Source organism: Pseudooceanicola nanhaiensis (assembly GCF_020171315.1).
Taxonomy (GTDB): Bacteria; Pseudomonadota; Alphaproteobacteria; order Rhodobacterales; family Rhodobacteraceae; genus Pseudooceanicola; species Pseudooceanicola nanhaiensis_A.
On sequence record NZ_JAIUZP010000007.1, the window covers coordinates 222,815 to 278,715 of the forward strand.

Here is a 55,901-nt window from a genome sequence, read left to right on the forward strand (position 1 = left end):
GCGCCGCAAGGCGGACTGCCCGGACAGAACGAGGCGCTCTACGAGCCTGCCCGTTTCACCACCTCCTACGCCCTGATCCCGGCGGTGACGATGACCGACATCGTCACCTCCAACCTGCCGGGCTGGGACAAGACCCGCGCCTGGATCATCGCCCGCCCGATGACCGGCTTTGCCGAGACCTTTGCCCAGCTGATCGTCGAAGTGGCCCCCGGCGGCGGCGCCACCGCGCCCGAGCCCGATGCGGGCGCCGAGGGCGTGGTCTTCGTCGTGAAGGGCACCGTCACCGTCACCATCGACGGCACCGCCCGTGCGCTGAGCGAGGGTGGCTATGCCTTCCTCGCGCCCGGTGCCGACTGGCAGGTGGCGAACGCCTCCGACGCGCCCGTCACCTTCCACTGGGTGCGCAAGCGCTACGAAGTGGCCCCCGGTGTGGACGTGCCGGAAAGCTTCGTATCCTGCGATGCCGAGGGCACGCTGATCGAGATGAAGGACACCGACGGCGGTTGGGCCACCACCCGTTTCGTCGCGCCGGATGACCTGCGCCACGACATGCATGTGAACATCGTCACGATCCGCCCCGGCAACCGCATTCCCTTTGCCGAGACCCACGTTATGGAACACGGGCTCTACGTGCTTCAGGGGCGTGGCCGCTACCTGCTGAACACCGATTGGGTCGATGTGGGCCCGGGCGATTTCATGTGGCTGCGCGCCTTCTGCCCGCAGGCCTGCGTGGCCGAGGGCGATACGGACTTCCGCTACCTGCTCTACAAGGACGTGAACCGCCATCCGGGGCTGACCCTGTGAGCCAGATGCCCGCCCGGATCACGGCCGAGCCGCTCACGGCAGCCGCCTTCGCCCCCTTCGGTGACGTGCTGGAGGTGACCGAGAGCTATGACAAGCTGATCAACGCCGGGATGTGCGAACGCTACAACGACCGCGCGCAGCTCGATTTCGGGCCCGGCGGCCGGGCGGGCATCTCCATCTTCCGCGCACAGCCGCGCAGCCTGCCCTATACGCTCGACCTGCTCGAACGGCATCCCGAGGGCTCGCAGGCCTTCGTCTCCATGTCGCAGGCGCCCTGGATGGTGATCGTGGCACCGGACGAGGACGGGCACCCCGGCGTGCCGCGGGCCTTCCTCTGCGCCCCCGGACAGGCGGTGAATTTCCACCGCGGAACATGGCACGGCGTGCTCACGCCTTTGGCAGAACCGGGGCTTTTCGCCGTAATCGACCGGATCGGCGACACCGCCAATCTGGAGGAAGTGACTCTGGACCCGCCGATCCTCATAGTTTCGTGATCAGAGCCGCCCGTCAGAGGCGGCCCGTTTCACGGTAAAGAGGGTTGGATGAGATGGTGAACACCAAGCTGGGCACGCATGAGCAACTGCGTGACCCAAATTACATGCCCCCGATGATCGACGCGGTGCCGCTTGGCATCCAGCACGTGCTGGCGATGTTCGCCTCCAACGTGACCCCGGCGATCATCGTGGCGGGCGCCGCGGGCTTCGGCTTCGGTTCGGACCAGGGGGCGCTCGGCTTCCCGGACATGACCTACATGATCCAGATGGCGATGCTCTTCGCGGGGGTCGCGACGCTTTTCCAGTCCATCGGCTTCGGTCCGGTGGGGGCGCGGCTGCCGATCGTGCAGGGCACCTCCTTTGCCTTCCTGCCGGTGATGATCCCGGCGGTGGCGGGACAGGGCGTCGACGGGATGGCCGGGCTTATGACCGGCATCGTGATCGGCGGCATCTTCCACTTCTCGCTCGGCACGGTGATCGGGCGGCTGCGCTTTGCCCTGCCGCCGCTGGTGACGGGGCTGATCGTCCTGATGATCGGCCTGGCGCTCCTGCGCGTGGGCATCCAGTACGCGGCGGGGGGCGTGCCCCTGATCGGCAAGCCGGAATACGGCTCGCTCGCCATGTGGTTCCCGGCGCTGGTGGTGGTCGTCGTCTCGCTGGTGCTCAGCTTCTTCGGCAAGGGGTTGCTGTCGGTCGCGGCAGTGCTTGTGGGCCTCGTCTCGGGCTACGTGGTGGCGCTCTTCATGGGGCAGGTCAGCTTCGACAACGTGGGCCGGGCGCCGATCTTCGACGTGCCGATGCCCTTCAAGTGGGGCTTCGAGTTCGACGCGGCGATCATCGTCGGCATGTGCTTCATGGCCGTGATCTCGGCCATCGAGACGGTCGGCGACGTCTCGGGCATCTGCAAGGGCGGCGCCAAGCGCGAAGCCACCGACAAGGAGATCGCCGGTGCCACCTTCGCGGACGGCCTCGGCTCCGCCGTGGCGGGGGTCTTCGGGGGGCTGCCCAACACCTCGTTCAGCCAGAACGTCGGCCTGATCTCCATGACCGGGGTGATGAGCCGCCACGTGGTGACCATTGGCGCCATCTTCCTGATCGTCTGCGGTCTGGTGCCCAAGTTCGGTGCGCTGGTCTCGACCGTGCCGATCAACGTGCTCGGAGGCGCGGTCATCGTCATGTTCGGCATGGTGGCCGCGGCGGGGGTCAACATGCTCTCCGACGTGGACTGGAACCGCCGCAACATGGTGATCTTCGCGGTCTCGCTCTCCATCGGCTTCGGCCTGCAGCTGGAGCCGGGGGCGCTGCAGCACCTTCCGCGCACGATGCAGATCCTGCTGACCTCCGGGCTCCTGCCCGCGGCGGGCCTCTCGGTCGTGCTGAACCTCGTGCTGCCGGACCACATGCCCTGAACACGAAAGGCGCGCCCGGTTGAGGGGGCGCGCCTGACTTTCAAGCCTCCGGCGGGGATATTTGAGAAACGAAAATGACGGGGTTTCCCCATTTCTGTTTCAAAAATATCCCCGCCGGAGGCCTTAATTCTCTTGGGCGGGCCGGCGCCTCAGTCGTCCTGGCCGAGCTTGGGCGATGCGGCCGTGAGCTTCAGTTCCGCGTCCGAGAAGACCATGGGCGAGCGCACCGAGGGGATGCCGTCCAGTTCCACCTTCATGCCGCGCGCCACGACCTGCGGGTCGGCAAAGACCTCGTCCATCGTGTTGATCGGCCCGGCGGGCACGCCTTGTGCCTCGCAGGCGGCCAGCAGGTCGGTCTTGGTGAAGCGCAGGCATTCGGCCTGCAGCAGCTCTGTCAGCTTGTCCCGGTGCGCGATCCGGTCGGCATTGGTGACGAAGGCGGGGTCCGCCTTCATCCACTCCAGCCCGAGGATGTCGCACAGCCGCTGGTACTGGCCGTCATTGCCGGTGGCGATGATGATATGGCCGTCCGAGGTCTCGAACACCTGGTAGGGCGTGAGGTTGGGGTGGAAGTTCCCCGTCCGGCCCGGAGGCGTGCCCGTGGTCAGGTAGTTCATCGCCTGGTTGGCGGTGATCGCCACGGCCACGTCGAGCAGCGCCATGTCGATATGCTGGCCCTTGCCGGTGGCGGCCCGCTGGTGCAGCGCGGCGAGGATCGCCGTGGCAGAGTAGACGCCGGTGAAAATGTCGGTGATCGCCACGCCTGCACGCTGCGGCTGGCCGTCAGGGTCGCCGGTGATCGACATCAGCCCGGACATGCCCTGGATGATGTAGTCATAGCCCGCGCGGTGCGCGTAGGGGCCGGTCTGGCCGAAACCGGTGATCGAGCAGTAGATCAGCCCGGGGTTCACCTCTTTCAGGCTCTCGTAGTCGAGCCCGTATTTCTTCAGCCCGCCGAGCTTGAAGTTCTCGATCAGGATATCCGCGTCCCTGACCAGTTCGCGGACCTTTTCCTGCCCCTCGGGGGTGCGGAAGTCGACCGTGATGCTCTTCTTGCCGCGGTTGCAGGAGTGGAAGTAGGAGGCGGTCTTGTCGCCCTCCCGCTCCACGAAGGGGGGGCCCCAGCGACGGGTGTCGTCGCCCTCGGGCGCCTCGACCTTGATCACCTCGGCGCCGAGGTCCGACAGAGTCTGACCGGCCCAGGGGCCGGCCAGGATACGGGCGAGTTCAACGACCTTCAGGCCGGCCAGGGGGTAGCTCATCCGGCGAGTGCCTCGTCGATCAGTTTCTTGAGGTCCGCGTAGGTCATGTTGGAATGCTTGACCCCGTTGATGAACAGCGTCGGCGTGGCGTTCACCTCGTCTGCGGTCGCGTTCTTCTGGTACCAGGCCACCAGTTCGCGGGCCTTCTGGTCATCGGAGAGGCAGGCCTCGATCGTGTCGTTGTCGAGGCCTGCGACCTTGCCGATGTTGCGCAGGTTGTTGGCGATCCCGGCCTCGGTATCGGCGGCGAGCCATTCCTTCTGGCGGTCGAAGAGCATGTCGGAGATGCCGAAGAAGCGCATCGGGCCGGTGCAGCGGGCGATCATCGCGGCCCAGAGACCGTATTTGTCGAAATAGACATCGCGGTAGATGAACTTCACCTTGCCGGTGTCGATGTACTCCGTCTTCAGCTGCTTGTAGGGGCCTGCGTGGAAGCTGGCACAATGCGGGCAGGTGAAGGAGGCATATTCCATCAGGGTGACGGGGGCGTTCGGATCGCCCTGCACCATCTCGACGATGGAGGAAGTGTCGATGTCGTCCGGCGTCTCGTTCTGAGCGGCTGCGATCTGGGTCACCCCGGTGTCGCCGCCACGGGTCAGGCCGTACCAGACGCCCCCGGCTGCGGCCACGGCGGCGCCACCGGCCGCGATGAAGATCCTGCGGTCCATGGGCAGTCCTTTCCTATTGCTTGCGTTTTCCTAGAACATTCTTCGCCAGCGTCTCAAGGGCGTTGCGCAGCCCTTCGTCGCCGACATCCTGTGACACGGCCCGGGCCTGCTGCGAGACCATTGGGTCCGGCGGCACCGGGGCTTTCGGTTTCGGGCGCGAGAAGTCGACCTGCCCCTCGGCAAAGCCGGTGGGTGCGGTCTGGGTCACCCGGACGCGGGAAATGGCGTTGTAGCCATAGACCGCGTTCACCCGGTCGCGCATCTTGTCCTTCTGCATCTCGACCATCTGGGCCAGCGCCCCGGTGGTCAGCACGGTCAGCGTGGCGCCGAAGCCCTGCCGCCCGTATTTCACGTCCACCGGGCGGGCCATGGCGGCGAGGTCTTCGCCCACGATCTCGTCCCAATGGGTCAGCAGCCGCGTCACCGCGAAGCCCCGGGTTTCACCGGCCTGACGGATACGGGTCTCCAAGAGTTTGGAGGTGCGGGCAAATCCGTATGTCGACGTCTGGCGGCGGGGCATGGGTTGCATCCTGTGGTTCGGCGCTATTCTAGTGGCTCGCACCACGGGAGCCAGAGGAATGCTGCAGGAGACCATAAAGAATGCGTGAAACGGACCTCAGCGGGGCCCTTCTGACGTGGTATGACCGCCATGCGCGCGAGATGCCGTGGCGCGTGGGCCCGGCGGAGCGGCGCGCGGGCCTGCGGCCCGATCCCTACCGGGTCTGGTTGTCGGAGGTGATGCTGCAGCAGACCACCGTTGCCGCGGTGCGAGACTACTTCGAGCGGTTCACGACGCGTTGGCCCACGGTCTCCGATCTGGCCGCCGCCGAGGATGCGGATGTGATGGGCGAATGGGCGGGGCTTGGCTATTACGCCCGCGCCCGCAACCTGCTGAAATGCGCCCGCGCCGTGGTGGCGGAGCATGGCGGCACCTTTCCGGATACCCGCGCCGGGCTGCTCTCGCTGCCGGGCATCGGGCCCTATACGGCGGGGGCCATCGCCTCCATCGCCTTCGACCGGGCCGAGGTGGTGGTGGATGGCAACGTGGAGCGGGTCATGGCCCGGCTCCATGACGTCCACACGCCCCTGCCTGCCGCCAAGCCCGAGCTGACGGCACTGGCCGAGGCGCTGACGCCCGTGGACCGTCCCGGCGACTACGCGCAGGCCGTGATGGATCTTGGCGCGACCATCTGCACGCCGCGCAATCCCGCCTGCGGTATCTGCCCCTGGCGCGATCCCTGTGCGGCCCGCGTGGCGGGGACTGCGCCGGAGCTGCCCAAGAAGACACCGAAGAAGCCCAAGCCTACCCGCCTTGGCATTGCCTACGTCGCACGTCGCGCCGATGGCGCATGGCTGCTGGAACGGCGGCCCGACAAGGGCCTGCTGGGCGGGATGCTGGGCTGGCCCGGCTCCGACTGGGGCGCGGCCCCGCAGGAGGCCCCGCCGCTTCAGGCCGACTGGCAGACCCTGGGCGCGGAGGCCCTGCATACCTTCACCCACTTCCACCTGCGGCTGACGGTGCGGATCGCCCATCTGCCCGAGGGCGCAAACCCGGAGCGCGGCACCTTCCTGCCCCCTGCGGCCTTTCGCCCCTCGGATCTGCCCACGGTGATGCGAAAGGCGTTTGACCTCGCCCGGCCGGCGTTGGAAACTCCGTGACAGGGACGCCACGCCCGGGGACCCGGCGCGCAGCCCCGGCGCACACCCAGAGCACCCCCCGGGTCGGCAATCGGAGGCCCTCATGATCCCATCACACGCTGTCGGACGGTTCTGGCGCGCCATGCCCTTCTGGATGTCGGTGCTGATGGCACCGCTGGCCCTGATCGGGGCCATGGTGGGCGGCTGGACCGTGATCCTGCTGCCGCTCTACGGGCTGGTGATGGTGACCATCCTCGACAAGATCGAAGGCCTGAACGAGGAGAATGCCGATCCCGAGACCGGGGTCGAGCAGCTCTTCTGGTATCGTCTCGTCACGATCATCTGGGCGCCCCTGCAATTTGTCACGCTCTTCGGGCTTATCGCCTATGTGACGCGGAGCGATCACCTCTCGACGCTGGAGACGGTGGTTCTGTTCTACGGGCTTGGCGTGATGACCGGGGCGATCGGCATCGTCTACAGCCACGAGTTGCTGCACCAGCGGAACAACTTCGAACGCTGGCTGGGGGATATCCTGCTGGCGATGGTGCTCTACTCGCACTTCCGCTCGGAACACCTGCTGGTGCACCACTGGGACGTGGGCACGCCGAAGGACGCGGTGACGGCCAAGTACAACGAGGGTTTCCACCGGTTCTTCTTCCGGGTGCTGCGGGACTGCCCGCGCTCTGCCTGGCGGGCGGAGGTGCGGATGCTGGCCCGGCGCAAGCTGGGCCCGCTCAGCCGGCGCAATCCCTTCTGGCGGTACTGGGCGCTTCAGGCGTTGATGCTGGCGCTTGCGCTGATCATCGGCGGCTGGGTCGGCTTGGCGCTCTTCCTCTGGCAGGCGCTGGTGGCGGTCTGGCTGCTGGAGCTGACGAACTACGTTGAACACTACGGGCTGACGCGGAAGTACCTCGGTCACGGCAAGTTCGAACATGTGAAGCCGCACCACAGCTGGAACGCCTCGCAGACCGCGTCGAACTGGCTGCTGATCAACCTGCAGCGCCATTCCGACCATCACTACAAGCCCGACCGCCGCTTCCCGCTGCTGCAGACCTATGACGAGAGCGAGGCGCCGCAGCTGCCCTACGGCTATCCGCTGATGGGGGCCATCGCCATGGTGCCCCCGGTCTGGCGGCGGATGATGAATCCCCGTGTCAGACGGTGGCGGAAGATGTATTACCCCGAGATCACCGACTGGGCGCCCTACAAGACGGGCCGCCACGTCGACTGACCGGGAAGGAACCGACATGGAGATGGTGGAGCGACTGCCGGATGCGCTGCTGCGCGAGGCAGTCACGGCCGAACACCTGTGGCACGCCGCCGGCGATCTGCTGGCAGGGGTGGAGCACCCCTATGGCCCGGCCCGGGATTTCGAGGCCGTGCTGGGCGACGGCCAGCGCCTGCCCCCGATCGCGCTCTATGCCCTTGCCGCCAACCGGGCGCTTGGCCGGGACATCGCCCCGGGCGAGATCGTGCCCGGCCCCGGCAACCCGGCCTTCGACACGATCACCGCGGCGGGGATGCTGCTTGTCCTGCGCGGCACTGCCCGGAAGTGGCGCGAACCGATGACCGTCTCGGACCGGATCTGGGCCGGGCCGTCCCGGGCGCGCATCACCCACTTGATCCTCGAGCGCGGCCTCGGCCTGCGGGCGGCGAAGATCGCGCAGGTCACGCGGATGTACGGCCGGGCCACCTGTTCGTTCTGCGGCCTCGATCCGGTGGCACAGCACGGTCCGGCTGGGCTTGCGGCGCTGCAGGTGCATGTGGTGGGCGGGCGCGATCACTTCCTCGTCCCGCTGGATGCGCTGCGCTGCCTCTGCGCCAACTGCCACGCCGTGGCACACGAATCCCTCTTCTGAGCCGAACCTCTGGCGGGCAGGGCGGGCCGTGGCCCGATGCGGGCGCACTGTCCCTCGGGACAGGCGGCAAAAATCCTTCGAAGAATTTTGCCAAGAATTTTCGAAAATTCTTGGTCGCGGGGGGCACCCGGGCGTCCGGCAAAAAAAGAGCCCCGCCACGAAGGCGGGGCACAGGTGTCGTGTCCGCGCGCGACAAGGGCGCGGACACAGGCGGCTCTGTGATCTTGGAAGCTCTGTTGAAACCGGTGGCTCAGTTCATCTCGGCGCGGATCTGCTGGCGCAGGAGGTCGATCGGGACCACCTTGCCGTCGCGCTTGAAGCACCAGTAGGTCCAGCCGTTGCAGGAGGGCGCGCCCTCCAGCTGGGCGCCGACCTGGTGGATCGAGCCTTTGACGTCGTTCCCGATCAGCGTGCCGTCGGCGCGCACCTTGGCCTTGTGGCGGCCGTTCATCGAGAAGAGTTCCTCGCCCGGGCGCAGCATGCCGCGCTCGACCAGCTGGCCGAAGGGCACGCGGGGCTCGGCGCGCTTGGAGGTCGAGACCTGCAGCGCCTCGCGGTCGTACTTGCGCACGTTCGCCAGACGCTTCTCGGCCACCTCGCGGTAGGCGGCCTCGCGCTCGATCCCGATGAAGTCGCGGCCCAGCATCTTGGCCACGGCGCCGGTGGTGCCGGTGCCGAAGAATGGGTCGAGCACGACGTCGCCGGGGTTGGTGGAGCCGACCAGAACCCGGTGCAGCAGGCCCTCGGGCTTCTGCGTCGGGTGCGCCTTGTCGCCGTTGGCGTCCTTCAGGCGCTCGCCGCCGTTGCAGATCGGCAGAACCCAGTCCGAGCGCATCTGGATGCCCTCGTTCAGCGATTTCAGCGCCTCGTAGTTGAAGGTGTACTTGGCGCCTTCCGACTTCGACGCCCAGATCATCGTCTCATGGGCGTTGGTGAAGCGCTTGCCGCGGAAGTTCGGCATCGGGTTCGACTTGCGCCAGACCACGTCGTTGAGAATCCAGTAGCCCTCGTTCTGGAGCGAGGCGCCGACGCGGAAGATGTTGTGGTAGGAACCGATGACCCAGATCGCGCCGTTCGGCTTCAGCAGGCGGCGGGCCGCCTTGAGCCAGTCGCGGGTGAACTGGTCGTAGGCCGCGAAGCTGTCGAACTGGTCCCAGTGGTCGTCGACGGCATCGACGCGGGAGTTGTCCGGACGGTGAAGGTCGCCCCGAAGCTGCAGGTTATAGGGCGGATCCGCGAAGATCAGGTCGACAGAACACTCCGGGAGGGAATTCATCACCTCCACGCAATCGCCGGCCAAAATAGAGTTCAGCGGGAGCGCGGACGCCCCCTTCACCTTGGTTTTCATCATTCTCTGCCTCAGTATCGGCGCTGTTTTGGTGCGCTCGTTTGATGCGTCAAAAATGAGTCAAACCTGATTCGGGGTCAATTTCTTTTTTGAATCAGGGGGTTAACTAAACCCCTTTACACAAGATATTGTGGACGGGCTTGAAGGATCTTCTATGGTGCGGGGTTATCCCCAGATTTAGGAGGGCCTCGCGGTGGGCCTTGGAGGGGTAGCCTGCGTTCTTCTCCCAGCCATATCCGGGGAAGTGTTGCGCCAAATCCCGCATGATCTCGTCTCGGGCGATTTTGGCCATGATGGAGGCCGCCGCGATGGAGAGAGACAGCGCGTCGCCCTTCACGACGGTGGTCGCCGGGATCGTCAGGCCGCGCGGGATCATGTTGCCGTCGATCAGCAGGTGATCGGGCGCAACGGGCAGCCCGGCCACCGCCCGCTCCATGGCAAGGTGGCTGGCGCGCAGGATGTTCAGCTCGTCGATCTCCTCGACGCTGGCATGGGCCACGCAGACCACCGCCACATCGGGCAGAATCGCGGCGAGCGCCTCGCGGCGCTTGGCCGTCAGCTTCTTGGAATCGTTCAGCCCCTCGGGCAAGCGCGACGGGTCGAGGATGACGGCGGCAGCGGTGACCGGACCGGCCAATGGGCCGCGGCCCACTTCGTCCACGCCGGCAATGAGGGTGGCGCCCGAGGCGCGGGCGGCGTCTTCGAAGGAGAAATCAGGTGTGCTCATGCCACGGGATGACCACAGCGGCGGGCCCCGCACAAGCTTTTCGGGTGCCGGACAGGCCTTTCGGGTGCCGCACAGGCGAAGGGGGCCCGAAGGCCCCCCGTTTGCACCTGTCCCGTATCTGGCAGCTCAGCGGCGGCCCGGGGTGCAGTAGGTGCGGGTGTCGTTGCGGCCGACGCTCTTGGTGTAGCAGGTGTTCACCGAGGACTGGCGGCGGTCATCCTTGTGGTCCCAGCGGCGGTCGTCGTGGCGCGACGTGTGGCGGCTGTCGCGATAATCGTACCGTTTCTCGTCGTGACGCTTGTCGTAGCCCTGCCAGCTGTTGCGGTAGACCGGCGCGGTTTGCGGCGCACGGTAGACAGGGGCACGGTAGACAGGGGCGCGGTAGACCGGGGCCGGGCGGGGATCGCGATAGACATAGCGCGGGCGGTCGTCCTTCTTGCTGTCGCTGATGGCGTTGCCGATCACGATCAGCGCGGTGGCACCGGCGAGCAGTTTGACCAGATCGTCGCCGTCACGGGCGCTGGCGGGAGCGGCGGCAAGGGTCGTCAGGGCGACGGCGGCTGCGGCCAGGGTGGTGATGGTCTTGCGGAACATGGGCTGTCCTTTCGATGGGGCGTTGAGGCTGGCCCGGCGTGACTCGCTGTGTCGGACCTTGCCCCCTGACCATCGGACCGGAGGGCGAAATCGGGCAATAACAGCGGGCTGTTATCGGATAACGAGAGGCTCAAACCCCTATTGTTATTGAATATCGCGATGGCCGGTCGCATGGTTCCCGGCATGAGCCATATCCTGCGCATATCCGGCCTTCTGCTGGCCCTCACGCTTCTGCCCGCCGCGGCACAGGCCGCCTGCTACGCCGATTATAAGGCAAAGCGGGACCGCCCGCTTCAGTTGCACTATGGGGTCATGCAGGTGAGCAGCTGTTCGCCTGCCGAGGCCCGGCAGGAGGTCGCCGGGCGGCTTGCATCCGCGGGCTGGACGCTGCTCAATGTGCTCTCGACCTTCGATGAGAGCGGGCTGGAGCGCAGGAAAGCCGATGCAGGACAATACTATCTTCGCTTCTGACGCGCGCCGCGCCGGCACAAGGGTCGTCGGCCTCGGGCTGGCGGCCATCGTCCTGATCCTGATGATCGCCGCGGGTTTTCTCTTTGCCACGCTGCCTGACGCCAACGCCTTCAACGACCGGGTCGAACGGATCTTCGTCGAGAACGACAACCTCACCGATCAGGCCGAGGTGAAGCTGCTGGAGATCCTCGCGCTCTCCGGCACCGCCTTTGCCGAGACGCTCACCAGCTACCGGATGGTGATCTTCGTGCTGCTGGTCTTTGCCGCGGCGCTGCTGCTGGCGGCGCTGGTGTTCCTGATCATGCTGGTCACGCTGAACCGCCGCATGGCCCAGATCGAGAGGGCGGGCATCGAGGTGAATTCCCTCCTGATCAGCCGCGAGGAGAAGACGGTCTATCTCAACAACCTCGGCTTCAAGCTGACCGATGCGGCAATCGAGACGCTGTCGGTGCTGGCGGAGGCGCGGATGGATGACGAGGTTCTGTCCGGCGTGCAGATCGAGGCGATGATCTCCGGCAAGGCCGAGCAGGACTGCGACGAGGCCGCCGGGGCCACGCGGATCAAGCGGCTGCGCGACACTCTGGGCAACCAGTTGGTGAGCGAACTTCTGGTGAAGAACATCGCGCGGCGCGGCTACATGCTCTCGGTCGGCAAGGACGTGATCCGGGTGATCTGAGGCGCGGCGATACCTGCCCGTCCCGGACAGACGCCTGCCCGCATAAACGCCGGTCGGAAACCAACCTGCGAAAACAAGAGCGCCCCGCCTGCGGGGGCAGTGGCGGGGCGCGACCGCGCCGGTCCAGGGGAGTGGATCCGGCGCGGTATTCCGTGCGTGTGAGTGGTGTCTTGTGAGTGGGGTCGTCTAAATCAGTTCGCCAGAAGCGCGGTCACGAGGCCGGCCACGGCGACGACGGCCAGCGTATCGCTGTCCACGCGCACGACGCGGTCATTCAGGATGCGGTATTCCTGACCCTTCGGCGGCGAGGGCAGTTTCTTCAGCTGGGCCGAGCTGGGGCGCGGGGCGCTCTTGGCCGAGTCACCGCGATGCGGTGCCTGCTGGTTTTGGGATTGCTGCTGGGGCTTCTGCTGGTTGCCACCCGGTTTCTGGGCCTGCTGTTGCTGGCCGTTGCCGGGTTTCTGCGCCTGCTGGCCTTTGTGCTGGCCCTGATTCTGGCCCTGCTTTTGGGCATTGCCACAGGACTGGCCTTGGCATTGTTGCTGGGGAGCGGGGTTGCCGGCGGCCATGGCGAGGGGGGCGGAGCCCATGACCGTGGTGGCGGCGAGCAGTGCGATGAGGGTCTTTTTCATATCCGATATCTCCGAATTTCGGGCGGTTATGAAAAGTGATACGCTGGTGTCCGCGACTTCCGTCGCCGGGGGGCGAACTTTTTTCGAAAAAGTTTTGGGGCCCCGGATCGGCCGCGATCCCCGTGTTGAGACCCGTGCCTTGAGACCCCCGTGCTCAGGCGGGGATCTCCGATGTAGCCGTCAGTCGAAACTCATCGGCAGGGCGAAGGAATAGCTCGCATTCGTCAGGCCCGAGGGCGCGGAGGGCATCCGGCCCGCGCGTTGCACGGCCTCCAGCGCGGCACGGTCGAGATCACCGTTTCCGGAGGATTTGGCGATTCCGGCGCGCGCCACCTGACCGGCGGGCGTGACGGTGATGCTGAGGATCACGCGCCCGCCGCTGCGCACCCCGCGGGGGAAGCGCTTGTAGCGGGCGATCTTGGCGCGGATCTTGGCGCCCCAGACGGTTTCGAGCTTGGCCGATTGCGCCTTGCTCATAGTCGCCGCTTCGGTCCGGCCTGAGTTGCCGGCAAAGGCGGAGCCGCCGCTGCCTGCGGATTTCTGCGCCGCTGAACCTGCGGAGAATTGCTGCGCCTTCTCGGCCACCTGTGCCTGCCGCTTCGGCTCGGGCTTGGGCTGAGGACGCTCTTGCGGGGGCTCGGGGCGTTGCGGCGGGCGGGGCGAGGATTGCGGGGCAAGCTCGCTCTGCACGATTTCCGGCTCGGGCTCGGGCTCGGGTTCCGGCGGCGGCGGCGTCGAGAGGTCGATCTCGGGCGTGTCGGGCCGCTCGTCCGTCATGCTGGGGAGCTGGATCGCGGCGCTCTGCACCGGGGCAAGGTCGGGCGGGGCGCTGTTCAGGCGCGGCGCCTCGGCCACCGGCGTCTCGACCGGCGGGGGCGCGATGTCCTGCGGGGTCTCCAGCTCGGGCGGGCGTTCCCATTGCGCGACCATGGTTTCCATCTGCGCTGTGGCGGCGGCCAGCGTCACCATGGCGTCGCCGCCCTGACCCCCGGCATCGGCCCCGTCCTCGGTCTCGAGCCGGAGCGCAAAGAGGATATGGACCCCCACGGCGAGCGCCACGAAGGCGAGGAGTTCGACGACACGGATCATTGCGGCGCAATCACGAGAGAGACGTTGGAGAGCCCCGCCGCGGCGAGATCCTTGAGCAGGCGGGCGACAGCAGCCGCCTCGGCCCCCTGATCGGCGCGCAGCTGCGGGGCGGGGGCGTCAGGCCCCGCGGCATCCGCGGCGGCAGCCATCGCGGCGATCGCCGCCTCGCCCCGCAGGTCCTCGAAGGCGATCTCGCCCTCGGCGGAGTAGAAGAGCACCGGCGCGTTCTCGGCCTCCTCGCCGCTGGTGGCGACGGGGGGGGCGACCTCGATCGGCTCCGGCGGGGCGAGGCGCGAGGTCATCAGGAAGAAGATCAGCAGCAGGAAGACCACGTTGATCATCGGCACGATGGATTCGCCGCGATCCTTCTTGGGCGGGGGGGCGAAATTCAGGCTCATTCGACCAGCACCAGAGCTGTATAGCCCGCGCCGCGCAGGGCGGTGCCGATGCTGACGATGGCCTGCAGGTCCGCGCCGTCGCGGCCGCGCAGGATGATCGGATCGGTGGGGGCCTCGGTCAGATCGGCCATGGCGGCGATCAGCGCGGCTTCGTCCATCGGCTGGCCGTTCAGGCGCAGCCCATCAGGGGTCACGTCCACCAGCCGCGGCGGGCCCTCATAGGCGGTGCCCCCGCCCGAGGCCAGCGGCATCGGCAGCACGTGATCCGTGCCAAAGCGCGAGGCCAGCATGAAGAAGACCAGCAGCAGGAAGACCACGTCGATCATCGGCGTCAGGCTGGGCCTGCGGCGACGCCGGGGTGGGTCCGAGAAGAGGGTCATTGCGCGGCAACGTCCATGTCTTCGGCGTAATCCTGCGGCATCTGGCGGGGCAGGTTGCTGCCGCGCCCGGCGATGAAGATCCGCGCGGCGAGGTCTTCCATGTCCTGACGCACGCTGTCGATCACGGCCTCGAACCACGTCAGGGCGGCAGAGGCGGGGATCGCCACGGCCATACCGGCGGCGGTGGTCAGAAGCGCCTCCCAGATACCGCCTGCGAGCATGGCGGGATCCGCGTTGTTGCCCGCCTCCTGCAGCGCCTGGAAGGCCGAGATCATGCCCAGAACCGTGCCCAGCAGACCCAGCAGCGGGGCAATCGTCGCGATCAGTTCCAGCGGGCGCAGGCCGGTGCCGGCGGCCCCCAGCAGGCGCTTGGCCACGCGCGAGGCTTCTTCGCGGGCGCTGTCTTCGGGGAGGTCGAGGCTGGCGCGCATGGTGGCGGCGGTCAGGCGCGAGCGCAGGCCGCGCCGCTTGGCAACCATCTGGTAGGCCTGCCGGGTCTGGCCTGCCTCCCAGTATTCCACCGCCTTGCGCGAGGCGCGGCGCGACCATGCGCCGGCGATGAAGAAGCGCCAGATCTTCCACAGGATCAGTGCCACTGTGATCACCGAAAGCGCGGCAATCGCCCAAATCGACGGGCCGCCATCGACGAGGAAGCTGTGTGCACGGCCCGCGGCCTCGGTCACCGCGGCCTGCGGATCGTCGAGGAAGATGTCGGTGAGGGGCACGGGCTCTTCGGCGGGGGCCTCCGCGGTAAGTTCGGTGGCGGCCTCAGCCGTGGCGAGGTCGGTTGCCGGCGCAACCGCCTCTGCAGGGGCGGCGCTGTCTGCCGCGGGCGTCGCCGCTTCCGCTGCGGGGGCCTCGGCGCCGGGCAGGGCGCGCTGCGGGGCGGCCTCGTTACTGGCGGCGGGCAGCGCGGTGCCCTGATCCGCCGGGGCGGACGGGGCGCTCAGGCCGGGCATCTCGGTGCTGACGCTGGGGGCCGCATCCTGCGCCATCGCGGCGCTGCCAAGGCCGAATGCCAGCAGGGCCGCCGGGACGATCCGAAGTTCCGAGTTCCAGTTGCGCGCCATGAATGGCCCCCTTTGATGTGCTCGGCCGCGCGGCTTGGCGCGGGCCTCTGGCCCGGCAGGCCCGCCGCAGCGGTCGCCTGCACAGGGTGCGTCGTACAACCGGTCCCCGTCAAAGTGCAATTCCGCACGGGGTGACCCGTGAAGGCAAGCGGCTGACCGGAGGCGGCACTCTATGTCGAGGCTGGCGGGCGAGGGACGACTCGCCGCGGCTGGCGGGTTAACTGCGCTGCTATATAAGCTGACACAAATGGTCAAGTATTGCCATCCTGTCAGAGGTCAAGCGGGCGTGAGCCTTAGACGAGGACCACCGGGCGCTCATCCATCATGCAGACCGGGGCATCGGTGCCGAAGACATCGTAGAGCAGCTTGGCCGAAACGACCTTCTCCGGCTTGCCGTCGGCGGCGATGCGGCCCTCCTTCATCACCACCAGCCGGTCCGCGAAGGCGGCGGCATAGTTGATGTCGTGCAGCACGATCAGGATGGTCTTGCCGTCTTCCTCGGCCATGTCGCGCAGCAGCCGCATGAGCGAGCGGGAGGCCGCGATGTCGAGGTTGTTGAGCGGCTCGTCCAGCAGCAGGTAGGGCGTCGACTGGGCATAGGCCATGGCGGCGAAGGCGCGCTGTTTCTGCCCGCCCGAGACCTCGTCGAGGAAGCGATGCGCCAGCGGCTCCAGCCCGAAACGGGTGAGGGTTTCCTCGACCTTCTCGCGGTCCTCGGGGCCGGGGTGGCCCTGATGCCAGGGGTAGCGCCCGAAGCCCACGAGATCGCGGATCGTCAGGCGCGAGGAGACCTGCGTGCTCTGCGGCATGATCGCCAGCACCTTGGCGAGGTCGCGGTCCTTGCACTTGCCGATCTGGAGCGTGTCGACACTGATCTCGCCCGTTGTCAGCGCGGCAAGACGCGCCACCAGCGACAGCAGCGTGGACTTGCCCGCCCCGTTGGGGCCGATCAGCGCCGTGATCCCGCCGCGCGGAATGTCGAGGCTGACATCATGCAGGATCGGGTGGTGGTCGATGGAATGGCTCACGTTGCGGATGGAGATCATGCCATGCGCCTCTTCAGCAGGAGGATAAGGAAGGTGATGCCGCCCAGAACCTCGATCACCACGGCCAGCGGGGTCGAGAGGTGGAGCACGCGCTCCATCACCGTCTGGCCGCCGATCAGCGTGATGCAGGCCAGCATGGCCGCCGAGGGCAGGAGCACCGAGTGCTTGTAGGAGGGCGTGATCATATGGGCGAGCGCCGCCACGATCAGGCCGAAGAAGCTGGACGGGCCCGCCCCGCCCGAGGACATCGGCCCGGCAAGCGCCGTGGCCGAGGCGGTCAGCAGGCAGATCAGCACCAGCGCCTGCCGCTGGCCGCGCTTGGGTGTCTCGCCCAGACCGGTGGCGGCCACGGGGCCAAGCGCGATCACGTCCAGCCGGTGCCGCATCCGCCACGCCATGACCAGCGCGGGCAGCGCCACGACGGCCGCCATGGCGAGGTTCAGCTTGTCGACATAGGTGAAGCGGGCGAAGGAGACGCTCTGGATCGTCTGGAATTCCGACGGGTCGATCATCCGTTGCAGGAAGCCGGTCAGCGCCCGGATCAGGATGCCCAGAACGATGCCGGTCAGCACCATCTTGAGGATGTCCCCGCGCCCGCCCTTGATCAGCAGAGAGAAGAGCACCAGCCCCATGCCGGTCATCAGCACGAGGTTCATCACGAAGAGCAGCGGCGCCGGGATCGCGGCATAGCCCGCCGCGCCGAAGCTGTGGACGATGGCCGTCAGGATGAAGACATAGAGCGCGTCGAACCCCATGACCGAGGGCGTCAGGATGCGGTTCGCGGTGATCGTCTGGAACAGCACGGTCGAGACCGCGAGGCAGACCGACACCAGCGCCAGCGCCGCCAGCTTGGAGGCGCGGAAGGGGATCAGGAAGCTCCACGAGCCGACCGCGCCGAGGGTCATGTAGCCCACGACGGACAGCGCCAGCAGGGTGCCGAGGATCAGGAAGCGGTTACGCAGCATGGCGCGGCTCCCTGTAGAGCAGGTAGAGGAAGAGCGCCGCGCCCACCACGCCCACGGTGGCCGAGACGGGCACCTCGAAGGGCATCCGGATCACCCGGCCGAGGATGTCCGCGGCCAGCACCAGTGCCGCGCCGAAGAGCGCCGACACCGGCAGCGTGCGGCGCAGGTTGTCGCCCAGCAGACGCGCGGTGAGGTTCGGGATCACGAGGCCGATGAAGGGGATCGCCCCCACGGTCACCACGGTCATCGCCGTGACGACCGAGATCGCCGCCACGCCAAGCGCGGTGATCCGCGCCACGTTCACGCCAAGGCTGCGCGCCGTGCTGGCGCCGAGGCCGAGCAGCGTGATCCGGTCCGCGATGATCCATGTGGCGGCGGCCGCAAGGCCCGCGATCCAAAGCATCTCGTACCGGCCGCGCAGCACGCCCGACAGCTCGCCCGACAGCCATGTGCCGATGAACTGGGTCATGTCGCCCTGATAGGCCACGAAGGTCACAACAGCGCCGATGATCCCGCCGTAGACGAGAGCCACCAGCGGGACCAGCAGCGGCTGGGTCGGGGGCAGGGGGCGGATCAGGGCGAGCAGGCCGATGCTGCCCACCAGCGTGGTCAGCGAGGCGATCGCCATCTTGGCCCAGATCGGCGCGCCGGGCAGGAAGAGCGTCACCAGCAGGATGCCGAGCGCCGCACTCTGGCCCGCGCCTGCGGTCACCGGCTCGATGAAGCGGTTGCGGGCGAGGATCTGCATGACCTGTCCGGTCACCGCGAGCGCCCCGCCGGACAGGATCGCGGCCAGCGTGCGCGGCAGGCGGCTGATCAGGATCAGCCGGGCGGCCTCCGGGTCCGAGAACAGCGTCCTCGGGTCCAGCGGGATCGCCCCGATGAACAGCGAGAGAAGGGCCAGCACTGCCACCAGTGCCAGCCCGAGGAGAAGCGTCAGCCGCCGCATCGGAGGATCAGGACGCGGCTTCGAGCGCCCCGATCAACGTATCCAGCGTGCGGTTCAGCGACTGGATGCCGCCACCGGCGATGTAGCTGTCCGCCGCGGGCAGGAAGATCACGCGGCCCGATTTCCATGCGGTGGTGCCATGCACCAACTCGTTGTCCAGCGTGGTGCGGGCGTTGGCGTCATCCGCGCCGATGGCCTGCGCCCGGTCGATGACGATCAGCGTGTCGGGGTTCGCCTTGGCGAGATACTCGAAGGAGACCGCCTCGCCATGGCTGGAGCCGTCGATGTCCTCGACCGCCTGCGGCCAGCCAAGCTCGCTGTGGATCCAGCCAAAGCGGCTGTCCTTGCCGTAGACCGAGAGTTTCGGGCCATTCGTCATCAGGATCAGCGCATTGCCGTGATTGGCGACGAGGGCGCGGGCCTTCTCCAGCTTTGCCACCAGCGCGGCGTCCAGCTCGGCGGCTTTCGCCTCGGTCCCGGTCAGCTTGCCATAGGTGGCGAGGCGCGCCCGGCCATCGGCCACCGCGTCGAAGCCCAGCGTCATGTCGGCGGTGGGCGCGATCTGCGAGAGCGGCACCACCTGGGCCTGCGAGCGGCCCCCGGCGATGATCAGGTCAGGCTGCGTCGCGGCGATCAGCTCGTAGTTCGGCTCGAAGAGCGTGCCCGCGGCGGGGGCTTCGATGTCCGAGAGGTAGTCGACGTAAAGCGGCGTCGGAACGCCCGCCAGCGTGACGCCGAGCGCGGTCAGCGTGTCCACCGCGGGCAGGTCCAGCGCGATGATCGTCTCGGGCTTGGCATCCAGCGTCATCGGCCCCGCGGCGGTGTCGAAGGTCACCTCCTGCGCGAGGGCGGGGGTGGCGGCGAGGGTGGCGAGAGTGGCTGCAAGCGCGCTCAGGCGCGCCACGGGGCGCGAGGCGGTGGTGAACATGGCTGTCTCCGGATTGCGGATTCTTGGCTGGCGCGGGGCGCTGGCTGAGGTCCCGGCCTGCGTAAAGCTGTTGCGAACCGAAGGTCAAGGTCATAACCTAGTGAAACAATCAAGAATTGGAGAGCGGCCATGATGGAAGCGCATACCAGGTTCGAAACGGCCAATGGCTCGAAGTACATGCAGCAGCTGTGCAAGCATTTCGCGCATAAGGTGGCCGTCGATTACGACGACGAGCGGGCCGAGGCGGCACTGCCCCCGGGCCCGGCCAACATGACCGCCGATGACACCGGGCTGAACATCACCGTCCGCGCGAAGGAGGCCGAGGGCCTGACCGTCGCCAAGGACATCATCGAGCGGCACCTGATCAAGTTTGCCTTCCGCGAGCCCTTCGACAGCCTGAGCTGGTCCGCCTGAGCGCAGGCCTGCGCGCGAGACTGCGCCGAAGTCGAAGTCAGCGCGCCGCGCTCTGCCTTCTGCCCCGTCATCCGGCGGGGCTTTGCGCGTCGGGGGACCGGGTTTGCGGGGGCGCCTGTTGACATTCCGTCGCCTGCCGCCCGATGGTGTGGCCGACCGACGGCGGGCCGCTGCCCGCGCCCTCTGGCCAGCAACGGACCCGCGACATGTACAATTTCGACTTCGTCAAACCCACGACCCTGGCCGAGGCCATCGAGGCCCTGCAATCCGACGAGGCTCAGCCGCTTTCCGGCGGGCAGACCCTGCTGCCGACCATGAAGCAGCGCCTCGCCATGCCCGAAACGCTGGTCAGCCTGACCGCGATCCCCGAGCTTCAGGGCGTCACCATCGCGGATGGCACGATCACCGTGGGCGGCGCCACGACCCATGCCATCGTCTCGCGCGAGACCGCCGAAGCTTATCCCGCGCTGTCCAAGCTGGCGGGGGGGATCGGCGATGCGGCGGTGCGCAACCGGGGCACCATCGGTGGCAGCCTTGCCAACAATGACCCCGCGGCCTGCTACCCGGCGGGCGCGCTCGGCTCCGGCGCGGTGATCCTGACCAACAGCCGCGAGATCCCCGCGGACGACTATTTCGAAGGGCTCTTCACCACGGCGCTGGAAGAGGGCGAGATCGTCACCGGTGTGCGGTTCCCGATCCCCGAGGCCGCAGCCTACATCAAGTTCGAGCAACCCGCCTCGCGCTTTGCCCTGACCGGGGTCTTTGTGGCGAAGTTCGCCGATGGTGTCCGCGTGGCCGTCACCGGTGCCTCCGAAGACGGTGTCTTCCGCTGGTCGGAGGCCGAGGAGGCGCTGGGCGCGTCCTTCACCCCCGAGGCGATCGCGGATCTGACCGTCGAGGCCGACGGGATGATGAACGACCTGCACGGGACCGCGGCCTACCGCGCCAACCTCGTGAAAGTCCTGACCGGCCGCGCCGTCGCTGCCTGCTTCTGAAGGCGCGGGCCGGGGCTGGCCCCACCGCGGGTGCTGCATCGGCCCCACGCCCCGAAAATCGCGGCGTCCCTGACGGGGCGGCGCTGAAAGGCCGGGGCCCTTGGACGGCGCCCGAATGGCCGCAGCGCCGGTATAGCATTCCATTTGCTTGGCTAGAGGCCCCGCGCGAGGTCAGCGCAGGGGGCACCCCGCATCACGAGAGCCAGCCGGGCGCATAAGCGACGGCCTCGCAGCCCGCAAACCGCGCCACACGGTCCAGTTCCGCCTCCAGCCGGGCCATGCGCCCCTTCGACGGCTGCACCCCGTGTTCCAGCCACAGCCGGGCAACCTCCAGCGTGGCCGTGTCGCGCTGCACCTTCATGTCGATGCGCCCGATCAGCCGCTCTCCCTCCAGCAGCGGGAAGACGTAGTAGCCGTATTGTCGTTTCGGCGCGGGCACGAAGATCTCGATGCGATAGACGAAGCCGAAAAGCCGCTCCGCCCGGTTCCGATCGCGCAGCGCCGGGTCGAAAGGGCTGAGCACCCGGATGCGCCCCGGCGCGGGGGCGAGCGCGGTGGCCTCGTCCAGCAGGCCGGGGCGGGCTAAAACCTTGCGCCCGCGCCCATCGTTGCAGAGCAGCGTGATCTCCTCCAGCCGCCCCGCCGCGCGTTCCGCGGCGCACCATGCGGTCGCCTCGCCGGGCGAGACATGGGCCCAGAAGGCGGCGATCTCCCCGCTCGTGGCAAAGCCGAGCCGGTCCAGCGCGGCATTGTTCAGCCAGTCGATGCTCTCTTCCGCAGTGGGGTGATGCAGGCGCGCGGCCTCGGGCAGCACACGCTCCGGCAGGTCATATTGCTTGCGAAACCCCTGTCGCCGCGCGATCGACAACTGCCCCGCTCGCCAGAGGTATTCCAGCGCCGTCTTCGACGGATGCCAGTTCCACCAGCCGGGCTCCCCCTTGGGCTTGGGATCGTCGTGCAGGTCGGCCGCGCAGACCTCGCCATGGGCGCGGACATGGGCAAGGATGCGGTCCAGCTCCGCGAGGTAGTCGTCGCCCTGCCAGCCGGACCAGCGCGCGGGCAGCTTCTGCGCGTCCCGGGCAAAGCGCAGGCGCCAGTGGGGATAGAACTCGGACGGGACGATGGCGGCGTCGTGGGTCCAATGTTCGAACAGGCTGCGGTCGCGTTCCAGCAGAGGGGTCAGGTGCTGCGGACGGTAGGCCGGGCGGCGCGCCAGCAGGATCATGTGATGGGCGCGGGCCACGGTCTGCACGCTGTCCACCTGCACGAAACCCAGATCGTGGATCAGCTGCAGCAGGTCGTCGCCCTTTCCCGGCCCCTGAGGCGGCTGGCCGAGGAGATGGCGATGCAGGAAAACCCGCCGCGCCAAGGCGTTGTCGAGCGTCTGGATGGCCGAGGCCATCCCTCAGACCTTGCGCAGCGTATCGCCGTAGTTGATCTTGGGCGACAGCTCGATCTTGCCCTCGGGGGTTTCCTTGCCCGCCAGCCGGTCGAGGATGATGTTGGCGGCAAGCCGGCCGATCTCCTGACGGCAACTGTCCATCGTGGCCAGTTTGCGCGGCAGGCCTTGCAGCAGCGAGACATCGTTGAACCCGGCGAGGCCGATGGTGTTGGGGATGTCGTACTTCTGCTCCGTCATCCAGAGCAGCCCGCCAGCCCCGATCATGTCGTTGGAGTAATACAGGAAATCGAGGTCCGGGTGGCGCACCATCATGTTGCGCGTCATCTCGCGGCCCTTCGCCAGCGCCGAGCCATCGGTGTAGAATTCGGTATCGGTCACCTCGACGCCTGCCTTGGCAAGCGCCTGCGTGAAGCCCTCGAACCGTTTGCGCGCGCGGTAGTCCCGCCCGAGGCTGGTGCCGAGGAAGCCGATTTTGCGGTGTCCGGCGGCGATGATCGCCTTGGCCATCTCGCGGCCCGCGCGCCGGTGCGAAATGCCCACCGCGGAATCGATCGGGGTGCCGTCGGTATCCATGATCTCGACCACGGGAATGCCCGCGGCCTGCATCATGGCGCGGGAGGCATCGGAATGTTCGAGCCCCGCGATGATCACCCCGGACGGCCGCCAGGAGAGCATCTCGTAGAGGACCTTTTCCTCCTTGGCCTGATTGTAGTCGGTGATCCCGACCACCGGCTGCAGGTCCGTATCCTCGAGCGTCCGGCTGATGCCCGTCATCACCTCGGGAAAGACGAGGTTCGACATCGAGGGGATGATGACGGCGACGAGGTTGACCCGCTGGCTGGCGAGCGCCCCTGCAATCTTGTTGGGCACGTAGCCGAGGCGCTTGGCCGCTTGCAGCACCTTCTCCCGCGTGGCCGGGGAGACGTCGCCGCGGTTGCGGAGCACCCGGCTGACGGTCATTTCGGAAACGCCCGACGCCTCGGACACATCGCGAAGGGTGAGCGGGCGTGTATCGGATCGGGTCACGGGCGTGGTCCTGTATGATTGACCCAATTGGTAGCGCGAACCGGGCGCGGGGATCAAGCAGGACCGGCGGCGGTTCGCCGGGCGGCGTGCGTGGCCGCGGGCATGGCCTGTGGAGGATGCTCAGAGGTTTGCCCGGTCAGAACTCTGCCCAGCTGTCGTCGGCCGGGGCGGTCATGCCGGGGGCGTTCACGACCTGCTGTGCGGCCGCGGCAGGCCGCGTGGCAAGCTCGCGCCGGGTGGGCAGGGGACCGCCAGACACGATCCGGAAGGAGGCGGCGATCTGGTTCAGCTTGGCAGCCTCGTTGACCATGACCTTGCCGGTCCCATGGACCTGCGTGGCGACGGCCGCGTTCTTCTGGGTCACGCCGTCCAGTTGATCCACGGCGGTGTTGATCTCTTCCAAACCTGCCGATTGCTCCCGCGCGGCGGCGGCAATGGTGGAGACCGAGGCGGAGACCTTCTCGAAATCGGAGATCAGGCTTTCAAAGCTCTTGCCCGCCTTGTCGACCAGATCGACCCCGTTCACGACGTTTTCCGCGCTTTCGCTGATAAGGGCGTTGATCTCCTTCGCAGCCTCCGACGAGCGCTGCGCCAGCGCCCGGACCTCGGAGGCGACCACGGCAAACCCGCGACCGGCCTCGCCTGCGCGGGCGGCTTCGACACCGGCGTTCAGGGCGAGGAGGTTGGTCTGGAAGGCCAGATCCTCGATCACCGAGGTAACCTGGGTGATCTTCTGGGACGAGCCCGAGATCTGATCCATCGCCGTCATGGCGTGGCCGACGACCCGGCCGCTCGTCTCGGCATCTTCGCGGGCGCGGGCCATGACCCGGTCGGCATCACTGGCCGAGTCGGCGGTGGATTTCACCGAGGCGGAGAGCTCTGTGATGGCCGCGGCCGTTTCCTCGAGGTTGGCGGCCTGCTCGATGGCTTTCTGGCTCAGGTCGTTGGAGGCATTCTCCACCTCCCGCGCGTTGCTGTCGATCTCGCTCGCGGCGCCTACGAGCGAGGTGATCGTTTCGTTCAGGCGGGTGAGCGCGTTGTTGAAGCCACGGCGCAGCCCTTCGTAGTCCGAGGCGAAGGGCGCGGTGATCTCGGCGGTCAAGTTGCCTGCGGCCAGTTCGGCGATCCCCGCGCTGAGGCGATCGACGACGACCTGTTGCTCGGCGGCCTGCTGATCCCGTGCCGTGCGCTCCCCCTCGGCGGTGGCCAGACGGTTCCGGAGGTTCTCGAGGTTGCGGGCAAGGTCGCCCACGTCCTCGCCCCTGTGGGTGAAGGGGATCGGGCTGGCATAATCGCCGCTGGCCATCGCCCTGAGCCGCTGGCCGAGGACGGTGAAGGGCTTGGAAATCGACCGCCCGGCAAACCAGCCGATGAGCGCGATCACGGCCATCATGCCGGCCAGTTGGAGGATCATGGAGTTGCGCAGGCGGATGAGCGGGGACAGAAGTTCCTCTTCGGCCTGTTGGACGACCACGACCCAGCGCGTGTGGCCGAATGTGAGCGCCTCGGCCGTCACAAGGGCCCGGCGTCCGTGCAGGCCAGTCGAGGCGAGCATGTTGACCTCGGCATCTTCCATGGCGGCCTCAACGGCTTCCAGCCGCGGGGCGGGTTCCAGCCAGTCAGGGGCATCGGGGAAGCGCGCGCTGGACCGCATGCGCCCGTCCGGTCCGATCACGTAGGCGTCGCTCGTCTTGCCCATGTCGCCGTTCGAGCGCAGCAGCGCGTCGATCCAATTGTGGCGCAGCAGGTAGACCAGCGTGCCGACCTGTGTGCCGGAGCGATCGTGCAGGCCGATGGCCATCGCCGCGTCGCGCTCTGCGGTGAGCGCCCCATCGAAATCGGCGAATTCGGGGATGCCCTGTGCGGTGGCGTCCCGTACCGCCCGGGCGAGGGGCGTATCACTGAGCGCCCCATCGGTGAGTTGCGCGGCGAAGGTCTCTGTCTTGGCGGCGGAGTAGATGATCCGCCCCCCGCGATCGACGAGGAGGATATCGAGTAGATCCTGCGCCCCCATGAGGCTGCGGAAGTAGGGGTGATACTTCGTGTGCATGATGTCGTACTGGGTGCCGGTGCCCGTGGTGGTGAGTTCCGCGCGGCGTTCGACCGGATTTGGGTTTCCGGTAATGTACGCGGTCCGAAGCACCTGCTGTGCATCTCCCTCGGTCGCGTCCCAGGCGAGGGCGAAGGAATTCGCGGCTGCGAGCACGGTCGGGTTGGTGCCCTGTGCCGTCAGGCTGGCCTCGATCGACACCAGTTCCTTGTGCAGGGACTCTGCGAAAGTATGCACCAGGCTGTCCTGCTGCCGCGCGACCTGGTCGTCCAGGATGTCGCGGGCATCCAAGTAGGCCGTGATCGAGACAAGGCAGGCGGCCAGAAAGGCGACCCCGGTGACCAGAAGCGGCAGCTTCACGACGAGCCGCAGGTTGCGCAACAGGATGAGCGCCGCAAATCGAGGCGTGCGCGGGCCTGTCGCCGGTGTCGGCGAAGCTGCGGTGTCACTCATCTCATGATCCCCTGATATCCTCCGGCGGCACCGGCATGCGTTGCGAGTGATCGCAGGTGGATCTTTCTGTCGGCTTAAGTGCCAAGAGGCCGGCCCCGGCGGGCGCGGAATTTGTACTTAGAATTTTTCCGATCCCTGGCGGCCGCGCCGCGGGCGGGAAAAAAGCGCGGTTCGCGGGCATTCGGTCGAGACATCGGGCAAGGGATTTGTTAGGCGGTTCCCGCTGGCCCCGTGGCTCAACTGGATAGAGCAGCCCCCTCCTAAGGGGCAGGTTACAGGTTCGAATCCTGTCGGGGTCACCAGCATCCCCTCTTCTCAAGCGTCCTTATCTCGCATCTTGGCCCTCTGGCCGGGGGCCGGGGCGCGGTGACGGTTGACAGCGGATGGACCGGGGCAGAGCCTCTGCCGAAGAGGCCGCGCCCATGACGGCGGCGGCAGGAAAGGCACCACGTCCATGCTCATCCACGACGGCAAGGAACGCAGCACCGCGATCGACCTGCGGCTTGCGGTGACGCTTGCGACGGTCGCCGGGGGTGTGAATGCGGCCGGGTTTCGCGCGATGGGCTACTTCTCCGCCAACATGACGGGGAACGTGTCGCTGCTGTCGGAGCATCTTGTGCTGGGCGAGTGGCGGGCGGTCCTCCTCGCGGCGGGGCTCGTCGCGGCCTTCATCCTTGGCGCGTTCCTCTCTGCCCTGCTGATCGAACGCGGGCTCAGGCGCGGGCTGCGCGGGGTCTATGCCTATTCGATCATCCTCGAAGGGGGGCTTATCGCGACGCTGACGCTGGTGGATCTGGCCATGGCGGACCTGCAACGCAGCGCCGTGCTGCTGCTGGGGCTCAGCTGCGCGATGGGGGTGCAGAACGCTGCGACAACGCGGATTTCGAACGCGCAGGTCCGCACGACGCATCTGTCAGGGGTGACGACCGACCTGGGGATCGAGCTGGCGATCCTGTGCGGCGGGGCGCGTCAGGACGCGACGCGGGGGGTGATCCTGTCCCGGTTCCGGCTGCATCTTGCGACGCTCCTCGCCTTTCTGGCGGGCGGGGCGGCGGGGGCTGCCTGCTATGGGCTGATCGGTCCGGGGGTTTACCTGCTGGCTGCGGCGATCCTGATCGGGATCGCCGTACCGGAGGCGCGCAGGGTGCATCGGCGCGCGTGATGAGGGCGCGTGGTGAAGGCCCCGCCATGAGGCAGGCGGGGCCGAGAGGTCAGTAACCGAGGCTCTTGTCCACCAGCCCCAGCGGGGTCTCACCCGCGAGGTAGCGGCGGATGTTCTGCGCCGTGGCCTCTGCCGCGGTGTCAGAGCGGGTGTTGCCCGCGATATGGGGCGTGAGGACGACGCGCGGATGGCTCCACATCGGGTCCTCGGCGGGCAGGGGCTCGGGATCGGCCACATCGACGAAGGCCCCGCCCAGCTGGCCGCTGTCCAGCGCCGCGATCAGGTCGGGCTGGTTCAGGTGGCCGCCGCGCCCGGCCTGAACGAGGCCCGCGCCCTTCGGCAGCTTGGCAAAGAGATCGGCGTTCAGGATGTGCCGGGTCTCCTCGGTCAGCGGCAGGAGGCAGATCAGGACATCGGTGCCCTCCAGTGCCGCGTCCAGTCCCTCGGCGCCATGGTGGCAGGTGACGCCCTCGATTTCCTTGGGCGAACGGCTCCACCCGGCGAGGGTGAAGCCGAAGGGCCGCAGGGCCTCCAGCGTGGCGCGGCCCATCTCGCCCAGACCCAGAACCGTGACCTTGCGCTGATCCGGCCAGGTGAAGCTGCGGGCCTTCCACAGCTTCTCGCGCTGCTGTGCCTGATAGTCGATCAACTCGCGGTGCAGCGCCAGCGTGGACATGACGCAGTAATCCCGCACGAGCGTGGTCACGCCGCTTTCCACCATGCGGACCAGCCGCACGCCCTCGGGCAGGGGGGCGTTCACCACCTGGTCGATCCCGGCCCCGGTGGAGAGCACCAGTTCGAGGTTCGGATAGCGCGTCGCGAGATCGTCGGGGAAGACCCAGCCCATGAGGAAGCGCACCTCGGCCGGATCGACGGCAGAGGCATCGGAGGCGAAGGGCACTTCGGGCAGGTCGCGGGCGAAGACGGAGGCAAAGGCTTTCGCCCGCTCCTCGGTCGATTGCAGTAGGAAGGTCATCTGGTCTCTCAGCGGGTCTGGCGGGCGAAATCCCGGCGATCCTGCAGCCTGTACATCTGAATGAAGGCAGGCATGAAGTAGGGTTTGCCGGCGTAGAAGGGAATGAAAGTCGGCGGGCGGAAGTCGAAGGCCGATTTTGCCTTGTCGTCTTTCAGCAGCTTGTGCGCGGCGCGGTTGCCGATCCACGTGGCCCAGACCACGCCGGAGCCGCAGAAGCCGGTGGCATAGGTCAGACCGTCATGTTCGAAGATGCGGGGCAGCATGTCCCGGTGCATGGCGACATTGCCGAACCACGTGTGCGACAGGCCCACGGACTTCAGCTCGGGGAAGAGCTCATCCAGCCCGTCCTTGAGCATCTGCACCGGCCAGTCGGGATCGCCGGCCTGGCTGGCGTCGCGGCCACCCAGCAGGATGCGGGTATGGTCGGGCGAGGGGCGGTAGTAGAAGCCCAGCTTGCGGTGCTCGCCGACCATCATCCGTTTCGGCATCAGCTTGTCCATCAGCTCGGTCGGGATCGCCTCGGTGGCGATCATCCGCGAGCGGACCGGGACCATACGCCGGCGCAGGTACGGATCAGAGCCGTCGGTATAGCCGTTGGTGCAGACCAGCACCTGCCGCGCCTTCACGATGCCCTTGGAGGTCGTGACCTTGAAGCCCGAGACGTCCTTCTCGACCTTCAGAACCGCGCAGCCCCCGTGGACGGAGACACCTGCCGCGAGGGCGACGCGCAGCATCTCGGCGTGGAACTTGGCCGGGTGCAGGCCGCCGATGTCCATGCGGACGGAGCCGCCGCGATAATGTTCACTGCCGAGGTAGTCGAGCTGTTCCGCGCGCGGCACGGCATAGGCCTCGATCCCCAGCTTCTTGGAGAGCGTCTCGGCGTTCCGGGCGCCCTTCTCATACTGCTCCTTGCCGAGTGCGCCGTTGTAGCGGCCCACGGGCTGATAATCGCACTCCAGCCCCTCGGTCTTGATGAAATCATAGAGGAACTCGCGCGCAACCTTGCCTTCGGCCTCGATCGCCAGCGCGCGTTCTTCGCCGTGGCGCTTTTTCAGCGTGTCGAAGTCGAGGCGGATGTTCCCGCTGGTGATGCCGCCATTGCGCGAGGAGGCCCCTTCGCCCGGGTGCATCTTGTCGAAGGCCGCGACCGTGCGCCCGGCGCGCACCAGTTCGATCCCCGCCGCGAGGCCCGCATAGCCCGCGCCGACGATCGCGACATCCACTGCCGTGGCAAGGGGCGTGTCCGGGGTGGGGCCGACGGGCGCGGCCTCCCACCAGTAGGGGGTCCGTTTCTGGGCGACGGGGGTCTGGGTCATGGTCCTGTTTCGCTTTGCGGTTTTGCGGCCCTGCAGGTCTCCAGGGTCAGAGATGGAAGTGACGTGTCATAGATGGCGATCGAACTGCACGGCCCCGATGATCCACAGCACGCGGGCCTTGACGGAGCCGAGGTTGCGGACGCTGTGCGGGCGGGCGCTGTCGAAGACGAAGCTGTCGCCGACGCGCAGCAGCACGTCCTGATCGTCGACCCGCAGCACCGCCTCCCCTTCGAGGACGAGGCCACCCTTTTCGGCAGGATAGGACAGGGCGCGGCCGCCGGATTCCCCGCCGGGTTCGATGTTCAGGATCATGATCTGCAGGTTCTGCCGGTCCGTCGTGGTCAGCAGTTCCTTGTGGATCATGCCAAGGTCGATGGTCGGGCGGTTCTCGCGCCGCCGGATGAAGTTCGGATCGGGAGAGTTCGGCGTGTCGCGCGGGTGGTCGGGATCCGATTCCCCGAACAGTTCCTGCATCGAGATGTTCAGCGCGCGGCGCAGCGAGGTCAGCAGCCGGATCGACGGATTCGCGAGGCCCCGTTCCACCTGGCTGATCATGCCGACGGACACGCCGGATTCATCCGCGAGTGCCTGAAGGGACAACCCCTTGGCCTTTCTCAGCCGGCGCAGCGTCGCACCGACGCTTGCTTCTTCCCCGTCGGCGTTGAGGGGGCCTCCAGTGTCGTCCATCGGGTCTCCGGGTCGGGGGCCTTGGTGGCCGTGCATCATGGTTCAGACGATTTTACGCGCCGTTTCAGTGTTTTCAATATATTCCGACATCGAAAACTTCTTTCACTATTGAAAATCTGCCTGCGTAAAATTTCTACATGCAGAAAGTTGTTTATAATCAGCATTATATGCTGATGCTTGCGCTTTGGGCAGGCAGATTCATGGCCGAAGGTCCGACAGCGCGCTTGTCAAAATTTTCAATATCTGGCTAGTTTTCACTGAAAGTTAAGAATTCACCGAAAGGTAAGACGTTGACCTCAGCACCGGCCAGCCTTCCTGCGGGACACCAGAACGCGGCGCTTTCCGTGCGCGGCCTGACCGTTGCCCTGCCGCCGGGAATGGAGCGCACCCACGCGGTGCAGGACATTTCCTTCGACCTGCTGCCGGGCCAGATCCTCTGCATCATCGGCGAGTCGGGGTCGGGCAAGTCGGTCACGGCGAACGCCGTGATGGGGCTGCTGCCCAAGGTGATCCGGATCGAGGGCGGGTCCATCGTCATGGACGAGACGGATGTCCTCTCGGCGCAGCCTGCGACGCTGCGCGGGCTGCGTGGCCGGGCCGTCGCGATGATTTTTCAGGATCCGCTGTCGGCACTGAACCCGCTGATGACCGTGGGCGACCAGATCACCGAGGTGATGATGGCCCATGGCGTCGGGACGGCAGCGGACCGCAAGCGCCGCGCCATCGACTTGCTGACCGAGGTCGGCCTGCCCGATCCCGAGTTGATGTACCACCAGTACCCGTTCCGCCTGTCCGGCGGGCAGCGCCAGCGGGTGATGATCGCCATGGCGCTCACGCTGGAGCCCTCGATCCTGATCGCGGACGAACCGACGACCGCGCTCGACGTGACGACGCAGGCGCAGATCCTCGACCTGATCCGCGACATCCAGCGCCGCAAGGGCATGAGCGTGATGTTCATCACCCATGATTTCGGCGTCGTGGCCGAGATCGCGGACAGTGTCGTGGTGATGGAGAAGGGCCATATCGTCGAGCAGGGCAGCGCCGAGAAGGTGCTGAAATCGCCCGAGCATCCCTATACCCGGCGCCTGATTGCCGCCGTGCCGCATCTGACCGGCACCGATCGCCACCCGCCGCTGACCGAGAAGGTCGCCCCCGTCCTGAAGGTCGAGGGGCTGATGAAGACCTACAGCAGCGGCAGCAAGTGGCTGCGCTCCTACCGCGAGGTGAAGGCGGTGCAGGACGTCTCCTTCGAACTGGCCCCGGGGCGGACGCTGGGCGTGGTGGGCGAGAGCGGCTCGGGCAAGTCCTCGCTGGGCCGGTTGCTGGTCAAGCTTATGGAGAGCGACGGCGGCAAGATCCTCTTCGAGGGCACCGATATCGCGGCCATGAAGGAGGCGGAGTTCCGCAGCCTGCGGCCCAAGATCCAGATGATCTTTCAGGATCCCTTCGCCTCGCTGAACCCGCGCGCGACGATCGGGCATATCCTGACGGTCGGCCCCGTGGCACACGGGATGCCCCACCGCGAGGCGCGCGAGGCCGCAAAGGCACTGCTGACCCATGTCGGCCTCGATGCCGGGGCCTATGGCCGTTACCCGCACGAGTTCTCGGGCGGCCAGCGCCAGCGGGTCGGCATTGCGCGCGCGCTGATGTTCAAGCCCAAGCTGCTGGTGGCGGATGAATCCGTCTCGGCGCTGGACGTCTCTATTCAGGCGCAGATTCTCAAACTGCTGGATCAGGTCCAGCAGGAGACCGGCGTCTCCATGATCTTCATCACCCACGATCTGCGCGTTGCCAGCCAGATCTGCGACGAGATCGCCGTGATGCAGAAGGGACGGGTCGTGGAAAGCGGCCCACCGTCCCGGATCTTCCTCGATCCGCAATCGCCCTACACCCGCGAACTGGTCGCGGCGATCCCGGGCGAAGAGAGGGGCGAAAAGCCCACGCATTGACCAACGACCAGCCACGGCAGCGATGCCACCTTCAGGGAGTCACCAGATGACTGACAAGAAACACGGAATTACGCGCCGCGGGGCGATTCAGATGCTGGGGGCGGGTGCGCTGCTGGCCCCCAACCTGCTGGGCAAGCCCGCTTTCGCCCAGACCCCGCCGGAAGCGCCGGCCGGCCGGATCATCGTCGGCCAGACGCAGGAAAGCACCGTGCTGAACCCGCTGCTGCCCCACATCGAAGTGGATGACGCGGTGATCTTCTCGCTCTTCGATGCGCTGTTCCGCGTGACCCCCGGCGGGGAAATCATGCCGAACCTCGCTTCCGAAGTGCCGACGCAGGAAAACGGCGGCATCTCGGCCGACGGTCTGCAGTGGCGGATCAAGCTGCGCGACGACGTGACGTGGCACGACGGCGAGCCCTTCACCGCCGAGGACGTGAAATTCACCCTCGAGCTGATCGTGAACCCGGACTTCCGCGCATGGCGCACCATCGGCCACAACCTGGTCAAGGACATCGAGGTCGTCTCCCCGACCGAGATCACCTGGACGATGGAAAAGCCCTTCGCGCCCTACATCAACTTCCTGACCGAAACCTTCATCATCCCCGCGCACGCCTTCGAGGGCGTCGAGGATCCGAACACTGCGCCGTTCAACTCTGCCCCCATCGGCACCGGCGCGTTCAAGTTCGGCCAGCGGGTGCCGGGCGACCACGTCCAGCTGGTGGCGAACCCCGGCTACCACGCCGAAGGTCCCTACGTCGAAGAGCTGATCTACAAGTACATCCCCGACACCACCGTGCTCTACACCCAGTTCAAGAGCGGTGAGTTCGACCTGACCGGCAACCAGTACATCAGCCCGGACAACTACGCCGAGGCGAAGGACCTCGCCGACCGCGAAGTCGTCCTCGTGCCGGTGAACTCGGTCGAGTCGATCTACCTCAACCAAGAGAAGCCGCAGTTCAAGGACCCGGCGGTCCGCAAGGCGCTCTATGCCGCGATCGACAAGGTGTCGATCATCGACGCGCTCTACTACGGTCTGCCGCTGCCCTCCGAGACCTTCATGCCGCAGGCCTCCTACTTCTATAACCCCGACCTGCCGACGCAGGAGTTCGACCTCGCCGCGGCCAACAAGATGCTGGACGATGCGGGCTGGGTCCGCGGGGCCGATGGCATCCGCGAGAAGGACGGCGTGCGCCTGAGCTTCACCAACTCGACCACCGCGGGCAACCACCTGCGCGAGCAGGTGCAGCAGTTCCTGCAGCAGACGTTCAAGGAAATCGGCGTCGAGATGGAGATCTCGAACCTGCCGGCGGCCGTGATCTGGGGCGAGTTCTGGGGCATGTCGCAGTTCGACTCGGTCATCGTGGGCATCACCTTCCTCATCGGTGCCGACCCGGACGTGACCAACCGCTTCCACTCCGCCGCCATCGCGGCGCAGGGCGGGCGCGGCTCGAACAACTCGCAGTACAAGAACGCCCGCGTCGACGAACTGCTTGAAGAGGGCTCGGCCACTTTCGATCCCGAGAAGCGCCGCGCGATCTATCAGGAAATCCAGGCCATCATCCGCGAGGACCTGCCCTTCCTGCCGCTGTTCCAGAACCGCTCTGTCCGGGGCTGGAAATCGGGCATCGAGGGCGTGGAGTTCAACACGAACACCCGCACCGAGTCCTGGCACGCGGCCGCGTGGTACTGGGACAAGTGATCCCGGCCTGACCAAACCCCATGCCGCCGTCCCGATCCCCGGGGAGGCGGCCCCTTCCAAGACTTCTATCCGCCGAGGGCCCCATGCCTGCATTCCTCCTCAGCCGCCTGTGGCAGAGCCTTGTCCTGCTGGTGATCGTCTCGATCATCGGGTTCACCGTGCTGAACCTGATCCCGGGCGGTCCGCTGGCGCAATTCGCGCTCGACCCCGGCATGACGCAGGAGGACCTCGACCGGATCGCCCGGCAGATGGGCCTCGACCGGCCGCTGCCGGTGCAATACCTCGACTGGGCCGGCAAGCTGCTGACCGGGGACTGGGGCAATTCCTTCCGCGACGGGGCCCCGGTGCTGCAGGTGATCGGGCGCCACCTCTGGGCGACCTTCCTGCTGATGGGCTCCTCGACCGCGCTCTCCATCGCCATCGGCACGTGGATCGGCATCCGGGGCGCGACGCACCGCTATTCGGTCTTCGACTATACGGCCACCGTCGGGGCGATGATCGCCCTTTCGATCCCGACCTTCTGGTTCGGCCTCGTGGGGATCTACATCTTCTCGCTCGAACTGGGCTGGCTGCCCGCGGGCAACATGTACACCATCGGGGACGGCTCGGCGCTGAACTACCTGCATCACCTGATCCTGCCGAGCGTTGTGCTCTCGCTCGTCAACGTGGCGATCTGGTCGCGCTACATGCGGTCGGCCACGCTGGACGTGATCAACCAGGATTTCGTGAAAACCGCCCGCGCAAAGGGCCTCACCGAACGCCGCGTGCTGATGAAACACGTGGTGGGCAATGCCCTGCTGCCGATGATCACGCTGGCCGGCATGCAGCTGCCCGGCATCCTTGGCGGCGCATTGGTGACCGAGACGGTCTTCACCTGGCCGGGGATGGGGCGCCTCTTCCTCGATAGCCTCGGCTACAGCGACTACCCGGTGATCATGGGCCTGCTGATGTTCTCGGCGATCCTCGTGATCCTCGGCAACCTGCTGGCCGATATCGTCGTCGCCCTCGTCGACCCCCGCATCCGCCTGGGCTGAGCCCGCCACCCGCCGCCGCCCGACCGAGGATCAAGACATGACCACAGCCGCCGTTCCCTCTGCCAAACCCTACCGCTGGTGGCACAGCCGCGCCGTCCGCCGGTTCTGCCGTCACAAGCTGGCGCTGACCGGCGTGGCGATGATCACGCTGCTGACGCTCGCCTGTATCGTGGGACCCTACGTGCTGCCCTACGACATGCTCTACATCGACCTGCGCGCGCGTTTCTCGCCGCCGATGACCGGGGATCACTACCTCGGCACCGATCCGCTGGGGCGTGACATCGCCGCGCGTCTCCTGAACGCGGGGCGGATCTCGCTGCTGGTGGGCTTCTCGGCCATGGTGCTTTCGACCCTGATGGGGGCGCTCGTGGGGGTGATCGCGGGCTATCGCGGCGGGCTTGTCGGCGCGGCGCTGATGCGCTTCACCGATGCCTTCCTCGCCTTCCCCTCGATCTTCCTCGTACTCGCGCTGGCCGCGCTTCTGAAACCGACGCCCGAGATGATCACGATCATCATCGCGCTGACCCACTGGATGGAAGTCGCCCGCATCGTCGAGGCCGAGGTCCGGTCGCTCCGCGAGCGGGAGTTCGTGCAGGCGGGCCGGATGCTGGGCCTCTCCACCAGCCATATCATGTTCCGCGAGGTGCTGCCGAACGCCATGGGGCCGATCATCGTCGCGGCCAGCCTGACAGTCGCCCGCGCGATCCTGTTGGAGGCCTATGTCTCGTTCCTGGGCTACGGCATCCAGCCGCCGCTGCCCAGCTGGGGCAACATGCTGAACGGGGCCCAGCAGTACCTTGCACAGGCGCCCTGGCTGGCCATCGTGCCGGGGGTGACGATCACCATCGCGGTGACCAGCTTCAACTTCATCGGGGACGGGTTGCGCGACGCGCTGGATGTGCGCAGCGACCACATGTGACGACGACCCTCACGCCAGACAGATCAAAGGGGCGGCCCGCCGGGGCCGCCCCTTTCGCTGTCCGGGAAGAGTGCCGAGGGGATGGGTCAGATCACCCGGACTTGCGTCCCGATGGGGCACACCTCGAAGAGCTGCGCGATCATCTCGTTGTAGAGCCCGATGCAGCCGTCCGAGGAACGGCGGCCGATCTTCCGCGTGTCATGGGTGCCGTGGATGATGTAGGCGGGCCAGCTCAGGTACATCGCATGGGTGCCAAGCGGGTTTTCCGGCCCCGGCGGGATCGGCTTCCAGTCGGGGAAGCGTTCCATCTGCGAGGCGGTGGGCGTCCACGACGGGCCGACCTTCTTGCGCACGATGGAGGTATAGCCGCGCTTGGTCAGCTCGTCCGAGATCGGGACCGAGGTCGGGTAGACCCGGTAGTCGCTGCCATCGGCGTTCCAGTAGTGCAGCGCGCGTGAGACGGTATCGGCCACGATGGTCGATTTGCCCAGCGTGTCGAAATGATCGCGCCAGTCCTGCGCCGCGAAGCTGGAGATGTTCCGGCGCGACTCGGCACGCAGGACGCCGGGCAGGGCGAGGGCGCCTGCGGCGGCAAGGCCGCTGGTCAGCGCGGCGCGGCGGGTGAGGGGGCTGCTCATGAGGGCTCCTTTCGGGGTCGTTCTGTGCAGCCTGCTCACCAGTCCCGCCTTAACCCAGCCTTAAGGCGTCCGGCTCAGGCCGCGCGCGCAGCGCGGATGGCGGATATCAGCGTATCGCGGTCGATCGCACCGGGGTAGAGCACCTGCCCGATCACGAAGGAGGGCGTGCCCCGGAAGCCGAGCGCGGTGGCCTGCTGGTCATTGCGGCTGAGCAGGCGCTCCCATTTGCGGCGATCCGCGTAGAAGGAATTGTTCGCGGCCTCCACCGGGACGATGTCCTTCAGCGCCGCCTTGATCGAGGCGTCATTGAGCCGCCCGCGCGTCGCCATCAGCGCGTCAACCGCGGCCGGGTAGTGGCCAAGGGCCACCGTGCCGAGCGCCAGTTCCGCCGCCCGCTGGGAGCCGCGGCCGAAGATCGGCCAGTCCTTCATGACGAGGCGGACATTGCCATCCGCCTTCACCACGTCCCGCACAACCGGATGCATGGATTTGCAGTAACCGCACTGGTAGTCGAAATACTCGACAAGGGTGACATCGCCCTGCGGGTTGCCCATCACCGGCGCATCGGGATCGTGCAGCACCTCCTCCACCGTGGGGGTCTGCGCATGGGCCGCGAGAGGGGCCAGCACGACGGTCGAAGCCGCCGCGCCGGTGAGAGACAGGAACTGCCTGCGGGTCGATGTCACGGGTGTGGTCCTCACATTTGGCCTTACATCTGAACTTGAACTGGGATCGGTTCACCGGCGGGCCGGGTCCATTTGCCGATTTCGTCGGCGGTCAGCACGATTACCTTGGTGCCGTTGTCCACCCGCTGCGCCAGGTACATGGCATCTTGGTTGAACAGGCGGATGCAGCCGGAGGACACCGCGTGGCCGACGGACCACGGATAGGGCGTGCCGTGAATACGGTAGAGCGTGTCGCGGCCGTTCTTGTAGAGATAGAGCGCCCGTGCCCCCAGCGGGTTGTCGAGGCCACCTTCCATCCCGGCGCGGTAGGGTTCGTATTTCTCGGGCTCGCGGCGCAGCATGTTGCGGGTCGGCGTCCAGGTCGGCCAGTCGCGCTGGTAGGCGATGGTCGCCTCACCCGCGAAGGCACGGCCTGCCTCGCCCACGGCCACGGCATAACGCATCGCCTGGTTGTCGCCGAGCAGTTCGTAGAGATGCTGATCGCCGGTATCGACGACGAGCGTACCTGCGGGGAAGGGCGCGTAGTAGTAGACGCGCTGGCGCGGGTTCTCGCCGGTCAGGTACTTGGCGGGCACGGCGGGCACCACCTTGTCGCCGTCGAAGACCTCGCTGTACATGGCCAGCGTTTCGGCGCTGGGCGGGGCCACCGTCGGAACATTTTCCGAGGACACGGTCGGTGCGCCGCAGGCTGCAAGTGCAAGTACGACGGGCAGGGCCAGCAGGGCCAGGGATTTACGGACGAAGGGTTTCGTCATGCGGTGCCTCCAAGATCTGGGTCGGTCCGCCTGAAGGCGGCGCGGATGGAACGCCCTTGCGGACGGGGTGCCGGCCGTCCATCGCGCCATGCGGCGGGCGACAGGCTGCCCCAGGAGGCGCGGGGCGCCGACGGGACATGTCGGAATCTAGTCGGTTCCGCGCAGAGGCAAGGGTCTCAACCCTGTTCGCGCAAGACCGTGATCCGGATCTGTGGCTTGAATGTGACTCCTTGCCCTCACGAGCGGTCACGGAAACGCGCATTTTCATCATGATCGACCTGCTGGACGACAAAGCTTAAGTCAGTCTTAAGGTTCACCGGCTCCAGCGGGCCGGAGATGGCAGGGCGAACGGCGGACGGCACATGCGGATTCTGGTGGTCGAAGACGACGCGGTACTGGCGGACGGCATCTCCGTCGGCCTGCGGCTGAGCGGCTTCACGGCCGATCCCGTGGCCACGCTGGCCGATGCCCGCGCCGCGCTGGAGGCGACGCATTTCGATGGCATGGTGCTAGACATCATGCTGCCCGATGGCACCGGGCTCGACCTGCTGCAGGAGATGCGCGGCGCGGGCGCGGCCCTGCCGGTGCTGCTGCTCAGTGCACGGGATCAGGTCCGCGACCGGGTGCGGGGGCTGGATCTGGGCGCGGACGATTACCTCGGCAAGCCCTTCGACCTCGATGAACTGGCGGCACGGCTGCGGGCGATGCTGCGCCGTCAGGGCGGCCAGCCCCGGGCCGAGCGGCACTGCAATGGCCTCGCCGTGGATCCCGCCACCCTGACCGGCCGTTTCGACGGGGCGGAACTGAGCTTCTCCCGGCGCGAGTTCGCGCTTCTCTGGGCGTTGATCGAACATCCCGGCACGATCCTCTCCAAGCCTGTGCTGGAGGAGCGCCTCTATGGCTGGCAGGAGGAGATCGAGAGCAACGCGGTCGAGGTTCATATCCACAAGCTGCGGGCCAAGCTGGGCCGGGGCTTCATCGAGACGGTGCGTGGCCTCGGCTATCGCGTCCCGCGGCGTCAGGGCGGCGCGGGATGAGCTGGTTTCGTACCATGTCGCTGCGGCTGCGGGTCTTCCTGATCCTCGCCTTTGCCACCGCGGTGGTCTGGCTCTGCGCCGTGATCTGGATCGAGACCTCGACCCGCGCCGAGGTGGAGCGCGTGCTGGACGCGCGCCTGTCGGAGGCCGCGCGGATGGTGTCTTCGCTGGTGGCCGATCACCGCATTGAACTGGCTGGCGCACACGGCGCCCCGGTGCCCGTTCCAGTGCCGTTTCAGGCGGGGGAGGGCTATGCCCGCCAGTTGTCATGCCAGATCTGGTCGCTGGACGGGCAGCTGGTGGGGCGGTCCGATGGCGCCCCGGACGGGCGCCTCAGCGGGCCGGACGTGGAGGGCTGGTCGGACTCCGTGGTAGGTGGAGAGCCCTGGCGGGTCTACACGGTGATCAACGAACCCCTCGGCCTGCGCATCATGGTCGGCGACAGCATGGCGGTGCGCGAGGGCCTTGTGCGCGACGTGATCGAGGGGCTGGTGCTGCCGGCGCTGATCCTGCTGCCGCTGCTGGCCGGGCTCATCTGGGTCATCGTCGCCGGGGGGCTCGCGCCGCTGGAGCGCTTTGCGTCGGGTCTGGCACAGCGCAGCCCGGCCGATCTGGGCCCGATGCCCTCCGGCCCGATCCCGCGTGAAATCCGTCCCGTGCGCGATGCGCTCGACACGCTGTTCGAGAAGCTCTCGGCGGCACGGGACGTGGAGCGCGATTTCACCACCTATGCCGCGCATGAGCTGAAGACCCCGCTGGCCGGGCTGCGCACGCAGGCGCAGGTCGCCCGGATGGCGCCGGATGCCGCGACGCGGGACGCGGCACTGGCCGCGATCGAACTGTCGGTGACGCGGACGGACCGGATGGTGCGCCAGCTGCTCGACCTTGCAGAGGTCGAACGGGCCGAGATCGAAACCGGACCCTGCGACCCGGCTGCGCTTGTTGCCGCGATCGCGGCGGACCTTCAGCCGCTCGCGGCGCGTCGGGAGGTCACGCTGCGCCTCGACGGGGAGGCCGCCGGGCCATGGGAGACGAATGGCTACCTGCTGTCCACGGCGCTTCGGAACGTGACGGAGAACGCGGTGCTCGCCACGCCGGGGGGCGGGACGGTCACCCTCAGGTGGTACGATACGGCGCAGGGCGGCGAGGTCACCGTGAGCGATACCGGGCCCGGCATCCCCGACGACCTGCGGGCCCGCGCCACCGACCGCTTCGTTCGCGGATCCGACGGGCCGCCCGGTGGCAGCGGGCTCGGCCTCTCCATCGTGGAGAGCGCCATGGCCCGGCTGGGCGGTGATGTGGTCTTCGAGCGGCGTGCTGACGGTCAGGATGTGTGCCTCGTGATCGGGCGGATGTCCCGTAGCTGATCGCAGGGCAATGTCACCCTGTGGGGCGGCCGCCCTCGACCGGGGCAAGTCTTGCAAGGCCCTGATTTCGGGGCTCTTCCGCCATGGCACCCTTCGAAGGCGCATGGATTTGCGCTGCAGGTGTCTCTCTCAGGGCACGGTGCCGGGCCAAGGGCGGGCTGCGGGCCGGAAACCGGGCTGAGGGGCTGGACCATCGGCGAAATCCCGCCTTAGGACTCAGGCGATCCGTCCCTCCGGGTGCGGCTGGGGCGGGTGTCGCCTCTCTGCCCTGTGCGGCGCTCCGCATCAGGGCCGCCACCGGGGCTGGCGGGTCATGTACAGGATGTCCTGTGCATCGCCAGTAGAGGACGTTTCGACATGCCCACGACCCCCGCAATCTGGACGCCGAAGACCATCGTCACGACCGGTGCGCAGATTCTCACGCCACAGATCACACAGCTTGCCGACGGGAACATCCTCGTCGTCTGGATCGCCGACGAGTCGAGCTACAGCGATCCGCTGAACGTGGAGGTCATCGCGCGGATCTACGATCCGGCGGGGAATGCGGTGGGCGAGGAGTTCCAGCTGGACGGGGCAAGCGGGGCCGAGCGGCTGCCGCAGATCGCCAGCCTGCCCGATGGCGGCTTCCTCGTGTACCGCTTCGTCGGAGATGATTCCTCCTACACCTTCGACAGGACGGTGCTGTCGCAATACACCTCCGACGGCACGCTGGTGACCACGCAGGAGGTCTACCCGGACGGGGCGGATACCGGCTCTGCCTGGAACTGGCCCGCCTATGGCGAACTGGCCGTGTCCAGCGCGACCTCCACGCTCGTGCTCTACGAGGAGGTTTCGGGCGATATCGTTGCCAAGATCTGGAACAGCGAAAGCCAGAGCTTCAGCACCGCGCCCTTCGTCGTCTTCGATTCCTATGCCGTCGGGAACACCGACTATTACGGCAACTACGAGGTGGCCGTGCTGGAAAACGGCACCTACGTCGCCGTGGCCACCCAATACGCCGAGCGCGATCCCTCCGACCTGTTCGAGGTCGAGGTGACGATCCTGTCACAGGGCGGCGCCGTCCTGATGGCCCCGACGGCGGTCGCCGCCACCTCCGAGTGGACCGATCCGGGGGTCGCGGCCCTCTCCGGCGGGGGCTTCGTGGTCTCGTGGTACGCGGGCGGCAGCGACACGGACTTCCACTTCGCGCTCTTCGACAGCAGCGGCGCGGCGGTGGCCATGGCGGGCGATGGCCTGCTGGAAAACGTTGGCAACAACAGGGACTACGCGCAGGACCCGGCGATTGTCGGCCTCGATGACGGTGGGTTCATCGTCGTCTATGACGCGTCGGATGCCAACGGCGTCTACGCGGCCCGCTTCGCGGCAGACGGATCGGCGGTGGGCGAGCGGCTGCTGGTTGCGGAAGTGCTGAACCCCCAGAACATCGCGGCGACCCTGCTGGCCGATGGGCGGGTCGCGGTCACCTACGCGACGCAGGGCAGCAGCGAAGAGATCGCCACGGTGATCATCGACACGCGCGACACGGTGACGGACGGCGACATGCCCGGGACGGACCATGACTACCGCGTCGGTACCGTGGGCGACGATACCTTTGTCATCACCGGTGAGCAGATCCCGGTCTATGGTGGGCCGGGCGATGACACGTTCGAGGTCCTCTCGGGGCTCGACGGGGACGAGATGGACGGCGGCGATGGCACCGATCTGATCGACTGGTCCGGGTCGGGCCTGAGCGGCATGACCTTCGACCTCGCCGCGGGCACGGCGAGCGATGGCACCGACACGGAGTTCATGTGGAACTTCGAGCGCCTGCGCGGCACCTCCGCCGCCGACGTGATCCTTGGCCGGGCGGACGCGGCCGATGCGCTGATGGGGGCGGGCGGCGACGATACCATCGACGGGCGGGGCGGCGCCGACAGCCTCTATGGCGAGGGTGGCGACGACCTGCTTGTCGCCTCCGGGACCGGCGCGCTGCTCGATGGCGGCGCGGGCACGGATACCGCCGATTTCGGCGCAGTCTCCGTGGGCGTCAGCGTCAATCTCGCCAGCGGTGCCGTTGGCGTGGATGGGGTGACCCAGCAGATTGCAGGGATCGAGGCGGTGCTCGGCTCGGCCCACGATGACGTGCTGATCGGGGATCGCGACGGCAACGTCCTTGAGGGACAGGACGGGGATGACGTGCTCTCGGGTCTGGCGGGGGACGATGTCCTGCTGGGCGGCGCCGGAGACGACACGATCGCGGGCAATGCGGGTGTCGACACGCTTGTCGGCGGGGCGGGCATCGATACCGCGGATTTCAGCGATGAGAGCACGGGCGGTGCCTTCGATCTTGCCAGCGGTGCGGTGACGCTTGGAACGGGCGGCTCTGCGATCACCGAAAGCGCCACCGGGTTCGAGAACCTCTGGGCCACCGCGGGGGACGACACGATCCTCGGCACCTCGGGGGCCAACGAGCTGACCGGCAACGCCGGCGATGATGCACTTTCGGGGCTCGGCGGCGACGATATGCTGATCGGCAATCAGGGCGACGATCAGCTTCTCGGCGGCATTGGTGCGGACACGCTGCTGGGGGGCGCGGGTGATGACACGCTGGAGGGCGGCGATGGTGCAGACCTGCTGAACGGCGGCTCCGACACGGATCGCCTCCTTGGCGGCGCGGGCAATGACACGCTGCTGGGGGAATCCGGTAAGGACTGGATCTATGGCGGCGCGGGCGACGACAGCGCCGATGGCGGTTATGCCAACGACAAGCTCTTTGGCGAGGGCGGCAATGACATCCTCCTAGGCGGCGGCAACGACGATACGGTGGATGGCGGCCTTGGCGCGGATACGCTGTCGGGGGGTGACGGAAACGATCTGCTGCGCGGTGGCGCAGGCTACGGCTGGGATCAGCTGGAGGGCGGCGCGGGCGATGACCGGCTGATCGGGGGCGGTGGCCGGGACACGCTGATCGGCGGCGAAGGCAACGACACGCTCAACGGCGGCGGGGCGGCTGACCTGTTCATCTTCGCGGGCGACTTCGGCAACGACGTGCTGATCAACTTCGACAGTGACGACGCCGAGAAGATCGACCTCTCCGATACCCTCTTCATCGTCTCCGATTTCGACGACCTGCTGGCAAACCACCTGACCGAGGTCGATGGCACGGCCCAGATCACGGTAGGCAGCAGCAGCGTGCTTCTGGTCGGGGTCGCGCTGGAGGAGATCGGCTACGGGCTTGCCTATTCGGCGGATGATTTCATCTTCTGAGGCCCCAGCTGCGGTCACGGCCCGTCAGCGGAGGCTGGCGGGCCGTTGCGCGTTACACGGGCAGGCGAGGGCAAGAGACGAGGGGGCAGTGTCCGCTTTCGGGACCTTCCCCGGGGGCTCAGGACGCGGTCGGAGCCGCCCCTCGGTCGGGCGTATCGTCAGGGCCCGGCCGGATGTGACCGTCGATCGCGGCCTCGAATCGCGCGAGGTCCCGTGATTCGAGGGCATCGACGATTGCGAAGTGATCGCGGGAGGCGCTTCGCATCTCCCGCAGGGAGGACCAGGGCGCGGTCACCATCGCCACGGCGCGCCGCCGCATTTCCATGAGTTCCTCGAAGAGCGTCCGGTTCGGGCTCAGACCATAGAGATACTCGTGGAATTCGCCGTTCGCGGCGATCTGATCCTGCAGGCTGCCATTCTCGAGGCTATCCTCGAACTTCTGCGCCAGAACCCGCAGCTGGGCTGCCGCATCCTCGGGCGCATTGGCGAGAATCCCTTTCGCGGCATGGACTTCCAGCACCCTGCGGATTTCCCGCAGCTCCGAACGGCGATCCCAGGACCCCTGCGTGACACGGTAGCCGCGGTTCGGCACATGCTCGACGTAGCGCCGCGCCGTCAGTTCATCCAGCGCCCGGCGCACCGTCGTGCGGGAGACCTTGTAGCGGCCTTCAAGCTCGATCTGCTTCAGCCAGGTGCCACTCGCAAAGACGCCGCAGAAGATGTCCCGGATCACCTTCTCGCTCAGTGACCTTTCTTCAAGTTCGGCACTCATACCTACCCCGCGACTGTTTGGTGGATCTGCGAATAGCGCAAGAAAGCGCCGCAAGCAAACTGGTTCTCAAAATTGGCACCAATTATGGTGTCTGATATTGACTCAGAAAAAATCTCCTTTCAATCTCCCCCTCGAACACTCCGAACCGCGAGACACCCATGAACGCCCAACCGCCGACGACCGACCGCGCCAAGTCGCTCTACCAACGCGGGGCGACGGTGGCCTTTTCCTGCAAGGCCGATCCCCGCTTCTGCTATGTGCTCTATGTCCCCGAGGACCTCGACGATCGGCCCGCGGATGCGCCGCCGCCCCGTTTGCTGGTTGGGGTGCACGGGACGGGCCGCGCGAACATCGGCTATCGCGACAGCTTCGTGGAATTCGCGCGCTACAATAACTGCGTGGTGCTGGCGCCTCTGTTTCCCGTGGGGGTTCTCGGCGACGAGAACGGCAACGGCTACAAGTACATCGAGGAAGGCGACATCCGCTATGACAAGGTCCTCCTTGCCATGGTCGAAGAGGTCGAGGCCAAGCTGGGCCTGAGCTTCCCCAAGTTCATGCTGTTCGGCTTCTCGGGCGGCGGGCATTTCACCCACCGCTTCCTCTACCTGCATCCTGAACGCCTTTCGGCGGTCTGCATCGGTGCGCCGGGCTCTGTCACGCTGATCGACGACAGCCGCGACTGGTGGGTCGGCACCCGCGACATGGAAGCCCGTTTCGGCAAGGCGCTCGACCTCGGGGCCGTGGCCAAGGTCGAAGGTCTGGTCGTCGTCGGCGCTGTGGATCGCGAGACATGGGAAATCACCCACAAGCCCGGCTCCCGCCACTGGATGGAGGGGGCGAACGACGCCGGTGAGACGCGGATCGACCGCGCCACGTCGCTGACGGCCTCGCTGCAGAACGCGGGGATGACCGTCGAACTGATCAAGGTTCCGAACGAGGCCCACCGCATGGAAGGCATGGTGCCGACGATCAAGGCCTTCTTCCGCAAGCATCTTCAAAAGACCGGAGGCCTGTCCGAATGACATCCGCACCCACCACCGAAGGCCATGTCGCCCCGCCGCCCCGGATCGAGATCGAGGGCCCGCCCGAGGCGCGCGGCCGCCAGTACGGAGAGCAGGCCGGCACGCTGATCGCCCACGGTGCCACCTTCTACCAGGGACTGCTGGAGGCCCGCGGCCTGGAATGGGGCGCGGTGATGGATACCGCCCGCGTCATGCTGTCCCGCCTGGAGGAGGTCCGCCCCGTCCAGATGACCGAGATCCGCGCCATCGCCGCAGGCGCAGGCATGGACCCGGCGGAGGTTCTGCTGATCAACGGCCGGTCCGAGGTGCTGAACGCCGGGACGATCGACACCAAGGAACGCGAGATCACGGCAGAGGATCGCGAGGCGCTGGACGATGGCTGCACCGCGGGTGTCGTCCTTGGCGAGCGCACCGCTGACGGTGTCCTCATCCACGCGCAGAACTGGGACTGGCGCCCGGAATGCGCGGCCTTCACCGTGGTCCTCGTCGTGCGCCGCGAGGATGGCCCGGACGTGATGACCTTCGTCGAGGCCGGCGGGCTGGCCCGGGCCGGGATGAATTCCGCAGGCGTCGCGATCACCGGCAACAACCTCTCCATCGAGGGCGAGAGCTGGGAGAAGCCCGGCATCCCGCTGTCGATCATCCGGCGCCTCGCGCTGGAGGCCGAGGGCTTCTCGGACTCGCTGGGGGCCGTCGCGCAATCCCCGCGCTCCATCGCGAACAACATGACCCTCAGCCTCTCCGAGGCGGAGGGCGAGATCATCAACCTCGAAACCACCCCGGCAGAGGTGTTCTGGCAGGTGCCCGAGAACGGCATCCTGACCCACGCCAACCACTTCGTCACCGAGGCCGCCCGGGCCAAGATCCGCGACAGGGGCGTGGTCGAGGGGATGAATTCGCTCTACCGCGACCGCCGTCTGCGCCTGAACCTCGAAAAGGCCGGGCAGAAGATCGACGTCGAGACCTTCAAGACCGCGCTGGCTGACAAGTTCGGCGCGCCCCGTGGCGTACTGCGCTGGCCGCAGGACTCCGGCACCAACCGGATTTCGGCCACCGTCGCCTCGATCATCATGAAGCCCGCCGAGCGGAAGATGTGGGTGCGTCAGCAACCCTACCTCCCGGGCGACTACGCGGAATACAGCTTCTGATCCCACGCAGATCCCCTTTGAACGACGCCCGAAAGAACCCGGGATCCAACCGGGCACAGGCCTTCCCGACGGGCGGAAGGCACCGATCCAACAAGGAAACACCGATGAAACAGTTTCACAGCACGACGATCCTCAGTTGCCTGACCGGCCTCACCCTTGCAGCGGCCCCGCTTCAGGCCCTCGCACAGGACGGCGAGAAGGTTCTGAACTACGCCTTCTCGCAGGACATCCGGGGCACCCAGCCCGGCGTTGACCGTGACGGCGCAACCGACACCGCGCAGATGCATGTGGTCGAAGGCCTGGTGGGCTATGCCACCGACTTCTCGATCAAGCCGGTGCTGGCCGACAGCTACGAGATCAGCGACGACGGCCTGACCTATACCTTCAAGCTGCGCGAAGGGGTCAAGTTCCACAACGGCGAGACCATGACCGCCGAGAACGTCAAATGGTCCTGGGATCGCTACATGAACCCCGAGACCAAGTGGCGCTGCCTGTCCTATTTCGACGGGTCGAACGGGGTCGAGGTGACGTCGATGGAAGTCGTCGATCCGCTCACCGTCGTCTTCACCATCTCCGCCCCCAGCGCGACCTTCCTCGGCAACATGGCCCGGTTCGACTGCGGCGCGACCGCGGTCCTGCATTCCGACTCGGTGGATGCGGATGGCAAGTGGATCGCCCCCATCGGGACCGGCCCCTTCACCTTCGGCGACATCCGCCCGGGCCAGTATTTCGATCTGGTGAAGTTCGACGACTACTCCGTCGATGACGGCCCGGCAGACGGCTATACCGGGGCCAAGATCGCCATGGTCGACCGCGTGCGCTTCAACATCCTCGACGAGGCCGCGATCAAGAAGACCGCCTTCCTTGCCGGCGACGTGGATATCACCTCCATTGATGGCGCGGACTACGAAGAGATCGACGGGCTGGACACGGCCTCGGTGCTGACGGTGCAGACCGCGGTCTGGGAAAGCTTCCTGATCAACGTCCGCGATCCGCTGCTGAGCAAGCCCGCGATGCGCAAGGCGATTGCCCATGCCCTCGACCGGGACACGATCGTCGAGGTGGCCACCGAAGGCCGCGGCACCCCGAACGCCTCGCCGGTGCCCCCGATGTCGTCGTTCTATGGCGAGGTGGAGCAGCAAGGGCCGGAGTATGATCCGGAACTCGCCAAGAAGTACCTCGAAGAGGCCGGCTACAACGGCGAGGAACTGGTGATCATCACCAGCAACCGCTCGGGCGGGTACTTCGAACGCTCGGTCATCGCGCAGTCGATGCTGGCCGCGGTCGGGATCAACGCCAAGATCGAGACGATCGAATGGGGCACCCAGATCGACCTCTACAACAGCGGCGAATACCAGATGATGTCCTTCGCCTACTCCGCGCGCCTCGACCCCGCGCTGAGCTTCGAGATGATCACCGGTGAAGAGGGCCGCAAGGTGCTGCGCACGCCCGAGGCCCTTGCGACGCTTGAGAAGGCCATGTCGATCTCCGAGCCGGTCGAACGCCAGAAGCTGATCGACGAGCTGCAGGTGATCTTCAACGAGGAAATCCCGGCCTACAGCATCAACCACCGTCCGCAGTTCTTCGCTGTCTCCGACAAGGTGAAGGGCTTCAACGGTTGGGGCGCCGCCAAGGAAATCTTCTGGGGCGTCGAACTGGTCGACTAAGCGTGCTGCCCCCGGACGTCCGTCGTCCGGGGGCCGTTTTCCAAGCGGAACGATCATCGAAGGGGCGTCATGCTCACCTATGTCTTGAAACGCTGCCTGATGGGCGCGCCAACGGTGCTCCTCGTGGCCGTACTTGTCTTTACCCTGATCCGGGCGATCCCGGGCGACCCCGCCCAGATCATGCTGGCCGATCAGGCCACCACCGAAACCCTCGCCGCGATGCGGACCGAGCTTGGCCTCGACCAGCCGGTGCCGGTGCAGTTCGCGCTCTGGCTCGGCAAGGCCGTGCAGGGCGATTTCGGGGTCTCCATCCGGACCGGGCAGGAGGTGCTGCCGACGGTGATGGAACGCTTCCGCGTGACCGCATCGGTGGTCTTCCTTGCCATGGCCGTCGCGGGGATCGTCGCCATTCCGGCCGGTCTGATCGCCGCACGGTTCCAGAACCGCACGCCGGACATGGCGGTGACCCTGCTGGCGATCTTCACGCTCTCGCTGCCCAGCTTCTGGGTCGGTCTCATGCTGCTGCTGACCTTCGGTGTCTGGCTCGGCTGGCTGCCCACCATAGGCTATGTCTCCGTGCTGGAGGATTTCGGCCGCGGGGTGCTCTACCTGCTGATGCCGGTGGGCGCGCTGGCCCTGACCGAGATCGGGGTGCTGACCCGCATGATGCGCTCCAGCGCCCTCGAGGTGCTGCGGATGGAATATGTCACCCACGCCCGCGCCAAGGGGCTGGGAGAGGTCGCCGTCCTGTGGCGCCACGTCCTGCGCAACGCCGCCGGCCCCACGCTCACCATGGCCGGGCTCAGCCTCGCCGCGCTGCTTGGCGGGGCCACGGTGATTGAAACCGTCTTTTCCCTGCCGGGGACCGGCAAGCTCATCGTCGACAGCATCTATGCCCGGGACTACCCCGTCCTGCAGTGTGCGCTGCTGATCGTCGCGCTGGTCTATGTCGTGGTCAACCTGCTGGTGGACATCCTCTATTCGCTGATCGACCCGCGGGTGAGACTGAAATGAAGACCTACAAACTGCTTACCCGCCGCTTCAACGGGCGTATCGGCCTCGTGCTTTGCCTTCTGGTGCTGGTGGCCGCCGTCGTCGGCATTCTCTGGACGCCGCATGATCCCATGGCGCCCAACTTCCGCAACCGGCTGGAGGGGCCCTCGCTCCAGTTCCTGCTGGGCACCGATGCCTTCGGGCGCGATCTGCTGTCGCGTATCCTCGCCGGGGCCAGCGTCTCGATGCTGGTCTGCTTCATGACGGTGGTGCTGGCGGTGTCCTGCGGCGTCGTGCTGGGCGCGGTCTCGGGCTATGCCGGCGGCACGGTGGACCGGCTCACCATGATGGTGATCGAGGCGCTCAGCGCCTTCCCCGGCCTGCTGCTGGCCCTCGCGCTGATGGTGGTGCTCGGCCCGTCGAAATGGGGCGTGATCCTCGCGCTTGGCCTCGCCTACCTGCCGTCGGTCACGCGCCTCGTGCGCGGCACCGTCCTCTCGGTGCGGGAAAAGGAATATGTCGAGGCCTCGGTCGCGATCGGCAACGGCTGGTTCTACACGCTGATCCACCACATCCTGCCGAACTGCATCGCGCCGCTCATCGTTCTGGGCACCACGATGCTGGGCTGGGTGCTGCTGGCGGAAAGCGCGCTGTCCTTCCTCGGCCTCGGCGTGCCGCCGCCCGCGCCCACCTGGGGCAACATGCTGGCCGAGGCGCGGGGCGAACTGACCCGCTTCCCCTGGCTGGGCATCCTGCCTGGGCTCTGCATCTCGATCACGCTGATCGGGGTCAACCTCCTTGGCGATGCCCTGCGCGACGTTCTCGATCCGCGCAATCGCAACCTCTAACCTTCAAGACGCCCGGAGGACCCGGCCATGGCACAATCACCTGTGGAAGAGCGCCCGCAGACGGCGGAAGCGGCCCCGGCCCCGCTGCTCGAGATCGACGCGCTGGACATCGCCCTGACCGCGGGCAGGGCAGAGGTGCCCATCGTGCGGCAGGCCTCGCTCAAGATGATGCCGGGCGAGATCCACGCCCTTGTCGGCGAAAGCGGATCGGGCAAGACGATGCTGGCCCGCTCGCTCATCGGGCTGCTGCCGGACGGGATCGAGGTGACGGCGGGGCGCATCCGCTTCGACGGCACGGTGCTGACCGATCTGGATGAAAGCGGCCTGCGCGCGCGGCGGGGCGTCGATATCGGGATGATCTTTCAGGAGCCGCTGGTCTCGCTGAACCCCTCCATGAAGATCGGCGCCCAGATGGCCGAGGCGATGCGCCTGCACACCGGGGCCCCGGCCAGCGAGATCCGCAAACGCTCGATCGAGATGCTGGAGGCGGTGCGGATCAAGGACCCGGAAGGCTGCCTCGATCGCTATCCGCACGAATTCTCGGGCGGGATGCGCCAGCGGATCATGATCGCCTCCGTCATGCTGCTGCGCCCCAAGCTGCTGCTGGCGGACGAGCCGACCACGGCGCTGGATGCGGTGGTGCAGCAGGATGTCCTCGACATCATGACCGAAACGGCCGAGCGTTTCGGCGCAAGCGTTCTGCTGGTGACCCACGACCTCGGCCTTGTCGCCCGCTATGCCAATACGCTCAGCGTGATGGAGAAGGGCCGGATCGTCGAGGCGGGCAAGACCGCAGATGTTCTGGCGGCCCCGGCCGATCCCTATACCCAGCGGTTGCTGGCGGCCCTGCCGAAACGCCCTGACGAGATCCGCCCCAGTGCCGAGGGCGAACCGCTCATCAAGGCAGAGAAGGTCTCGATCTCCTACGAGGGGGCGGCGAAGTTCTTCCTCGGGCCGCGCCGGGAGGTGCCCGTGGTGCACGAGATCTCGCTCGATATCCGGCCGGGCGAAATGCTGGGGCTGGTGGGCGAAAGCGGCTCGGGCAAGAGCACGCTGGGCCGGGCGCTGATCCGGCTGAAGGACACCTCGGGCGGCCGGATCGCCTTCCGTGGTGCGGACATCACGCAGGCCGACGGCAGCGCGCTGCGCGATCTGCGCTCCAAGATGCAGATCGTCTTTCAGGATCCCTATTCCTCGCTCAACCCGCGCTACCGCATCTCGCGCATCGTCGGAGAGCCGCTGCGGCTCCACAAGGCGGAGGCCAGCACCAAGAGCGGGCGCATGGCGGTGGACGAGATGCTGGAGGCGGTCGGCCTCGACGCCAGCTATGGCGAGCGATTCCCGCATGAACTCTCCGGCGGGCAGCGCCAACGGGTCGCCATCGCCCGGGCGCTGATCTCGAACCCCGATCTCGTCGTCGCGGATGAACCCGTCTCGGCGCTCGACGTGACGGTGCAGGCGCAGATCCTTGCCCTTCTGGCCGACCTGCGCGCACGGCTGGGCTTTGCCTGCCTCTTCATCAGTCACGACCTGTCGGTGGTGGAAAGCCTCTGCGACCGGATCATGGTCATGTATCGCGGCCGCACGATGGAGCAGGCGGACGCCGAGACGCTGTTCCGCGATCCCCGGCATCCCTACACCCGCCGCCTGCTGGAGGCCTCCCATCGGCTGGAACGGCAGGAGAGCGGGGCCTACGGGCTGCGCGAAGGCCGCTATGCGGACACAGCGGAAGCGACCGGCACGTTCTACTGGCCCGAGGGCGACAAGGACGATCCCGACTACCGACTAGCAGAAGTTGCGCGCGACCATTTCGTCGCGCTGCACAGCGCGGCCTGAGCCGCAGCCCTATTTGACCAGCCCCACCTGATACGTGAAGGAGCCCCCATTGAGCCCGACCCAACAGACCACCCGCACCGAGGATCCGGCCAGCCGTGGCACCGCGCTTTACGATTACGGCAGCACCACTGTCTTCACCTATGCCGCTGACCCGCGGCTGGTCTATTGCCTCTACGTGCCGCCTGCGACGGTCGTCGGTCCCGAGACGCGGATCGTCGTCGTGGTGCACGGGACGGACCGCCCCTTCATGTCCTACCGGGACTGGTTCGCGGAATTCGGGCGCTGGAACAACTGCATCATCCTCGCGCCGCTCTTCCCGGTGGGGGTCTTCGGCGACGGCAACCGCGACGGCTACAAGTACATGGTCGAGCAGGGCCTGCGCTACGACCTGGCGGTGCTGGGCATGGTCGAGGAGGTCGCCGCCAAATACGGTGTCTCCTCCGAGACGGTCGGCATGTGGGGCTATTCCGGCGGCGGCCACTTCTGCAACCGGTTCCTGCTGCTGCATCCCGACCGGCTCTGGGCCGTGTCCATCGGTGCGCCGGGGTCGGTCACGCTGATCGACGATAGCCGGGATTTCTGGGTCGGGACGCGCGACATGGAAGAGCGGTTCGGCATCGCTGTGGACCGCGCGGCCATCGCCAAGGTGCCGGTCAGCATCATCGTCGGCAAGGCGGATGTGGAGACCTGGGAGATCACCCACAGGCCCGGATCGCGCAACTGGATGGAGGGCGCCAACGACGCCGGGGCCACCCGCCCGGAACGCGCGCAGACGCTGGCGCAGAACCTGCGTGACGCGGGCGCCGAGGTGCGGCTCGACATCGTGCCGAACATGTCCCACGCGGCGCTGAAGGGGGCCCCCTTCGCGATGGAGTTCTTTGCGGAGGTCCTGACGTCCCTGCGTGCCGCCAAGCCGGGCGACGTGGTGAGCTTGTCCGGCGCAAGGTGAACGAAACTCATATCCGTTAGGAGAATTATGAGTTTTACTGTTCACGTCGATCTGTCCTATCGAGGCGGCTTGAAAGGGCAGATTCGACATGATCAACTTCTCGCTTCCGACCACCGACAGTCTCAAGGCGCTTAAGGCCGCCGCGCGTGAGCGTATCCTCATCCTCGACGGCGCCATGGGCACGATGATCCAGACGCTGACCCTGACCGAGGAGGATTTCACCGCCAATGGCCAGATCACCGGCCCCGGTGGTCAGCAGCACCGCTCGGACCATCCTCAGAAGGGCAACAACGACCTGTTGGTTCTGACCCAGCCGCAGGCGATCGAGGATATCCACATGCAGTTCGCCCGTGCCGGGGCGGATATCCTCGAGACCAACACCTTCTCCTCCACCACGATCGCGCAGGCCGACTATGGCCTCGAGGCGGCGGTGCATGACCTGAACGTTGCCGGCGCGCAGGTGGCACGTCGCGCCGCGCAGCGGGCCGAGGCCGAAGACGGCCGCCCGCGCTACGTGGCCGGGGCCGTGGGCCCGACCAACCGGACGGCCTCCATCAGCCCCGACGTGAACGATCCCGGCTACCGCGCCGTGACCTTCGACGACCTGCGGATCGCCTATGGGCAGCAGATCGACGGGCTGATCGAGGGCGGGTCCGACCTGATCCTGATCGAGACGATCTTTGACACGCTGAACGCCAAGGCCGCGATCTTTGCCGCGCTGGAAAGCTTTGCCAAGCTGGGCAAGCGCCTGCCGATCATGATCTCGGGCACGATCACCGATGCCTCGGGGCGGACGCTGTCGGGCCAGACGCCCACGGCCTTCTGGCATTCGGTGCGCCATGCGCGGCCCTTTACCATCGGGCTGAACTGCGCGCTTGGGGCCGATGCGATGCGGCCGCACCTGACGGAACTGGCCGGCGTGGCCGACACGCTGGTCTGTGCCTATCCCAACGCGGGCCTGCCCAATGCCTTTGGCCAGTACGACGAGACGCCGGAGCAGACCGCCGCACTGGTCGAGGTCTTCGCCAAGGAAGGGCTGATCAACGTGGCGGGCGGCTGCTGTGGCACCACCCCCGACCATATCGGCGCCATCGCGCAACACCTGGCATCCTACGCCCCGCGCAAACTGAAGGAGCTGGCCAATGCGTGACCCCCTGCTGCGCCTCTCGGGGCTTGAGCCCTTTGTCCTGACCAAGGACATCCCCTTCGTGAACGTGGGCGAGCGGACGAACGTCACCGGCTCGGCCAAGTTCCGCAAGCTGATCACCAACCGCGACTATGCCACCGCGCTCGACGTAGCGCGCGATCAGGTCGAGAACGGGGCCCAGATCATCGACGTCAACATGGACGAGGGCCTGATCGACTCGAAGCAGGCGATGATCGACTTCCTGAACCTCGTCGCGGCCGAGCCCGACATCGCCCGCGTGCCCGTCATGATCGACAGCTCCAAGTGGGAGGTGATCGAGGCCGGGCTGAAATGCGTGCAGGGCAAGCCGGTGGTGAACTCCATCTCGCTGAAGGAAGGCGAGGAGAACTTCATCGAGCAGGCCTCGCTCTGCCTCGCCTACGGGGCGGCCGTCGTGGTCATGGCCTTCGACGAGAGCGGTCAGGCCGACAGCTACGAGCGCAAGATCGAGATCTGCGAACGGGCCTACAAGGTGCTGACCGAGAAGGTCGGCTTCCCGCCCGAGGACATCATCTTCGATCCCAACGTCTTTGCCGTGGCGACTGGCATCGAGGAACACGACAACTACGGCGTCGACTTCATCCGCGCGACGGAGTGGATCCGCAAGAACCTGCCCCACTGCCACGTGTCCGGCGGTGTCTCGAACCTGTCGTTCTCCTTCCGCGGCAACGAGCCGGTGCGCGAGGCGATGCATGCGGTCTTCCTCTACCATGCCATCAAGGTCGGCATGGACATGGGGATCGTGAACGCCGGGCAGCTGGCGGTCTATGACCAGATCGACCCGGAGCTGCGCGAAGCCTGCGAGGACGTGGTCCTGAACCGCACCCCCGCGAACGGTGGCAACGCGACCGAGAACCTGCTGGACGTGGCCGAGAAGTACCGCGGCCAGGGCGGGGCCAAGGGCCGCGAGAAGGACCTGACGTGGCGCGAATGGCCGGTCGAGAAGCGGCTGGAACATGCGCTGGTCAACGGCATCACCGAATACGTGGACGAGGATACCGAGGCCGCACGCCTTGCTGCGGACAAGCCGCTCGACGTGATTGAAGGCCCGCTGATGGCAGGCATGAACGTGGTCGGTGACCTCTTTGGCGCGGGCAAGATGTTCCTGCCGCAGGTGGTGAAATCCGCCCGCGTGATGAAGCAGGCCGTCGCCGTCCTGCTGCCCTACATGGAGGCCGAGAAGGACGGCAAACGCGAAAGCGCCGGCCGCGTCCTGATGGCGACGGTGAAGGGTGACGTGCACGACATCGGCAAGAACATCGTCGGCGTCGTTCTGGCCTGCAACAACTACGAGATCATCGACCTCGGCGTCATGGTGCCGCCGCAGAAGATCCTCGCCGAGGCCAAGGCGCATGATGTCGACATCATCGGCCTTTCCGGGCTGATCACCCCCTCGCTGGACGAGATGGTGCACCTCGCCACGGAGCTGGAGCGTGAAGGCTTCGACGTGCCGCTGCTGATCGGGGGGGCCACCACCTCCAAGGTGCATACGGCGGTGAAGATCTCGCCCCAGTACAAGAAGAGCCAGGCGATCTACGTCACCGATGCCAGCCGCGCGGTGGGCGTTGTGTCGTCGCTGCTCAGCAAGACGCAGAAACAGGTCTACATCGACGGCATCCGCTCGGAATATTCCGAGGTTGCGGCGCGCCACGAACGGGCGGAACTGGCCAAGCAACGGCTGCCGCTGGCGGCCGCGCGCGCCAATGCCATGGCGATCGACTGGACGGACTACAAGGTTCCGGCGCCCGCGTTCACCGGGGCCAAGGTGATCGAGAACTGGGATCTCGCCGAGATTGCCCGCTACATCGACTGGACCCCGTTCTTCCGCACCTGGGAGCTGAAGGGCGTCTATCCCCGTATCCTCGAGGATGAGAAATACGGCGAGGCTGCGCGCAACCTCTTCAGCGACGCACAGGCCATGCTGCAGCAGATCATCGGCGAAGAGTGGTTCAAGCCCCGCGCCGTCATCGGCTTCTGGCCTGCGAACCGCGCAGGCGACGACATCCGCCTCTTCACCGATGAGACCCGCACCGACCCGCTCGATACCTTCTTCACGCTGCGCCAGCAGACGTCCAAGCGGAAGGACAGCCCGAACCTCGCCCTCGCGGATTTCGTGGCGCCGGAAGGCACCCCGGACTGGGTGGGCGGCTTTGTCGTCACGGCCGGCCCCGAGGAGATCGCCATCGCCGACTCCTACGAGAAGCGCGGCGACGACTATGGCTCGATCATGGTGAAGGCCCTCGCCGACCGTTTCGCGGAAGC

52 protein-coding genes and 1 tRNA gene (2 of these 53 running past the window's edge) are annotated in these 55,901 nt (G+C 67.0%); 28 read left to right on the top strand and 25 right to left on the bottom strand.

Going from position 1 to position 55,901, the window contains the following annotated elements:
• The 3 genes in view from LCM32_RS13475 to LCM32_RS13485 are tightly spaced (at most 53 nt apart) and all read left to right on the top strand, a layout consistent with a single transcriptional unit that may run on beyond the window.
• Positions 1-804, top strand: the 3' portion of a protein-coding gene (locus LCM32_RS13475) for a bifunctional allantoicase/(S)-ureidoglycine aminohydrolase (protein ID WP_224821596.1). 18 nt of this gene lie to the left of the window's left edge; only the last 804 of its 822 coding nucleotides appear in the window; the start codon falls outside the window, past its left edge; its stop codon occupies positions 802-804.
• Between the two features lie 5 nt (positions 805-809).
• The gene (locus tag LCM32_RS13480) at positions 810-1,298 is read left to right on the top strand and encodes an ureidoglycolate lyase (protein WP_224821597.1); all 489 of its coding nucleotides are present in this window, start codon (positions 810-812) and stop codon (positions 1,296-1,298) included.
• A 53-nt stretch (positions 1,299-1,351) separates the two neighbouring features.
• Positions 1,352-2,707, top strand: a complete 1,356-nt coding sequence (locus LCM32_RS13485) for a uracil-xanthine permease family protein (RefSeq protein ID WP_224821598.1) — start codon at positions 1,352-1,354, stop codon at positions 2,705-2,707.
• Positions 2,708-2,856: 149 nt separating this feature from the next.
• Here the strand turns inward: LCM32_RS13485 and LCM32_RS13490 are convergent, their stop codons facing one another.
• From LCM32_RS13490 to LCM32_RS13500, 3 genes are read right to left on the bottom strand one after another with little or no spacing between them, the layout of a single operon-like run.
• A complete protein-coding gene (locus LCM32_RS13490; RefSeq protein ID WP_224821599.1) occupies positions 2,857-3,969 on the bottom strand; it encodes a CaiB/BaiF CoA transferase family protein in 1,113 nt (370 codons plus the stop codon).
• Positions 3,966-4,637: a DsbA family protein gene (locus LCM32_RS13495; protein ID WP_224821600.1), complete on the bottom strand. Its 672-nt coding sequence runs from the start codon at positions 4,635-4,637 to the stop codon at positions 3,966-3,968. Before LCM32_RS13495 ends, LCM32_RS13490 begins: the two co-directional genes overlap by 4 nt.
• A 13-nt stretch (positions 4,638-4,650) precedes the next feature.
• Positions 4,651-5,157 carry a DUF721 domain-containing protein gene (locus tag LCM32_RS13500; RefSeq protein WP_224821601.1) on the bottom strand — a complete coding sequence of 169 codons (507 nt, stop codon included), beginning with the start codon at positions 5,155-5,157 and terminating at the stop codon, positions 4,651-4,653.
• A gap of 80 nt (positions 5,158-5,237) precedes the next feature.
• On the opposite strand from LCM32_RS13500, the gene mutY reads away from it, so the two are divergent.
• From mutY to LCM32_RS13515, 3 genes are all read left to right on the top strand, one after another.
• On the top strand, positions 5,238-6,296 hold the full coding sequence (mutY, locus tag LCM32_RS13505) for an A/G-specific adenine glycosylase (RefSeq protein WP_224821602.1): 1,059 nt from the start codon (positions 5,238-5,240) through the stop codon (positions 6,294-6,296).
• An 82-nt stretch (positions 6,297-6,378) separates the two neighbouring features.
• Positions 6,379-7,506 (top strand): alkane 1-monooxygenase, encoded by a 1,128-nt coding sequence (locus LCM32_RS13510; protein WP_224821603.1) that lies wholly within the window; start codon positions 6,379-6,381, stop codon positions 7,504-7,506.
• 22 nt (positions 7,507-7,528) lie between these two features.
• On the top strand, positions 7,529-8,134 hold the full coding sequence (locus LCM32_RS13515) for a hypothetical protein (protein WP_224821604.1): 606 nt from the start codon (positions 7,529-7,531) through the stop codon (positions 8,132-8,134).
• Between the two features lie 250 nt (positions 8,135-8,384).
• Here the strand turns inward: LCM32_RS13515 and LCM32_RS13520 are convergent, their stop codons facing one another.
• The 3 genes from LCM32_RS13520 to LCM32_RS13530 all read right to left on the bottom strand — a co-directional run bounded on the left by LCM32_RS13520 (position 8,385) and on the right by LCM32_RS13530 (position 10,803).
• The gene (locus tag LCM32_RS13520) at positions 8,385-9,485 is read right to left on the bottom strand and encodes a site-specific DNA-methyltransferase (RefSeq protein ID WP_224821605.1); all 1,101 of its coding nucleotides are present in this window, start codon (positions 9,483-9,485) and stop codon (positions 8,385-8,387) included.
• 103 nt (positions 9,486-9,588) lie between these two features.
• Positions 9,589-10,209, bottom strand: a complete 621-nt coding sequence (locus LCM32_RS13525) for a ribonuclease HII (protein WP_224821606.1) — start codon at positions 10,207-10,209, stop codon at positions 9,589-9,591.
• Between the two features lie 126 nt (positions 10,210-10,335).
• A complete protein-coding gene (locus tag LCM32_RS13530) occupies positions 10,336-10,803 on the bottom strand; it encodes a hypothetical protein (RefSeq protein WP_224821607.1) in 468 nt (155 codons plus the stop codon).
• A 183-nt stretch (positions 10,804-10,986) separates the two neighbouring features.
• Here LCM32_RS13530 and LCM32_RS13535 point away from each other — a divergent pair, with 183 nt between their 5' ends.
• Together LCM32_RS13535 and LCM32_RS13540 are read left to right on the top strand one after the other, a co-directional pair.
• Entirely contained in the window at positions 10,987-11,274 is a 288-nt protein-coding gene (locus LCM32_RS13535) for a hypothetical protein (protein ID WP_224821608.1), read from the top strand.
• The gene (locus LCM32_RS13540) at positions 11,246-11,950 is read left to right on the top strand and encodes a hypothetical protein (protein ID WP_224821609.1); all 705 of its coding nucleotides are present in this window, start codon (positions 11,246-11,248) and stop codon (positions 11,948-11,950) included. The genes LCM32_RS13535 and LCM32_RS13540 overlap by 29 nt, the downstream gene beginning before the upstream one ends.
• A 191-nt stretch (positions 11,951-12,141) precedes the next feature.
• On the opposite strand, the gene LCM32_RS13545 is transcribed toward LCM32_RS13540, so the two are convergent.
• The 9 genes from LCM32_RS13545 to LCM32_RS13585 form a co-directional block, all read right to left on the bottom strand.
• Positions 12,142-12,582 (bottom strand): hypothetical protein, encoded by a 441-nt coding sequence (locus tag LCM32_RS13545; protein ID WP_224821610.1) that lies wholly within the window; start codon positions 12,580-12,582, stop codon positions 12,142-12,144.
• Positions 12,583-12,762: 180 nt separating this feature from the next.
• Complete coding sequence (locus LCM32_RS13550) at positions 12,763-13,671, bottom strand: cell envelope integrity protein TolA (RefSeq protein ID WP_224821611.1); 909 nt, start codon at positions 13,669-13,671, stop codon at positions 12,763-12,765.
• Complete coding sequence (locus tag LCM32_RS13555) at positions 13,668-14,069, bottom strand: biopolymer transporter ExbD (protein WP_318246195.1); 402 nt, start codon at positions 14,067-14,069, stop codon at positions 13,668-13,670. The genes LCM32_RS13550 and LCM32_RS13555 overlap by 4 nt, the downstream gene beginning before the upstream one ends.
• A complete protein-coding gene (locus LCM32_RS13560; RefSeq protein WP_224821612.1) occupies positions 14,066-14,449 on the bottom strand; it encodes an ExbD/TolR family protein in 384 nt (127 codons plus the stop codon). The genes LCM32_RS13555 and LCM32_RS13560 overlap by 4 nt, the downstream gene beginning before the upstream one ends.
• The gene (locus LCM32_RS13565; protein ID WP_224821613.1) at positions 14,446-15,519 is read right to left on the bottom strand and encodes a MotA/TolQ/ExbB proton channel family protein; all 1,074 of its coding nucleotides are present in this window, start codon (positions 15,517-15,519) and stop codon (positions 14,446-14,448) included. Before LCM32_RS13565 ends, LCM32_RS13560 begins: the two co-directional genes overlap by 4 nt.
• 293 nt (positions 15,520-15,812) lie before the next feature.
• The gene (locus LCM32_RS13570; protein ID WP_224821614.1) at positions 15,813-16,565 is read right to left on the bottom strand and encodes an ABC transporter ATP-binding protein; all 753 of its coding nucleotides are present in this window, start codon (positions 16,563-16,565) and stop codon (positions 15,813-15,815) included.
• The gene (locus tag LCM32_RS13575) at positions 16,562-17,530 is read right to left on the bottom strand and encodes an iron chelate uptake ABC transporter family permease subunit (RefSeq protein ID WP_224821615.1); all 969 of its coding nucleotides are present in this window, start codon (positions 17,528-17,530) and stop codon (positions 16,562-16,564) included. The genes LCM32_RS13570 and LCM32_RS13575 overlap by 4 nt, the downstream gene beginning before the upstream one ends.
• Positions 17,520-18,479 (bottom strand): ABC transporter permease, encoded by a 960-nt coding sequence (locus LCM32_RS13580; protein ID WP_222494245.1) that lies wholly within the window; start codon positions 18,477-18,479, stop codon positions 17,520-17,522. Before LCM32_RS13580 ends, LCM32_RS13575 begins: the two co-directional genes overlap by 11 nt.
• A 7-nt stretch (positions 18,480-18,486) precedes the next feature.
• A complete protein-coding gene (locus LCM32_RS13585) occupies positions 18,487-19,407 on the bottom strand; it encodes a siderophore ABC transporter substrate-binding protein (RefSeq protein ID WP_224821616.1) in 921 nt (306 codons plus the stop codon).
• A 132-nt stretch (positions 19,408-19,539) separates the two neighbouring features.
• On the opposite strand from LCM32_RS13585, the gene LCM32_RS13590 reads away from it, so the two are divergent.
• Together LCM32_RS13590 and LCM32_RS13595 are read left to right on the top strand one after the other, a co-directional pair.
• Positions 19,540-19,821 carry a DUF2218 domain-containing protein gene (locus tag LCM32_RS13590; protein WP_224821728.1) on the top strand — a complete coding sequence of 94 codons (282 nt, stop codon included), beginning with the start codon at positions 19,540-19,542 and terminating at the stop codon, positions 19,819-19,821.
• Positions 19,822-20,027: 206 nt separating this feature from the next.
• Positions 20,028-20,816, top strand: coding sequence for an FAD binding domain-containing protein (locus tag LCM32_RS13595; RefSeq protein WP_224821617.1), 789 nt, complete (start codon positions 20,028-20,030; stop codon positions 20,814-20,816).
• A 193-nt stretch (positions 20,817-21,009) separates the two neighbouring features.
• Here the strand turns inward: LCM32_RS13595 and LCM32_RS13600 are convergent, their stop codons facing one another.
• The 3 genes from LCM32_RS13600 to LCM32_RS13610 form a co-directional block, all read right to left on the bottom strand.
• Positions 21,010-22,218: a winged helix-turn-helix domain-containing protein gene (locus LCM32_RS13600; RefSeq protein ID WP_224821618.1), complete on the bottom strand. Its 1,209-nt coding sequence runs from the start codon at positions 22,216-22,218 to the stop codon at positions 21,010-21,012.
• Positions 22,219-22,221: 3 nt separating this feature from the next.
• Positions 22,222-23,244, bottom strand: coding sequence for a LacI family DNA-binding transcriptional regulator (locus tag LCM32_RS13605; protein ID WP_224821619.1), 1,023 nt, complete (start codon positions 23,242-23,244; stop codon positions 22,222-22,224).
• Positions 23,245-23,380: 136 nt separating this feature from the next.
• Positions 23,381-25,747: a methyl-accepting chemotaxis protein gene (locus LCM32_RS13610; RefSeq protein WP_224821620.1), complete on the bottom strand. Its 2,367-nt coding sequence runs from the start codon at positions 25,745-25,747 to the stop codon at positions 23,381-23,383.
• Between the two features lie 225 nt (positions 25,748-25,972).
• Here LCM32_RS13610 and LCM32_RS13615 point away from each other — a divergent pair.
• Both LCM32_RS13615 and LCM32_RS13620 read left to right on the top strand, forming a co-directional pair.
• Positions 25,973-26,049: transfer RNA gene (locus LCM32_RS13615), tRNA-Arg, on the top strand.
• Between the two features lie 152 nt (positions 26,050-26,201).
• Positions 26,202-26,909 (top strand): YoaK family protein, encoded by a 708-nt coding sequence (locus tag LCM32_RS13620; protein WP_224821621.1) that lies wholly within the window; start codon positions 26,202-26,204, stop codon positions 26,907-26,909.
• A gap of 49 nt (positions 26,910-26,958) precedes the next feature.
• On the opposite strand, the gene LCM32_RS13625 is transcribed toward LCM32_RS13620, so the two are convergent.
• From LCM32_RS13625 to LCM32_RS13635, 3 genes are all read right to left on the bottom strand, one after another.
• Positions 26,959-27,885: a 2-hydroxyacid dehydrogenase gene (locus tag LCM32_RS13625; protein ID WP_224821622.1), complete on the bottom strand. Its 927-nt coding sequence runs from the start codon at positions 27,883-27,885 to the stop codon at positions 26,959-26,961.
• 8 nt (positions 27,886-27,893) lie between these two features.
• Positions 27,894-29,201, bottom strand: coding sequence for an NAD(P)/FAD-dependent oxidoreductase (locus tag LCM32_RS13630; protein ID WP_224821623.1), 1,308 nt, complete (start codon positions 29,199-29,201; stop codon positions 27,894-27,896).
• Between the two features lie 66 nt (positions 29,202-29,267).
• The gene (locus LCM32_RS13635) at positions 29,268-29,888 is read right to left on the bottom strand and encodes a helix-turn-helix domain-containing protein (protein ID WP_224821624.1); all 621 of its coding nucleotides are present in this window, start codon (positions 29,886-29,888) and stop codon (positions 29,268-29,270) included.
• Positions 29,889-30,265: 377 nt separating this feature from the next.
• Between LCM32_RS13635 and LCM32_RS13640 the strand changes: the two genes are divergently transcribed.
• The 4 genes from LCM32_RS13640 to LCM32_RS13655 all read left to right on the top strand — a co-directional run bounded on the left by LCM32_RS13640 (position 30,266) and on the right by LCM32_RS13655 (position 35,489).
• On the top strand, positions 30,266-31,837 hold the full coding sequence (locus tag LCM32_RS13640; RefSeq protein ID WP_224821625.1) for an ABC transporter ATP-binding protein: 1,572 nt from the start codon (positions 30,266-30,268) through the stop codon (positions 31,835-31,837).
• Positions 31,838-31,883: 46 nt separating this feature from the next.
• A complete protein-coding gene (locus tag LCM32_RS13645) occupies positions 31,884-33,536 on the top strand; it encodes a peptide ABC transporter substrate-binding protein (protein ID WP_224821626.1) in 1,653 nt (550 codons plus the stop codon).
• Between the two features lie 83 nt (positions 33,537-33,619).
• Complete coding sequence (locus tag LCM32_RS13650) at positions 33,620-34,570, top strand: ABC transporter permease (protein ID WP_224821627.1); 951 nt, start codon at positions 33,620-33,622, stop codon at positions 34,568-34,570.
• 37 nt (positions 34,571-34,607) lie between these two features.
• A complete protein-coding gene (locus LCM32_RS13655) occupies positions 34,608-35,489 on the top strand; it encodes an ABC transporter permease (protein WP_224821628.1) in 882 nt (293 codons plus the stop codon).
• An 86-nt stretch (positions 35,490-35,575) separates the two neighbouring features.
• Here LCM32_RS13655 and LCM32_RS13660 read toward each other — a convergent pair whose 3' ends face one another.
• From LCM32_RS13660 to LCM32_RS13670, 3 genes are all read right to left on the bottom strand, one after another.
• Positions 35,576-36,127 (bottom strand): L,D-transpeptidase, encoded by a 552-nt coding sequence (locus LCM32_RS13660; RefSeq protein ID WP_224821629.1) that lies wholly within the window; start codon positions 36,125-36,127, stop codon positions 35,576-35,578.
• A gap of 74 nt (positions 36,128-36,201) precedes the next feature.
• Positions 36,202-36,813, bottom strand: coding sequence for a DsbA family protein (locus LCM32_RS13665; protein ID WP_224821630.1), 612 nt, complete (start codon positions 36,811-36,813; stop codon positions 36,202-36,204).
• A 23-nt stretch (positions 36,814-36,836) separates the two neighbouring features.
• Positions 36,837-37,568 carry a L,D-transpeptidase gene (locus tag LCM32_RS13670; RefSeq protein WP_224821631.1) on the bottom strand — a complete coding sequence of 244 codons (732 nt, stop codon included), beginning with the start codon at positions 37,566-37,568 and terminating at the stop codon, positions 36,837-36,839.
• 362 nt (positions 37,569-37,930) lie between these two features.
• Here LCM32_RS13670 and LCM32_RS13675 point away from each other — a divergent pair, with 362 nt between their 5' ends.
• The 3 genes from LCM32_RS13675 (at position 37,931) to LCM32_RS13685 (ending at position 43,218) form a co-directional block, all read left to right on the top strand.
• Positions 37,931-38,605 (top strand): response regulator transcription factor, encoded by a 675-nt coding sequence (locus tag LCM32_RS13675; RefSeq protein ID WP_224821632.1) that lies wholly within the window; start codon positions 37,931-37,933, stop codon positions 38,603-38,605.
• Positions 38,602-39,972: an ATP-binding protein gene (locus LCM32_RS13680; protein WP_224821633.1), complete on the top strand. Its 1,371-nt coding sequence runs from the start codon at positions 38,602-38,604 to the stop codon at positions 39,970-39,972. Before LCM32_RS13675 ends, LCM32_RS13680 begins: the two co-directional genes overlap by 4 nt.
• Positions 39,973-40,329: 357 nt before the next feature.
• Positions 40,330-43,218 (top strand): calcium-binding protein, encoded by a 2,889-nt coding sequence (locus tag LCM32_RS13685; RefSeq protein WP_224821634.1) that lies wholly within the window; start codon positions 40,330-40,332, stop codon positions 43,216-43,218.
• A gap of 118 nt (positions 43,219-43,336) precedes the next feature.
• Here the strand turns inward: LCM32_RS13685 and LCM32_RS13690 are convergent, their stop codons facing one another.
• Complete coding sequence (locus LCM32_RS13690) at positions 43,337-43,990, bottom strand: GntR family transcriptional regulator (protein WP_224821635.1); 654 nt, start codon at positions 43,988-43,990, stop codon at positions 43,337-43,339.
• A gap of 158 nt (positions 43,991-44,148) precedes the next feature.
• Here LCM32_RS13690 and LCM32_RS13695 point away from each other — a divergent pair, with 158 nt between their 5' ends.
• From LCM32_RS13695 to metH, 9 genes are all read left to right on the top strand, one after another.
• Positions 44,149-45,012, top strand: coding sequence for an alpha/beta hydrolase family protein (locus LCM32_RS13695; protein WP_224821636.1), 864 nt, complete (start codon positions 44,149-44,151; stop codon positions 45,010-45,012).
• Positions 45,009-46,160: a C45 family autoproteolytic acyltransferase/hydolase gene (locus LCM32_RS13700; protein WP_224821637.1), complete on the top strand. Its 1,152-nt coding sequence runs from the start codon at positions 45,009-45,011 to the stop codon at positions 46,158-46,160. Before LCM32_RS13695 ends, LCM32_RS13700 begins: the two co-directional genes overlap by 4 nt.
• 104 nt (positions 46,161-46,264) lie before the next feature.
• Positions 46,265-47,827 carry an ABC transporter substrate-binding protein gene (locus LCM32_RS13705; protein WP_224821638.1) on the top strand — a complete coding sequence of 521 codons (1,563 nt, stop codon included), beginning with the start codon at positions 46,265-46,267 and terminating at the stop codon, positions 47,825-47,827.
• 69 nt (positions 47,828-47,896) lie between these two features.
• Positions 47,897-48,841 carry an ABC transporter permease gene (locus LCM32_RS13710; protein ID WP_224821639.1) on the top strand — a complete coding sequence of 315 codons (945 nt, stop codon included), beginning with the start codon at positions 47,897-47,899 and terminating at the stop codon, positions 48,839-48,841.
• The gene (locus LCM32_RS13715) at positions 48,838-49,668 is read left to right on the top strand and encodes an ABC transporter permease (protein ID WP_224821640.1); all 831 of its coding nucleotides are present in this window, start codon (positions 48,838-48,840) and stop codon (positions 49,666-49,668) included. Before LCM32_RS13710 ends, LCM32_RS13715 begins: the two co-directional genes overlap by 4 nt.
• A 27-nt stretch (positions 49,669-49,695) precedes the next feature.
• Positions 49,696-51,504, top strand: a complete 1,809-nt coding sequence (locus LCM32_RS13720; protein ID WP_224821641.1) for an ABC transporter ATP-binding protein — start codon at positions 49,696-49,698, stop codon at positions 51,502-51,504.
• A gap of 49 nt (positions 51,505-51,553) precedes the next feature.
• Complete coding sequence (locus tag LCM32_RS13725) at positions 51,554-52,453, top strand: alpha/beta hydrolase family protein (RefSeq protein WP_224821642.1); 900 nt, start codon at positions 51,554-51,556, stop codon at positions 52,451-52,453.
• 88 nt (positions 52,454-52,541) lie between these two features.
• Positions 52,542-53,603 carry a homocysteine S-methyltransferase family protein gene (locus LCM32_RS13730; protein ID WP_224821643.1) on the top strand — a complete coding sequence of 354 codons (1,062 nt, stop codon included), beginning with the start codon at positions 52,542-52,544 and terminating at the stop codon, positions 53,601-53,603.
• Positions 53,596-55,901 carry the 5' portion of a methionine synthase gene (metH, locus tag LCM32_RS13735; RefSeq protein WP_224821644.1) on the top strand. Its footprint extends 415 nt past the window's final position, so 2,306 of the gene's 2,721 nt are visible here — the first part of the coding sequence; its start codon is at positions 53,596-53,598; the stop codon falls past the right edge of the window. The genes LCM32_RS13730 and metH overlap by 8 nt, the downstream gene beginning before the upstream one ends.

Excerpts from the sequence above, each read along its gene's own strand:
- LCM32_RS13480 (WP_224821597.1), top strand. The coding sequence starts at position 810 with ATGCCCGCCCGGATCACGGCCGAGCCGCTCACGGCAGCCGCCTTCGCC.
- LCM32_RS13485 (WP_224821598.1), top strand. The coding sequence starts at position 1,352 with ATGGTGAACACCAAGCTGGGCACGCATGAGCAACTGCGTGACCCAAAT.
- LCM32_RS13490 (WP_224821599.1), bottom strand. The coding sequence starts at position 3,969 with ATGAGCTACCCCCTGGCCGGCCTGAAGGTCGTTGAACTCGCCCGTATC.
- LCM32_RS13495 (WP_224821600.1), bottom strand. The coding sequence starts at position 4,637 with ATGGACCGCAGGATCTTCATCGCGGCCGGTGGCGCCGCCGTGGCCGCA.
- LCM32_RS13500 (WP_224821601.1), bottom strand. The coding sequence starts at position 5,157 with ATGCCCCGCCGCCAGACGTCGACATACGGATTTGCCCGCACCTCCAAA.
- mutY (WP_224821602.1), top strand. The coding sequence starts at position 5,238 with ATGCGTGAAACGGACCTCAGCGGGGCCCTTCTGACGTGGTATGACCGC.
- LCM32_RS13510 (WP_224821603.1), top strand. The coding sequence starts at position 6,379 with ATGATCCCATCACACGCTGTCGGACGGTTCTGGCGCGCCATGCCCTTC.
- LCM32_RS13515 (WP_224821604.1), top strand. The coding sequence starts at position 7,529 with ATGGTGGAGCGACTGCCGGATGCGCTGCTGCGCGAGGCAGTCACGGCC.
- LCM32_RS13520 (WP_224821605.1), bottom strand. The coding sequence starts at position 9,485 with ATGATGAAAACCAAGGTGAAGGGGGCGTCCGCGCTCCCGCTGAACTCT.
- LCM32_RS13525 (WP_224821606.1), bottom strand. The coding sequence starts at position 10,209 with ATGAGCACACCTGATTTCTCCTTCGAAGACGCCGCCCGCGCCTCGGGC.
- LCM32_RS13530 (WP_224821607.1), bottom strand. The coding sequence starts at position 10,803 with ATGTTCCGCAAGACCATCACCACCCTGGCCGCAGCCGCCGTCGCCCTG.
- LCM32_RS13535 (WP_224821608.1), top strand. The coding sequence starts at position 10,987 with ATGAGCCATATCCTGCGCATATCCGGCCTTCTGCTGGCCCTCACGCTT.
- LCM32_RS13540 (WP_224821609.1), top strand. The coding sequence starts at position 11,246 with ATGCAGGACAATACTATCTTCGCTTCTGACGCGCGCCGCGCCGGCACA.
- LCM32_RS13545 (WP_224821610.1), bottom strand. The coding sequence starts at position 12,582 with ATGAAAAAGACCCTCATCGCACTGCTCGCCGCCACCACGGTCATGGGC.
- LCM32_RS13550 (WP_224821611.1), bottom strand. The coding sequence starts at position 13,671 with ATGATCCGTGTCGTCGAACTCCTCGCCTTCGTGGCGCTCGCCGTGGGG.
- LCM32_RS13555 (WP_318246195.1), bottom strand. The coding sequence starts at position 14,069 with ATGAGCCTGAATTTCGCCCCCCCGCCCAAGAAGGATCGCGGCGAATCC.
- LCM32_RS13560 (WP_224821612.1), bottom strand. The coding sequence starts at position 14,449 with ATGACCCTCTTCTCGGACCCACCCCGGCGTCGCCGCAGGCCCAGCCTG.
- LCM32_RS13565 (WP_224821613.1), bottom strand. The coding sequence starts at position 15,519 with ATGGCGCGCAACTGGAACTCGGAACTTCGGATCGTCCCGGCGGCCCTG.
- LCM32_RS13570 (WP_224821614.1), bottom strand. The coding sequence starts at position 16,565 with ATGATCTCCATCCGCAACGTGAGCCATTCCATCGACCACCACCCGATC.
- LCM32_RS13575 (WP_224821615.1), bottom strand. The coding sequence starts at position 17,530 with ATGCTGCGTAACCGCTTCCTGATCCTCGGCACCCTGCTGGCGCTGTCC.
- LCM32_RS13580 (WP_222494245.1), bottom strand. The coding sequence starts at position 18,479 with ATGCGGCGGCTGACGCTTCTCCTCGGGCTGGCACTGGTGGCAGTGCTG.
- LCM32_RS13585 (WP_224821616.1), bottom strand. The coding sequence starts at position 19,407 with ATGTTCACCACCGCCTCGCGCCCCGTGGCGCGCCTGAGCGCGCTTGCA.
- LCM32_RS13590 (WP_224821728.1), top strand. The coding sequence starts at position 19,540 with ATGGAAGCGCATACCAGGTTCGAAACGGCCAATGGCTCGAAGTACATG.
- LCM32_RS13595 (WP_224821617.1), top strand. The coding sequence starts at position 20,028 with ATGTACAATTTCGACTTCGTCAAACCCACGACCCTGGCCGAGGCCATC.
- LCM32_RS13600 (WP_224821618.1), bottom strand. The coding sequence starts at position 22,218 with ATGGCCTCGGCCATCCAGACGCTCGACAACGCCTTGGCGCGGCGGGTT.
- LCM32_RS13610 (WP_224821620.1), bottom strand. The coding sequence starts at position 25,747 with ATGAGTGACACCGCAGCTTCGCCGACACCGGCGACAGGCCCGCGCACG.
- LCM32_RS13620 (WP_224821621.1), top strand. The coding sequence starts at position 26,202 with ATGCTCATCCACGACGGCAAGGAACGCAGCACCGCGATCGACCTGCGG.
- LCM32_RS13625 (WP_224821622.1), bottom strand. The coding sequence starts at position 27,885 with ATGACCTTCCTACTGCAATCGACCGAGGAGCGGGCGAAAGCCTTTGCC.
- LCM32_RS13630 (WP_224821623.1), bottom strand. The coding sequence starts at position 29,201 with ATGACCCAGACCCCCGTCGCCCAGAAACGGACCCCCTACTGGTGGGAG.
- LCM32_RS13635 (WP_224821624.1), bottom strand. The coding sequence starts at position 29,888 with ATGGACGACACTGGAGGCCCCCTCAACGCCGACGGGGAAGAAGCAAGC.
- LCM32_RS13640 (WP_224821625.1), top strand. The coding sequence starts at position 30,266 with ATGGAGCGCACCCACGCGGTGCAGGACATTTCCTTCGACCTGCTGCCG.
- LCM32_RS13645 (WP_224821626.1), top strand. The coding sequence starts at position 31,884 with ATGACTGACAAGAAACACGGAATTACGCGCCGCGGGGCGATTCAGATG.
- LCM32_RS13650 (WP_224821627.1), top strand. The coding sequence starts at position 33,620 with ATGCCTGCATTCCTCCTCAGCCGCCTGTGGCAGAGCCTTGTCCTGCTG.
- LCM32_RS13655 (WP_224821628.1), top strand. The coding sequence starts at position 34,608 with ATGACCACAGCCGCCGTTCCCTCTGCCAAACCCTACCGCTGGTGGCAC.
- LCM32_RS13660 (WP_224821629.1), bottom strand. The coding sequence starts at position 36,127 with ATGAGCAGCCCCCTCACCCGCCGCGCCGCGCTGACCAGCGGCCTTGCC.
- LCM32_RS13670 (WP_224821631.1), bottom strand. The coding sequence starts at position 37,568 with ATGACGAAACCCTTCGTCCGTAAATCCCTGGCCCTGCTGGCCCTGCCC.
- LCM32_RS13675 (WP_224821632.1), top strand. The coding sequence starts at position 37,931 with ATGCGGATTCTGGTGGTCGAAGACGACGCGGTACTGGCGGACGGCATC.
- LCM32_RS13680 (WP_224821633.1), top strand. The coding sequence starts at position 38,602 with ATGAGCTGGTTTCGTACCATGTCGCTGCGGCTGCGGGTCTTCCTGATC.
- LCM32_RS13685 (WP_224821634.1), top strand. The coding sequence starts at position 40,330 with ATGCCCACGACCCCCGCAATCTGGACGCCGAAGACCATCGTCACGACC.
- LCM32_RS13690 (WP_224821635.1), bottom strand. The coding sequence starts at position 43,990 with ATGAGTGCCGAACTTGAAGAAAGGTCACTGAGCGAGAAGGTGATCCGG.
- LCM32_RS13695 (WP_224821636.1), top strand. The coding sequence starts at position 44,149 with ATGAACGCCCAACCGCCGACGACCGACCGCGCCAAGTCGCTCTACCAA.
- LCM32_RS13700 (WP_224821637.1), top strand. The coding sequence starts at position 45,009 with ATGACATCCGCACCCACCACCGAAGGCCATGTCGCCCCGCCGCCCCGG.
- LCM32_RS13705 (WP_224821638.1), top strand. The coding sequence starts at position 46,265 with ATGAAACAGTTTCACAGCACGACGATCCTCAGTTGCCTGACCGGCCTC.
- LCM32_RS13710 (WP_224821639.1), top strand. The coding sequence starts at position 47,897 with ATGCTCACCTATGTCTTGAAACGCTGCCTGATGGGCGCGCCAACGGTG.
- LCM32_RS13715 (WP_224821640.1), top strand. The coding sequence starts at position 48,838 with ATGAAGACCTACAAACTGCTTACCCGCCGCTTCAACGGGCGTATCGGC.
- LCM32_RS13720 (WP_224821641.1), top strand. The coding sequence starts at position 49,696 with ATGGCACAATCACCTGTGGAAGAGCGCCCGCAGACGGCGGAAGCGGCC.
- LCM32_RS13730 (WP_224821643.1), top strand. The coding sequence starts at position 52,542 with ATGATCAACTTCTCGCTTCCGACCACCGACAGTCTCAAGGCGCTTAAG.